A 56380-nucleotide genomic window follows, 5' to 3' on the forward strand; every position below is an offset into this window, starting at 1 on the left:
TCTGTCGCCGAGCTGCGCGCCCAGGCACGCGCTTCATTCGTGCGCCTGGGCCACCGCCACGATGTTCTCGCCGCCTTCTTCCTTCACGCGGGTCTGCGCCTTACCGGACTTTCCTGAAGAGGGTTAGAGCAGTCTCGCGGCCTTCTTCAACGGGAGACGACATGAGCATGAAGATGAACCTGCCCCTGAAGGACGTGCTGACCGGCATCAAGGTGGTGGCCGAGTGCGTGCGCGACATCCAGAAAGAGCGCACGGAACAGACTCGGCTGCGTGAAGAATCCCGAGTGGATGTCGAGCACATCCATGCCATGCGTGACGTGCTCCTGGACTACCTGGACCGCAGCTTCGACGAGCGTCGGGAGAATTTTCGACAACTCTTCGAGCGCCTGGACGGAGCCATCGCCAGCGACAATGTGCAGATGGCGGCTGTGGTCCTGGACTCCGTCGTGAAGCTGGCCGATGCCTCGCCCTTCAAGGCGCTACAGGATGTGGCGGCGACCCGCGCCGTGCTCGGGAAACAGGGGACGGAGTGGAAGTTCTAGGGGGCTCCGCTTCGCCGTCTACGCGGCGACGGGAGTCGTCAGGGCCCTTCGCTCCATGAAGGCGCGCAGTTCCGGCCACCGCGAGGACAGGGCTTCGAAGTCATCGGGGCGCCCGAGCCGTGCGGCGGCCAGTGTGGCGTCGATGTCCATCGCATGAGTTATCGGGTCCACGGCGTCCAGGGCGAAGGCCTTGAGGAGCTTGAGTCGGCGGGTATCACGTCCCGCCAGGGCGTCCGCCTCGTTCGCTCGGGCCGCGAGGAGCGCCAACGCGGCGTTGTGCTGTCCGTCGCGGCAGAGCAGGGAGACCTCGGGCAGCAACGCGTAGGAGGGGGGCAGCTTCCCAGCCCGCTTGCGCCCTTCCTCCAGCCATTCACGTGCCGGGGACAGCTCTCCCTGGAGGAAGTAGGCGTGGGCAATCAGATTGGGCAGCCATTGGTGCGCGGCTGGAACGAACCTGCGCAACGCGCCGGAGTGCTCCGCGGAGCCGAAGAGTTCGAGTGCGCGTGCTGCCTCCCCCAGAGTCAACAGAGACTGTCCGGCCATGGTGACGGAGACGGCCCGCTGGGTGCCCTGGGTGCTTTGGCGTGCGGCCTCCTCGTAGCAGCGGGCTGCTTCTCGTTCGTCACCCGCGCTCGAGAACGAGACTCCCTGGTGATAGGTCGTGCCCCACCTGCGGATGCGCCAGAAGAAGAAGGCGAACAGCGCGAGGAACAGCGCGACACAGCCGCCGGCGAGCACCGGAGGCGTCAGGTACTCGCGCAGCGAACTGGTGCGGGAAGTGGCGTTGTAGGAGATGACGAAGGTGACGACGAGAAACAGCCACATGCCGCCCCGTTGCGCCGAGAAGAAGGAGTAGGGCCGCAGATGGCGCTCTTTGGGAAGGGGAAGCGGAGTCACGCGGGCTCACAAGGCGAAGGTCGAAGCCGCCTCGTAGCCTGACAGCGCGCTGGAATTCCATCCGCTCTTGGTGTCAGCGGCTCGCAACCGAGTCCCCTGGTGACTGTCTGGGGGCCTTGAGTCGCTCATTCGCCAAGAACGGGACCTGACGAATCCACCGAGAATCCTCGCGCTGACGCCCGAGCGGCGAGGCGCCAGGCTGCCTGTCCCTCGTGCTTCGGGGCTGGGGCTTGGGTTCCCCGGGTTCTCGGCCGCCTGGAGCGTTCGCATGTTGACGAGGAGGTGAGCGGGCGGGGCGCGTCGTGCCCAGGCCCGCGAGCGTTGACGCGCATGCGGAGCACGGGGGGACGATGGACCGCACACGCCAGGGAAGATGGTGGGCGCTGGCGCTCGTGGGGGGCGTGCTGGGGGGCGGTGGCTGCGAGCGGCAAGAGGACAAGGTGTCGACGCGCACTCCCTCGGCGGACGACCGGGAGGTGCGCTCGGCCTTGTTTCGAGACCTGGTCGCCTCGCGTGAGCGTGCGCCAGACATCGAGGCCTGGACAGGTCCGGATGCGCAGGGCCGCACGGGACAGGGTGGCTCGGGGCGACCCGCGCCCACGGGGAGTGTGTCGGGGCGCGTGGAGTGGGTGGGCGACAACGAGCTGCTCATCCGCGATTCGGGCGGACAGGAGCGGGATGTCGAGGTGACGCCGGACACGCTGCTGCGGTTGAACGGGAAGCAGGTGGGCCTGGCCTCGATGCGCGAGGGGGACTCCGTCGAGGTGACGTACGACGACGGCCCCGGAGGCTGGGTGGCGCGAGATGTCGAGGTGGTGATTGCCCAGGAGCCGCTCATCCCGACGGAGCGGGAGTTCGGTCGGGATGAGCGCGACAAAGCCTCGTCGCGTCCGTGAGCGGCCGCATCACGAGGACAGTCCCTGCGTGCGCATGCGTGAGCGCGGACGAGGCCATGTCGACGTCCGTGAGCAGCCGCCTCGCGAGGACCGCCTCGGGTTCTCACTCATGAGCGCGGACGAGGCCATGTCGCCGTCCGTGGGCAGCCGCCTCGCGAGGACCGCCTCGGGTTCTCACGCGTGAGCGCGGACGAGGCCGCGCCGCCGTCAGTGAGCGGACATCGCCCGGTTCATCCCGCGACGAAGCGGCGCGGGTGCTCACGCCGAGTCGTCGGTAGGTCGAACGTGCCGTCCGCTGACAACGGGGCCTCGCGTCAGAACGCGTTGCCGTTCGCGCGACGGCCCGGTGACGAGCCAAGGCTGGGATTGAGCGTGGTGTGGAGGACGAAGTCGGTGCCGCCGGGGAACGCGTCGGGTGAGCGATTGAGCGACACGTTGTCCACGGTGCTCGTATAGGTCATCACATCCACCGCGGTGTTCTGGAGGTTGCGCAGGCTCACGGTGTCGCCGCCGTTGTTGAGGCCCAGCTGTCCGGTGGAGGCGTGCACGGTGTCAGGCGTGCCAGGTGGGAAGCCGTTGGGGCCGCCGAAGACGACATACGCCTTTCCCGGCGGGACGAGTGTCCCCGTGGCGAAGGTATGCCGGACCACGTTGGCATCCGACAGAGACCAGCCAGACAGGTCCGCGGTGGAGCCGCCGGTGTTGATGACCTCGACGAACTCGTACTGACTGTCGGGCACGGTGCCGCCGTCGCCACTCGGGACCGAGGGTTCGTTGGCGAGCACCTCGTTGATGAGCATCGCGGGAGGTGTGCTCGTCCCACCGTCGGGGACGCCGCCTCCTCCGCCGAAGGCATAGTGGCTGACGACGGGGTAATGGTCGCTGACGATGTTGTTGTAGTTGGGAATCCACGAGTCGGGGCGAACGACGCGGACGGAGTCGGGGACGTAGACGGCGGCGACCTCATCGCTGACGAGCGTGTGGTCGATGGTGTCGGGGTACTCGGTGGTGGTGCGCTCGGCGCGCTCCGACAGGGCCTGGGTGATGAAGGTGTAGTGGGTGGGGTCGGAGAGGAAGTTCTCGAAGGGCGTGTTCAGATACACGCCTCCGCTGTACGTGATGGAGCGGTCGACATCGTCATTCCAGTCGCCAATGACAATCACGCGCGCGGTAGGCATCCCGTCGAGATAAGCCTTCAGCGCGATGCTGGCCTCCTGTCTTCGCCCATGGGACTCCACATCGGCGAAGGCCTTCATGTGCATGACGATGACGATGAGGGGGGCCGAAGCGCCGTTGATGAGGGTGGTGAAGTTGACGCGCAGGGGAGGGCGACCTCCGAAGACATTGGAGTTCTCGGTGAGGATGAGCTCCGCGCTCTGGAAGACGAGGCTGCTGTCGTAGAGGATGCCGGGCTTCTGCTCTCCGGCCGAGTACCAGAAGCTGGTGTTGGGGACGTAGGTCGAGTCGTTGGCGAGGAAGCCGTCGTATTGGGGGAGCTGCGCCTTGAGGACGTCGAAGTCCGCGTTGTCCACGATCTCGACCAGGCCCCACACGTTGGCGCCCGTGTCCGCGAGGATGTCTCGCGCGTGAGCGAGCTGCAGGTCATCGAGATTCCCCCCGGGTGATGTGGAGTTGGGCGGGCCCTGGGTCTCCGCGCCGAACCACTCGATGTTCCAGTGGCCCACGGTGAACGGCTGTCCCGAGCCGCTGACCGTGAGTGACAGCGCGCGCGAGGCGGAGGAGCCCTTGGCGTCCTGCACGGAGGCGCTGAAAGACGTGATGCCCTGGACGGTGGGAGTGCCGGAGATGAGGCCGCTCGCGGAGAGGGTCAGGCCGGTGGGCAGCGCGCCCACGTGGCTCCAGGTCAGGGGCGCGCGCCCCTCGCTCGCCGTAAGGGTGGTGGAGTAGGGCTGGCCCGAGATGGCCTGGGGCAGGGTGTCCGTCGTCACGGTGGGCGGCACGTAGACGGAGAGAGACACGCTGCGCTCGGCGAAGCGGCCTTGGGCATCGGAGACGCGGACGGTGAAGGTGCGGGTGCTGGAGGTGGTGGTGCCGCTGATGGTGCCGGAGCTGGAGAGGGACAGGCCGGTGGGGAGTGAGCCTGAGACGACGCTCCAGGAGAAGGGCGCCTTGCCACCGGAGACGGCCAGGGTGGCGGAGTAGGGCGCGCCAGTGTCGGCCTCGGGGAGCGCGCTCGTGGTGATGGCGGGTGGGGCGTAGACGACGAGCGCCAGGGTCCGAGGGGCCGTGCGACCGTTCTCGTCGGAGACGCGGACGGTGAAGGACGCGGTGCCGGCGGAGGAGGGCGTGCCGCTGAGCGTGCCCTGGGGCGAGAGCGAGAGGCCGGGAGGCAGCGTGCCGGAGACGAGCGTCCAGGTGAGGGTGCCTCGGCCACCGGTGGCGGTGAGCGCGTGCTGGTAGGCGGTGCTCAGCGTCGCATCGGGGAGGGCCTGGGTGGTGATGGTGGGAAGGGCGAGGACGGTGAAGGCGACGGAGCGAGTGGCGGTGCGGCCATTGGCGTCACGAGCGATGACGTCGAAGGTGAAGGCGCCGCCCTGGGTGGGCTGTCCGTGGAGGAGTCCCTCGGGAGCGAGCGAGAGTCCGGTGGGAAGGGGGCCCGGAGTGGAGAAGACGAAGGGGGCCTTGCCCTGCGAGGCCTGGAGGGCGCGAGCGACGTTGTCCTGGACGTAGACGCTCTGTGGGGCCACGGCGGCGAGCAAGGGGGGCAGGAAGGTGGCGAGGGAGAGCTCCCGCGTATCGGTGGCGCCGTTGGCGTCGGTGACGCGGAGGCTGAACGCGGAGGTGCCGGCGGCGGAGGGGGTGCCATTGAGGATTCCGGAGCCGAGCAGCGCGAGTCCGGGAGGCAGGGCGCCGCTGACGAGGGTCCACGTGTAGGGCGCCTTCCCGCCGAGGACGGAAGGAGCCTGGCCGTAGGCGCTGTCCGTATAGGCATCCGGGAGGGTGGTGGAGCTGATGGTGAGTCCGTCGCGGATGGTGAGCTGGAAGTCCGCGGAAGCGGTGTGGCCATTGGCGTCGCGGGCCTCAATGGTGAAGGAGAAGTTGCCCGAGGTGGTGGGGGTGCCGGCGAGGGAGAAGGCTTCCAGTTGGAGGCCGGGGGGCAGGGCACCGGAGGTGACGTGGAGGCTCAGCGGGGCGAGTCCACCGGAGGCCGAGAGGGCGGCGGAGTAGGGGAGGCCAACGACACCGAGCGAGAGGGACGCGGTGGAGAAGGTGGGCGGCGCGAGAACGGAGAGGGTGAGTTGCTGGGAGGACGCGGCGCCGGAATCGTCCTGGACGTGAACGGTGAAGGTGAAGGAGCCGGAGGCGACGGGGCTGCCGGAGAGGAGCCCCTGCGCACCGAGCCGCAGGCCGGAGGGCAGGTCTCCATTGGAGAGGCTCCAGGCGTAGGGGGGCGAGCCACCGGAGACCGCGAGGGGCGCGGAGTACGCGTCACCGAGGTAGGCGTCGGAGAGGGAAGTGGTCTCGACGGTGAGCGAGGTGTGGCCGCCGTCGGTGGGATTCGGACCGGCGTCCCGTTCAGGGAGCAGGGGCGTGGTGGGCTTGGAGCCGGGGCATGCGGACAGGCTGAGGGCGAGCAGCAACGTCAGTGCACGTTGGAACCGCATGGAGACTCCGAACCGGCAGGGGCCGTGGCCCCAGGTGAGAGCGGGCACTGTAGTCCGTGACGGTGACGACAGCTCAATCGCGCGTCGGGTGATACGGCCAAGAAAAAGGCCGCGGCCCCCGAAGGGACCGCGGCCAGGAAGGATGAGCTTGGGGGCTCAGCCCCGTGTCAGCCGATTACGGCGTCGGCGCGCCCGGAGAGCTGGGCAGGAACACGAAGTCGGCGTTGTTGTTGTTGGTGTCGCCGCCGTTGGGAACGCGCTGGATAGAGCCCGCCGCCGAGCCCGAGTCCGCAGCGGAGGTCTTGGTCCCCTCGAGGAAATCGAGGAGCAAGTCACCCGCGCCGGTCACGATGTTGAACTGGGTGTTCTCGGTGCCGGACTCGTAGAAGACGGTGTCGATCATCGTTCCCGTGGTGTTCTGGATGAGGCCGATGCCGTCAGGGCCGTTTTGGACGATGTTCTCGTTCGGAGTAGCGTTCGGCGGCGGCACGGCGATGATCAGACGAAGAACGCCGGGCAGCGGATTGCTGGCGAAGTAGGTCGTCGAGGCAGCGACCAAATAGCCACCAGCCGGCAGTGACGTCACCGCGGTACCACCAGCATCGGTCACGGCGCTCAGCGGGAAGCGGAGGTACTGGCGACGCGGCGTGGCCGCAGGCGAGCCACCGTTGACGAGGACGAGTTCGAGGCCGCTCAGGTCGGCGGCCGCGTTGCCTCGATTGTAGATCTCGATGAACTCCGCAGTGTCATTGCTGGGGTTGTCGTAGTCCACTTCGTTGATGACGAGCGAGGCGCCCTGGGGCGGAGGCGTGAAGCCGGTGAAGCTCGCGCTGTTGTTCGCGCTGGCGACCGGCTTACCGCTCAGGTCGGTGACCTCGCCGGAGACGGTGGCCGTATAGGCCGTGCCCGGCGTCTGCTCGCTCGTGGTGAGGGTCACCAGCGTTCCATCGACCGCGACGCCCGAGACAGTCAGATTTTCGATGGTGAAGTCCGAGGTCTGCGCGGAAGCCGCATCAATCTTACGGTCGAACGTGAGCCGGACCTCCGTGGCTGCCACGCCAGTCGCAGTGACCAGCTTGGGCGCGGGGCAGTCGAGCGTGATGTCCGAAGCCGAGAAGGCCGACGGTTGCGGCGTGGTGCCGAACCGCCACATGGGACCCACGAGGGTGAACTGGCAGCCCTGTGCGGCTTCGAGCGCCTGGGGCAGGGCCGTGGGCATGCGCAGGCGAATCGTGTTGGTCGAGGACATCCCGGTCGTCGTGATGGGGAAGCCCGCGAAGCCCGCCCCCGCGCCGCCTACAGCGCCCAGGGTACCGGACAGCGTGATGAGCTGGTACTCGTAGCCGGCCAGTGCGGTAACGAGGTCGTTCGCGCCGGAGCGGTCCACGGCCAGCGAGCGCACCGAGTGACCCTGGCTGAGCCGCGTGAAATCCGCGACGGTGCTGGCCAGGTCCTGCTGGTTCGCGAGCTGCTTCGTGGCGACGGTCAGGCTGATTCGGTCTCCCACGGACACCTGGTTCACGACGGCGGGGTCGGAGACGAACATCGCGGGGCCGTTGGCCTCCGCCTGGAGGAAGAAGCCGACAGGCTCGGTCGCGTTGTCCTGGCCCGGAACGGCGGGCTTGAGGAACGTGACGTAGGCTCCATTGACGGGCAGGTTGGGGGAGCCAGCCTCGGCGGCGAGGAAGGCGGCAATCTGCGCGCTGGTCTCAGCCGCGGTGGGGCCAGGGGCCGTCTCGCAAGCGTGGGTCGTCGTGTTGCAGACCTGGCCCGCCGTGCAGCTCGCGTTCGTCAGGCACTGCACGCACTCCGTGCGGTTGTTGCAGACCGGCTTCAGCGGATCCAGATTCGCGCACTGAGCGTCGGTGACGCAGACCTCGCACTGACCACGGTTGTTGTTGCCCGTGGGGTCGCAGAAGTCACGCGCGCTGTCCGGCACATCGGCGCAGTCGGTATTTTCCGTGCAGCCGCACAGGAAGTTGGCGTTGCAGGCCGGCTTGGTCGCATCGCAGTGGGCAGTGTTGCCCGGGGAGCACTCGACGCACGTCGTCGGCGTGGTGTCCGTGCGGCAGACCGGGGTCTCCGGAGCGCACGACGCGTTGTCCGCGCAGCCCTCGCAGGCGGAGCCCGTGGCGTTGCACGTCTGCTCACCCTGGCAACCCTCGGTGGCGTTGCAGACCTTGCACTCGCCGGCGCCGTTGTTGGCCGCCGTGTCGCAGATGTTGGTGGGCGAAGAGCAGCCCTGGTCGGGGCTCGTCTGCGAGTCGAAGCAGACCTTGCACGCGCCCGCGCCGCTGTTGGCGGCCGTGTCGCAGATGGGGGCCGTGGCCGAGCAGCCCAGGTCCTGGCTATTGCCCGTGGCGGAGTCCGTGCACGCCTTGCAGACGCCCACGCCATTGTTGGCGGTGGTGTCGCAGACCGGCACTTCAGCGGCACAGCCCAGGTCCTGGCCGTTGCCCGTGGCCGTGTCGCGGCACGCGGTGCATACGCCCTTGCCGCCTGTGCCAGTGATGTCGCAGACAGGAGCAGCGGCGGAGCAGCCTTCATCCGTGCCCGTGCCCGTGGCGGAGTCGCGGCAAATCTTGCACACGCCCGTGCCGGAGCTGATGTCACACAGCTCGCCCGTGCCGCAGCCCGGGTTGCAGGTCACGCCCGCGTCCGGAGTACCCGAGTCTGGAGTACCGGAATCCGGCGTACCCGAATCCGGAGTGCCCGAGTCCGGGGTCGGTACGTTGATGGCGACCTGATCGCAGGTCCCATCGTTACAGGTCCACTCCTTGCCCGGATCTGGCTGGCCATTATCGGCGCGACAGTCGAACTGGTCGACGCACTCATCTCCACAGCCCGTGCCCATCGTGACGAGCACGGCGGTCATGAGCGCTGCAAGCCAATTTCGCTTCTGCATGCGGTCCCCTCCAGGGATGCAGGTAGTAACTCGCCCCCCTTACACCTGAACCTGGAGAGGGTCCATTGCGGGGCCCCCGTGACACCGCCATGTCACGCAGGAATCCCTCGAAATGACTGGTTATCAGGGTGTCTTGCGGGAGGCTGGAGGTCGGGGACCCGCGTACAGGTCGATGACCTGTGAAATCGCGCTCTGACACACCGCGCAGAAGGGTACCCGGTCCCGGGTGAACATCACACAGTCGAGCTGGGGTCTGTAATACCCCCGGGCCTCGTAGTTGGCCCCTTCGAAGGCGCCCACCTTGTTCGAGTACTTCTGTGAGGAAAGGAACTTCTCCTCCCAGTCACGCTGCGCCACGAACAGGGAGTCCATCTCCGACTCCGGCTTGCGCTGGGCCCGGACCTGGCGGCGGCGCTTCTGCACGTCATTGGAGTGCGTCTCGTAGGCCTCCTTGCTCCAGGGTGTGGGCAGGGGCGTGCCGGGCGTCACCAGGTGCTTCCACTTGAGCTGCTCCGGGTCCTTGAGCGCGGTGACGTTCTTCTCCCAGGGCTCCAGCCGGTCGGCGCTGGGCACGTAGACGGACTCGGAGGTGTAGTACTCGTCGGCGAGGCCCGCGAAGTGATGGCCGAACTCGTGGACGAAGACGTAGGGCGCCCACAGGCTGTCGGCCGCCACGGTGCCGTAGAGGCCGAGGATGCCTCCGCCTCCATAGGTGTTGCCGTTGGACAGGATTTCGACGAACTCGTAGGGCGCGAAGGCAGACAGCTCGCGGAAGGCCTTGTTGTCGAAGGTCAGGATGTAGCGCTCGCTGCCGAAGGCGTCATAGGTGGTGCCCACGGGTGAGCGCCGGTGGACGCCGGTGGACGGCCGGGAGATTCCGGACTGCACGGCGGCCGGCATCAGGCCCCAGACGTTGAAGTCTGTCTTGCGCTCCTTGAAGGGCGAGAAGGTGAAGAGGATGTCCACCATGCGCCGGGCGTCCTTCTCGAACTTGGCGCGCTCCGCTTCGGTGTAGCCGTCGCCCAGGATGAGCAGGTCCACCTTCTGCTCCGGCGGCCCGTTCTCCAGCAGCTTCAGCAGCGGGCCTGGCGCGGGCGGTGAGGACGGGTCCACGAACATGTCCTTCGGGTCCACGATGAGTGACCACACCTCGCGGAAGGCGTTCTGTGCGTCCCGCTTCTTGAGGAGCACCTGGACGGGGCGCTCCGGCGTGGGAAAGCGAAGCGACTCGTGGAAGGTGCGGTGCTGGCTCTTCGCCTCGGTGGTGAGCTCCCACTCTCCGTAGATGGAAGCGAAACCCCGGGAGAAGAGGACCTGGTTCGTGTCCCGGTCCCTTACCTCGAAGAGATACTTGCCGAGGTTGGTGTCGTCGACCGCGCGTGCGGTGTGTCCCGGCCAGGGGAGCGGTTCGGTGACCACCCGGTCGAGGCTGAAGCGTTCCTCGGTGGCGTTGCCGGTGTGGAAGTAATCCACCCGGAGGGTGCGAGGGGCCGCGGCGGAAGCGCTCGTGGCCAGGAGCAGGGCAAGAAGGGCACGCGTCATGCGCGGCACTCTATGCGGCGGCGACGTTATCGGCGCGGCTGGCGAACTCGCTCGCTGGCTTCGTGACGAACGCGGTGTGTCAGGCTTCCTCCCGCGTAGTCCGCGAGACGTGGATTCAGAAGGTGCCGGAGAAGCTGGCTGAGAAGTCCTCACCATTCGTGGCGACGCCCACCGAGACAGGCGGCTGCGCTTGGGGCGAGGGCGACAGAAGGAAGAGCACGGCCCCCGTGGCGACCGCCGCGCCTCCTCCGACGAGTAGTCCCGTGAGGAGATTGCTCTTCTGGACCAAGGAGCTCCGAAGCCGCAGCGCCTCCTGGTCCGAGGAGAGGATTCGACCGTTCTCGAGCCGCTTCTCCAGGTCGTCCACGTTCTTCTGCGCCAGGAACCGCACTACGCCCGCCCCGCCTAGCGCGGCCACGCCGGTGCCAATCAGGACATAGGAGGCCACGCGCAGTGCCGGTGTGGGTCGGTCCGCCGAGTCCGCGATGCCGTCCGAGAGAGGGTTCGGAGCGCTGATGTCCATGCCACCTCCGTGCTGGGCGCCAGACTTGTCCGCGGTCACAGCCTGCTCCCAGGGAGCTCGCCCATTGGCGTTCATCACCACGAGGTTGGAAGGAGACCGACCCGTGGTCACGAAGTCCACCAGGGCGGAGAGTGCTTCCGCCGGGGCATCCAGGCCCTGCGTCTTGAAGCCGCCTTCGCGAAGCTTCTGACCGCCCTCGACATTGAGCACCGTGGCGGCGAACCACTTGGGGCCACTGCTGGGGCGCTCCAGGCGCACAACGATGACCTCTTCGACACCGAGTGTTCCGCCCAGACGGACGGCGTGACTGAGGGTCCGCTCCGCGCTGGCTTCGGGGATGGAGAGACAGGGGAACGGCGTGGCGGAGACGGAGCCCTCATAGGCGAGGTCCACGAGCAGCGGTGTGTCAGCGCCTTGCGCCTGAATCTGTCGAGGGAAGCTGATGGCCTCACCCTTCACAAGGGTGAGGTCATAGGCGCCAGCCAGCACGTCGAGAGTCAGCGGCGTCTGCCCCATCTTGATGCCGTCGAGGTACACGTCCGAGGTCGGCAATGTGGACTTCACCGAGAGCTTCACCTTGCGGGTGAGGTTCAGTTCCCTGCGCAGCTTGTCGAATCCCTGGCGCACCGAGGGCGCGAAATAGTCCGGGTCGAGCGCGTAGGTGGGCTGGAGTCGCAACACGCTTCGGAACGCAGTGTCGCTTTCCTTTTGTTTGCCCATGGTCCGATAGTTCAGGCCGTGCAGGAGCTGGGCGTTCACGTAGAGCTTCCAGCGCGCATCGCCCACGGGCAGGCGGTTGATTTGCTGGAGGGCTTCGTCGATAGCTATCGCGGCCTTGCCGTTGCGACTCTCGTAGAAGTGGTCCTGAGCGGAGTCGAGCTGCCGCTGGATGTCCTCGTAGCTTTTGGTGGGCTGAGGGAACAGCCGCTCACTGAAACCGGCCGCGCTCAAAACGTCCTGCTCCGGACGTGACACGAGAGCGCTGAGGAACGCATTGGCCTGGCTGCCCAGCTCCGCGTCTTTGCAGTCGCCACTCGCAACGACCAGTCGCCGCGGGGCTGAGAATGAGGTGAAGGGAAGAATACAACTCAGGATGAACAATGCGGACCGCATGGCATTCCTCCTGGAGGAGCTGGGGGCAGGGCGACAAGGTGAGGGCATGGCCGATTCTAGCGATTGGGGTGTGAGTGAACGACCAGCGTTCCACCGTCGGGGAGAGTGGTCACTACTTGGATGCCGTTGGAGTGTTGCGTAGGGGTAAAGGTCGAGAATGTCGCGGTCGGGATGGGGTGGGGTGCGGTCGAGCTGCTGGCGAAGTGAGACCACGACCCAGATATGCATTGCTCGATGTGGAAGACTGTTTCTAGCTGCTTCGCCCAGACCATCCACAACGTCCCATTGTCGTCGACTTCGAGGCGCGTCAAATCGGAATGACGAGCTATGGTTGGCTCGAGCGGCGGGCAATAGACCTTCCACTCATTGCTCTCCCAGATGTATGAACGCGCCTGCGTGGAGCCGCTAGTCGCTTGAGCGAGCCCGGTCAGAATCAGGTTGCCTTTTGGGGAAATGAAGAGGCGTTGGCTCCAGCCGAAAGAGGGGTTGACGGAAGGTTGAGTTCCACGAAGAGGCTTCCACGTGGAGCCGTCCCATTGAACGACAGATGGTGCGGGTGTTCCGTCTGTCGCTCCCGTCACCCACAAGAACAGAGATTGAGAGGGGCCGGGCCTGATATCGAGCGGGTAGCTCGAAAGCATGCCGAGCTCCAAGTTGATGCTTCCTCCAACTCCTTCCCACGTTGTGCCCGTCCAGCGGTAGACGTAGGTGGTCTGTTCAGCGTCGGAGAAGAATGCAACGAACGGTTTTCCTGTCGCATCCAAATTCATGACCGGGTAAGTGCTGTCGGGGTGGGATGGGAGGATGCCTGTCGAACCCCCCAGGTAGTTCCATTGGTTTCCCATCCAACGCGCGACGTAGATGCGCTCGGACTCGTTGCTGCCTTGTCCTTCATGCCAGGCGATGATTGGTGAATCATCAAGAGGGTCGAACCTGAGGATTGGTTTGTATGGCTCGAAGCCACCTGCTCTGGCTTCCAGACCCCTCCCCAATTCCGTCCATTTGCTGCCAGTGTTGCCGTAGACTCGTAGCTGAGTGTGTGTCAGGAAATTCTCTGTTTGGACGATGATGGAGTTCCCTTGCTTGTCCGAGCCGAACCCAGAACGAGAGGAAGCAATGCTCCCCGAATTCTTGGCGAAGACGGGTCCAGCAGGCTCGAACAGCACCGCGGGGTGCTCCCAGTCCCACGGGCCTGCGGGAACGTCCAAGGCATTCCCCGCCAGATCCGTCACGGCCGAGGTGAGCGCAATCGCCACCGCACTGGGGGCCGAGACGGCGGTTCCCGGCACCACCGTCATCGTCTTCCCATCCCCCGACAGTGACACCGTCCGGGCCACCTCCACTCCGCCCACGGTGAGTCGCACGGAGGCGCTCGTCACGGTGCTCGCATTCACCGGCTCGGAGAACACGGCCTGGATGGGGCTCTTGACCCACACATCCTGCGCCCCCGGTTCCGGGGCCCGCGACACCACCCGCGGCGCCGTGCGGTCCACCACCACCACGCGCTCCTCCCCCGTGAACACCGTCTCCCCGAACACCACCCGCCCCCCCAACCGGTGCTCACCCTCCGTCTCCCCCGCCGTGTCCCACGCATACGTGTACGGAGCCTCCAGCACCGCGAGCACCTCCCCGTCCCGGAGCAACTCCACACGGTCCGGACGGTGCCCCGTCACCTCCAGGTCGATGTCCAAGACCCCCCTCGTATAGGCCGTCGCCTCGGGCGTGCGGATGCGCGCCTCGCCCTGGACGGGAGTGATGCCCGGCACGTCGATACAGGCCGGCGCGGACAGGAGAACGGCAACCACCCAGGGCGGCAGGACAGGTCTTGGAGTGCTCATCGTGTGGAGTCAGTGCAGGCCGCGTTCCGTTGCCCACCAGACAGTCGCATGCCCATAACAGCCCTCTCCCGCTTCCTCCAAACCACCCCAACCCCTTGCTTTCAGGCCCGGACCCACCGGCGCGGAGTCGTTCCACTTCGGGTGCAATCCCCATGGCGCCGTCCCGGCGCTGGACTCCCGTCCGTGCTCCGGAACCGCTCTGCCGCCCGCTCTCCGGGGGAGCCCCCTGGGGCACGAGGCACTCGCCACCTTCATCCCCATCTTCGCTCAGGGCCAGGAGCCGCCAGCGCGCCGGCTCGCCCAACGGAGGCCAGGGAACATGAAACGGGCATGGAAGAACCGCGTCGTCGTCATCACCGGAGCGTCCAGCGGCATCGGCCGCGCCACCGCGCTCGCCCTCGCGAAGAAGGGCGCCCACCTCGTGCTCGCCGCCCGCCGCGAGGAGCCGCTCGAGGACCTCTCCCGTGAGTGCGTCTCCCTCGGCGTCCGCGCCGTCGCCGTCCCCACCGATGTCTCGGATTCCGCCTCCGTGCAGGCGCTCGCCCAGGAAGCCGTGCGAGCCTTCGGCCGCTTCGACGCGTGGATCAACAACGCCGGCGTCTACCTCATGGGCAGCCTGGAGGAGACCCCCGACGACGCCTTCCGCCAGCTCATGGAGACCAACTTCTTCGGCACCGTCAGCGGCACCCGAGCCGCCGTGACGCAGTTCCGCCGCCAGGGCCACGGCACCCTCGTCAATGTCTCCTCATCCTTCGGCTCCGTCACCGCCCCCTATGTCAGCGCCTACGTCGCCTCCAAACACGCCGTGCGAGGCTTCACCGCCTCCGTCCGCCAGGAACTCCTCGATACCGGCATCCACGTCTGCACCGTGATGCCCGCCGCCATCGACACGCCCCTGTGGCACCACACGGCCAACTACACCGGCTGGCGCGTGCGCCCCGTGGAGCCCGTCTACACCCCCGAACGCGTCGCCCGAGCCATCCTCCGCGTCCTGCACCAACCCCGCGCCGAAGTCCTCGTCGGCCCCGCCGCCCGCGCCTTCGCCGCCATGCACGGCCTGATGCCGCGGACCTTCGAGCGCACCATGCACGGCGCCACCGAGGCCCTTCACTTCGAGGACGAACGTCAGGGCGCCACCCCCGGCAGCCTGTTCCACCCCATGTCCGAGGGCACCGCCACGTCCGGCGGCTATCACTCCCGGAGCAAGCAAGCCCTGCGCCGCCTGCTCTTCGCCGGGGGACTGGTCGCCACGGCCGCTCTCTTGGGGAGGAGGGAGGCTCGGGGGCGGCTTGGCGCGCGCGTCGCCCACGCACTAGGGGTGTGAGACTCACATTGTCGTCACGGGCCTGGTCCATCGCGGGCCCGTGACCGGGCCATGACACGGCCCGGGGAAAGTCCCGCCGCCATGACCGACATCGCTGTCCTCGTCAATCTGCGTGCACGCCGGGGCTCCGAGGGAGTCGGCGGCCTGGTGCAGCGTTTCCTCCCCAAGGCCCGACTGGCGCTCACCCGCTCGCTCGAAGAGGCCCGGCACTGGATTTCCGAGCTGCGTCCCAACCCGCCCTCGCTCCTGCTGGCCGGAGGCGGTGACGGCACCATCACCGGTCTGCTCAACGAACTGCGCGCGGCGGGCGTGGCCCTGCCGGCCATCGGCGTGCTCCCCATGGGCACTGGCAACGCCTGGGCGCGCGTGACGGGCGCCCCCCGTCCCGCCGTGGCGCTCAAGCAGATCGCCGCCATGCGCGAAGTCCTGCCGCCCACGCGTCCCTTCTCCCTGGTGCGCGTGGAGGGCAAGGTGGCCCCCTTCGCCGGTACGGGCTGGGACGCGGAGATGATTCAGGACTTCAAGGATCAGCTCTCCGCCGCGGGTCCGCTGCGCAGCCAGCAGGCGGGTCTGCGCGGCTACCTCACCGCGATGTTCACCCGGACGGTGCCCCGGCACATGTTCGGCTCCGGCACCCCCCGGGTGTCCGTCTACAACGTGGGCGAGCCCGCCCTCACCGTGGACGCTCGCGGCAACGTGATTCCGGTGCCCAACAGTGAGAAGGGCGCGCTCCTGTACGAAGGGCCCGCGGGCGTGGCCGGAGCCGCCACGACACCCGAGTGGGGATTTGGCTTCAAGGCCTTCCCCTTCGCGCAAACCGTCCCGCACCGGCTCTCCGTTCGCGTCTACAGCGCCGGCGTGCTGGAGGCCACGCGCAACATGTTCAAGCTGTGGCGCGGCGAGCACCCGCTGCCGCACATGCATGACTGGTTCGTCCAGCGCCTGCGCATGGACTTTGACCGCGACGTGCCTTTCCAGATGGGCGGCGACGTCATCGGCATGCGGCGCTCGGTGGAGTTCGACCTGGCCGAGGAGAGCGTCCAGCTCGTCGACTGGCGCAAGCTGTCCCGCATGGTCCACGTGTAGCGCGGCGCGCTCTCGTTGACTCGGGTGTGCTCCGGACACTATGCCGGTGCGCCGTGAGCTACACCTACGAGTACCCGAGACCTTCGTTGACGGTGGACTGCGTCGTCTTCGGCCTGGACGACGATGACCTGAAGGTGCTGCTCATCCAGCGCGGGGTGGAGCCCTTCGAGGGCCGCTGGGCGCTGCCGGGCGGCTTCGTGAAGCTGGACGAGTCGCTCGAGGCCGCCGCGCGGCGCGAGCTGGAGGAGGAGTCCGGTCTGCGCCCCGGGCACCTGGAGCAGCTCTTCACCTTCGGCGAGCCGGACAGGGACCCTCGGGGTCGGGTCATCACCGTGGCGTACTTCGCGCTGGTGAAGCTCAGCGCCCACGCACTGCGCGCCGCCACCGACGCTCGCGAGGCCGCGTGGTTCTCCGTCTGGGATACGCCCAAGCTGGCGTTCGACCACGCGGACATCCTCAACACCGCGCTGCAGCGCCTCAAGGGCAAGGTGCGCTACCAGCCCATCGGCTTCGAGCTCCTGCCGCCCAAGTTCACCCTCACCCAGCTCCAACGCCTGTACGAGGTCGTGCTGGAGCGCGAGCTCGACAAGCGCAACTTCCGCAAGAAAATCCTGGCCATGGACCTCCTGGAGGAGCTGGACGAGGTGGAGCAGGACGTCTCCCACCGCGCCGCGCGCCTCTACCGGTTCGACCACAAGAAGTACCGCCAGCTCGAGAAGGCCGGCTTCAACTTCGAACTCTGACGCCCCGCTGTCCACCCGCGCACGGAGGCCCTGTCCTCCCGTCTGGCCTCCCATTGCATTGACACAGTGTCGTTCGGACACTATGTTGGTGTCGTAGATACACGAACCCGGAGCGAGGCTCCGCGGGACAGCGCCACCAGAGGAGAGGCGCGGCCCGTGGAGTCCCTCTTCGGGGAGCGTGGGAGGCCGCCGCTCCCGGGGAGCCCGGGGGACAGGGCGCGTCACCTTGTCGCACCTTCGCCGTGCCGAGCCCGTTCGCGGGCCACGGGAGAGCCATGTCCTCGCTTCCCTTCGATGTCGCCGCCGCCTCCGTGCAGGGCCGGGAGCATGCGAGGGCGGGGCGCAACAACCAGGATGCCTGGTGCGTGCGCGCCAGCGAGCACGGGCTGGTGGCGGTGGTGGCGGACGGTTGTGGCAGCCAGCCGTGCAGTGAGCTGGGCGCGCAGCTCGGCGTGCGGCGGGTGGCGCAGGCGGCGCTGGTGCGACTGGCGGAAGACGGGCGTGTGGATGAAGCCGGGTTCCTTCCCGGGCTGCGAGAGGACGTGCTGTGTCTGCTGAGTGAGCTCCGGCGGGAGCTCGGCCGCGACACACTGGGGGACTTCCTCTTCACGGTGGTGGGCGCGGTGCTGACGCCCTCTCACACGCTCGTCTTCTCCGCGGGAGATGGGGTCTGGTGCCTCAACGGCGAGGTGCGGGTGCTGGGGCCCTTCGCGAACAATGCACCGCCCTATCTCGCCTATGCCTTGTCGGGTAACGCGGAGACGCCGCTCGTCGCACAGGCCCTGGTGCCCACGCAGGATGTCCGGGTGTTGATGCTCGGGACAGATGGAGTCTCGGACCTGGCGAAGCTGGCGGAGGCGCGCCTTCCCGCGAGCGATGAGCGGGTGGGGGAGCTGTCGCGGTTCTGGACGGAGGACCGCTACTTCACGAACCCGGATGCGCTGCGGCGCCGGCTGGCGATGCTCAACCGAGAGCACGTGCGCGCCGACTTCGAGGCACGGCGCCTGGAGCGAGCGCCGGGCCTGCTCGCGGACGACACGACGATGGTGGTGCTCCGTCGCCGCATGGGGAGGGCGTGACGCCATGGACCTCTGGCTCGAAGGCAAGAAGGTGCGGCTCAATCCCGCGAAGGCGCTGGGCAAGGGCGGCGAAGCGGATGTGTTCGACCTGGGCAAGGGGCGTGCGCTCAAGGTGTTCAAGCAGCCCGAGCATGCAGACTACACGGGGCTCGCCGTCGAACAGGCCGCCGCCCGTGTTCGCCTGGACGAGCATCAACGCAAGCTGCGCGCCTTTCCCATGGGCCTGCCGGGGCGGGTGGTGACGCCGCAGGCGCTCGCCACGGATTCCACGGGACAGAGGGTGCTGGGCTACGCCATGCGCAAGCTGGACGGCGTGGAGTCCCTGCGTCGCTTCGGCGAACCCTCGTTCCGCCGCGTCGGTGCCACGTCCGCTCGCGCAGTCGAAGTGCTGTGTGGGCTGCATCGGACGCTCGCCGGGGTGCATGCCTCGGGCGTGGTGGTGGGCGACTTCAACGATTTGAACGTGCTGGTGACGGGGCACGCGGACGCGCACCTCATCGACGCGGACAGCTTCCAGTTCGGAGGCTTCCTGTGCTCGGTGTTCACCGAGCGCTTCCTCGACCCGGTGCGCCTGGGCGGCGCGACGAGCCTCATCCCCACGCAGCCCGCGTCGGAGGCGAGTGATTGGTATGGCTTCACCGTGGCCGCGATGCAGTCGCTCCTGTGCGTGGGGCCTCACGGTGGGGTGTACCGGGCGAAGTCCCCGGCGGCGCGGGCGACTCCGGCGGGGCGGCTGCTCCAGCGCATCACCGTCTTCCATCCGGAAGTGCAGTACCCGAAGCCCGCGCTCCCGCTGCGCACGCTGCCGGATGACGTGCTCCACCACCTTCACCGCGTCTTCGTGGAGGACCTGCGCTGCGTCTTCCCGCTGCCCCTGCTGGAGGGCCTGCGCTTCACCGCGTGCGCGTCGTGCGGCGTCGAACATGCGCGGAGCGCCTGCCCCACGTGTCAGCCCCACGCGGTGGCGGCGAGCACACCCGTCACCTCGACGCGCGGTCAAGTGACGGCGACGCACCTGTTCTCCACGCGCGGTGTCCTGGTCCACGCGAGCGTGGAGGAGGGAGTCCCACGCTGGCTGTACCACGCGGACGGCGCCTATCGGCGCGAGGACGGACGTGTGGCCTTGCGCGGACCGCTGGACCCCTCCCTGCGCTGGTCGCTGCAAGGGGACGCGACGCTGGTGGGACGCGACGGGGTGGTGGCGGTGCTCGTCCCGGAACGAGCGCCCGAGCGACTGAGCGTGGACGCCCCCGAGGGACGCCCGGCCTTCGCCGCCAATGCGAGACATCGCTACTGGGCGGTGGGCGGCGGACTGTGGCGCGACGGCGCGCATGGTCAGGAGCGCATCGGCGACGTGCTGGAGGGACAGACGCGCTTGTTCGTGGGGCCCCGCTTCGGCCTGGGGTTCCACCGCGCGGGGGGACTGAGGGGCGCGTTCGTCTTCGATGCGGAGCGTCTGGGATTGCGAGACGGACTCGTGTTGCCGTGGCCCTCGGGACAGCTCGTGGACGCGGACTGTGTCTTCGACGGGGCGCTCGCGTGGCTGTTCCTCGCGGAGGAAGCGGCGGGGCGCACACGGCACCACTGCGTGGCGGTGGGCTCGGACGGCGTGGTGCGCGCGAGCGGCGTGGCGGAGGCGGGGGATGGCTCGTGGCTGGGCGGAGCGTTCCGGAGCGGACGGTGCGCGGTGGGGGAGGCGCTGTTCTGCGCGACGGATGCGGGCCTCACCCGTGTGGAGTCACGGCAAGGCCGGCTGGAGGCCGTGCGCGAGTTTCCGGATGCCGAGCCCTTCGTGGACTCGGGTTGTCAGCTCCTGCTGACTCGGCAGGGGTTGTTGGTGGTGGGCAGGCAGGACCTCACCACGCTGCGGATGGCGTGAGCGGACACATTGAGTTCTTCACATGGGGGTAGCGCGATGAAGAAGCACCTGAAGGAACTTCCGATGCCTGGCTTCTACCGGGCGGACCACGCGGGCCAGTACAGCTACGGCCCGGACGCGGGAAGGCTGCAATTGGAGGCGGGCGCGTGGCGGGGCGCGCATGGAGTCACTTCGGCGGCGGCGGATGGGTTCAACCTGCACCTGTTGCTCATCGACGTGCAGAAGGACTTCTGCTTCCCGGAGGGCTCGCTCTACGTCGCGGGGCGCAGCGGACGCGGAGCGGTGGACGACAGCCGCCGAATCGCGGAGTTCATCTACAAGAACCTGGGCACGCTGACGAACGTCACGGCGACGCTGGACACCCACTTCGCATACCAGATTTTCTTCCCGTCCTTCTGGGTGGACCAGGATGACAAGCCGCTCACGCCGTACCGCGAGGTGACGCGCGAGCACATCGAACGCGGGCAGGCTCGGCCCAACCCCGCGATGGCGAAGTGGCTGTGCGGCGGCAACTACCCCTGGCTGCTCAAGCAGGTGAAGTACTACTGCGAGGAGTTGGAGCGCGCGGGGAAGTACACCCTGTACCTGTGGCCGCCGCACTGCCTCCTGGGCGGCGATGGACACGCGCTGGCTGGCGTGGTGCAGGAGGCGCGGCTGTTCCACTCGTACGCGCGCGGCATGCAGTCCTGGGCGGAGGTGAAGGGCGGCAACCCGTTGACGGAGAACTACTCCGTGCTGCGGCCAGAGGTGATGGGCCGGCATGACGGCCAGCCGCTGGCACAGCGCAACACCCAGTTCCTCAAGACACTGCTGACCGCGGACGCGGTGGTGATTGGCGGACAGGCCGCGAGCCACTGCGTGAAGAGTTCCATCGACGACCTGCTCGGAGAAATCGTCGCGCAGGACGCGGCGCTGGCTCGCAAGGTGTATCTGTTGACCGACTGCATGTCCGCGGTGACGGTGCCCGACGGCAAGGGCGGCTTCGCGGCGGACTTCACCCCGCAGGCGGACGCGGCCCTGAAGCGCTTCGCGGATGCGGGCATGCACCTGGTGAAGTCCACGGACCCGCTGACGAGCTGGCCGGACCTGCGCATCGGCTGAGCTGTCTTTTCATCACGCATATCAAGACCCGACCTTGCTCCGAAGAGAGCGGGCGGGCGGAGCCCTGCCCTCGGACCGGGGGAGAAAGTGAGCTGGACATGAGCAGCACGAGCAAATCGACGTGGGGTGGCCAGACGGCGGTGACGAAGCTCTTCGAGGATGCGCACGCGGAAGGGGTGTTGAGCCCCGCGGGGTTGCAGGCGCTGTCGGTGGTGGACCTGGGCGCGCAAATCCAGGCGGGGCTCGGCGTGCGGGTGGAAGACGTGCAGGCCAGCGAGGTGGTGCTGGTGACGGTGATGCCAGACGACTCGGGGAGCATCTCCACGAGCGGACACACGAAGACGGTGTGCGACGGGCACAACCTGGTGCTCGACTCGCTGCTGGCGAGCAAGCAGAAGGACGGCGTCCTCTTCCACACGCGCTACCTGAATGGCCACGTGCTCAATCCGTACCGGCCGCTGGAGGACGTGGTGCGGATGCACTCGAAGAACTACAGCGCGGACCAGGGCACGCCCCTGTACGACCAGGCGGTGGTGCTGCTGGGCACGGTGCTGGCGAAGTCCCAGGAGTTCAGCGGCAACGGCGTGCCGGTGCGCACGGTGACGTTGCTGATTACCGACGGCGCGGACATGCACTCGAGCCGCGCCACGGCGAGGGACGTGGCGGCGGTGGTGAACGACCTGCGTCGCGCGGAGAACCACATCGTCGCGGCGATGGGCATCGATGACGGGAGCACGGACTTCCGGCGCGTGTTCCAGGAGATGGGCATCGAGGACAAATGGATTCTGACCCCGGGCGAGACGGCGCAGGAGATTCGCGCGGCCTTCCAGGTGTTCAGCCAGTCCGCGGTGCGCGTGAGCCAGGGGGCCGCGAGCTTCAGCCGCACGGCCCTGGGTGGCTTCGGCCGGTGAGGCGCTATTCGTCCTCTTCTTCGATGTCGCTGAAGACGAACTGGGGCGTGTCGGACAGGGCTTCGAGCACGGCGATGCCCGGCCCAGCATCCATGACTCCTACGGCGTTCGTGTCGAGGTAGATTTCAATGTACCGGGCGTGCTCCAGGTCCTTGACGAGCCTCCAGCGGATGCCGCTTGGGGGAAGCATGTCGCCCTTGCGGTAGCAGGCGACCTCGAAGGAGACGGGGGTGGAGAGCCGTGCCGGGTCGCCTCGGAATATCCGGGCGATGCGTCCTTCCACCACGGCCTCGCCCGGGGTGACGGGCGGGAGCTTGACGCGGTCTACCTCGAGCTGGACGTGCAGCTTCGCATGCAGGGCGCTGCTGACATCGCGACGGGCATAGTCGTCAGGAGAGAGGGCCATGTCCAAAGCCTACCCTGACAAGGCCCGGAGAGGGTTTGCTCCCCGGGCCTCCTGACTCCCTGCGTGACTCAGTGAACGCGGGCGGGCGGCAGGTTGGACGGCACTAGGCCCACGGACTTGAGGCCCGCCGTCGGCGCGCACACCAGCGCCTTCAGGTCATCGGCGCGCCGCGTCAGGTCATCGAACGTGCGCACCGACTTCGTCACCGGGTCCGTCACCGTGGTGCCTCGCAGGTAGGGTGACAGCGCCGCCGTCGTCCCTCGCGTTCGAGGGGCCACATGGACGAACTCCGTCTGCGTCTCGCCCGCGTGGCAGCCGCTGCACGTGTTGAGGGAGAACTTGTGGCGCACCTCGTTTGCCACGTTCGGCGCGCGCCAGAAGAAGTCCAGCGGCACCAGTGAGTGGGCCGCCAGGAACGGGAAGCCCCCCATGCTGTCGGGCACCACATGCCGCTCCGCGAGCACGTCCGCGCTGTTCTCCGTCAGGAAGGTGGCCAAAAGCTGCGTGTTCTCGAAGTGCAGCGCCGGCGTCAGCTTCATCGTCGTCGGCATCAGGCCCAGCGGCGAGAGGATGAACTCGCGCATCTCCCACGGCTCCGCGAGCTCGATTTCATTGGTGCGAATCTGGTTCAGCGCGCTGCCCTCGTGCCGACCCGTCATCACCCCTCGCTTCGAGAAGCGGTCCGTGAGCGCCTGGAGCTTCGCGTTGTAGCCCGCGTTTCCAACCTTCAGCGTTCCCAGTTCATGCCAGTCCGTGGCCCAGCGCTGGATGGACTCCGGCGTGGTTCCGGGCAGGGCGTACTCGAGGATGATGGTGAACTCGAGCGGCACACCGCTCGGGTCCACCACGCCGAAGATGAAGCGCCCCTCTCCCGCCTGGAGGCCCTGCTCCCGCAGGTCGATGCGGTTGACGATGGCCAGCAGCCGGAACGGCGCCGAGTTGAAGTCCAGCGGCGCCGACGGCCCACCACTGCGCGCCTCCCACGGCCCCAGCACGCGCGTCTGCATCTCCGGACGCGGCGGAATCTCCAGCCCGTTCACGTTCTGCTTCGCGAGCCACGTCTTCAGCCACGCGCGCACCATCGGCGACGGGTCCTGCCCACCGGCCAGCTCGCGCATCACCGTGCCGAAGTGCCACGGCCCACCGGGCGCCGTGCGCACCGGGTCTTCGACGACGGACAGCGCCGTAATCATCAGCTCGCTCGGCTTGTCGATGGTGCACTGGCTGGTGGGCTGGCACACCGTGCGCGACTCGCAGCCGTTGGACGGCTTGCCGTCGCAGTCGTAGTAGCCCGGCGCGCAGGTGTGGCCACACGTCGCCGCCACGCAGACGCCGTCCGCATAGGGGCCGTCCTGGCAGGTGTTGCCACAGGTGCCGCAGTGGTTCGGGTTCGCCGTCAGGTCCACCTCGCACCCGTTGGAGGAGCGGCCGTCACAGTCCGCGGTGCCCGGCGGGCAGCGGAGCTCGTACGCGGGCCCTTCCGCGCAGGTGGACACGTTGCCCGAGGCGTCCTTCGCCGCGAGGAACACGCGGTGGCTGCCGCCGGCTCCGAAGGGCGCGGTCGCGGTGAAGCGGCCCTCCGCGTCCGCCTGCACCGTGCGCGCGGGCGTTCCCGTGCACGCGACGTCGATGAAGATGCCCACGGTGGAATGGGGCTCGGCGGTGCCCGTGACGACGAGCTGTCGGCCGTCGTTCAGGTATTGCCACTTCACGTCCGTGACGCGGGGCGGGGCCGGCGGCGTGCCGTCGTTCTGGTACTCCAGGGGATTGGAGCAGGGCGAAGGCGTGGAGTAGCCGCCCGAGTCCTTGGCTCGCGCGGACACCGTCACCTTCTCGTCCCTGGCCACGTTCATCTGGGCGAAGAAGAAGCCGGCGCCATCCGCGGTCAGCGTCTGCTCCGCGGTGCCCTGGCAGGTGGCGTTCCTGAAAATCTCGACGGTGACGCGCGGCTCCGCGCGGCCGTTGAAGATGGGCTGGAGGCTGCCGCCGGGTGAGCCCGGGCTGGTGCTGATCAGCACCGGCGCAATCCGTGGCGTGCCGTCGCCGTAGGGGTAGTCCACGGTGGGGCTGCAGGGCGAGCCATTGCCGACGTCGTCATAGGCGCGCGCGGACCAGGTGGCTCCGGGCGTCGTCGGGACGTCGATGGGGACCTCGCAGTAGGCGTCGCTGCCCGTGACAGTGCTCGCGACTTCCTGGCCGTAGCAGCCTGGGCCCTCGTACACGCGCACCGTGGCGCCTGCCTCGGTATGGAGGCTGAGGTTGCGCGGCCTCCCGATTCCGGCCTGCGTCCATGCGGGCGCGGGTGTCTCCGGAGGCGTGCGGTCCACGCGGACGGTGTTGCCGAGGCGGACGTTGTTGTCCTCGCGGGTCTCCGTGGCGGCGCCGTCTGGATCCACCCTCGCGCTCAGGAAGTAGCTGCCCTCGGGCGCGGCCCGCGCGCTCACCGAGACGGAGACTTCCCGACATTCGCCGGAGCGGAGGGAGAGGCGGGTGCTGGTGGCCAGGAGGATTTCGCTCATGCCGGGAGCGGCGGTGGCGGTGAGGAAGAAGGAGGCCTCCGTCGAGCCAGCGCCGCCGCCCTCGTTGCAGAGGCGCGCCCGGGCGCGCAGCTCGCCCTCGCCGAGGGCGGAAGGGCCGGAGACGGACTCCACCTGGAAGTCGGGACCGCCGGCCTGGGTGGGGTCGGGCTGGGTGGGGTCGGGCCAGGGCTGGGTGGGGTCCTCGTCCCAGTCCCAGTCGGGCGCCTCGGGCTCCACGATGCAGCCCGCGAGTGTTCCCGCGAGCGCGATTGCCCACCAACGACGCGCGTGCATGTGTGACGTGCCTCCGGGGGAGCCTAGGGGTCCGGCCTTGCTGCGGGGATGGCTCCACCGTGCCCCTGGACGGGGGGCGGCGAGGTTTATTCACGGACAGCGCCAGGAACCTTCACGAGGAGGGTCCCCGGCGCCTCAGGGCCGTGGAGTTCTCATCGTCAGGCTACGGGGGGCCTTCGGCGCTGAAGGGAGAGAGGGGTATCAGATGGGTGTCTCCTGGCACTGGGGGAGCAGCGAGGCCTCTCCGAAGCTCAACTCCGACATGTCGTAGGGACACGGAGGGAGGGAAGCGCACCCTTCGTTGTTCTGTCCGGAGCAATTGTTGTCGATGGCGTCACGGCAGATCTCCGCTGCGCCAGGGCTGACGGCCCCATTGCTGTCGTTGCAGTCCGTGGCGTTGGCAACGTAGCCGGCCGGCCGCGCACAGCTCTGAGTGGTCTGGCTCGCGTTGCCATAACCGTCGCCGTCCACATCCCGGTACCAGGTTGATGTCGCGCCTTCGTCCACGGCACCGTTGCAGTTGTTGTCCACTCCGTCGCAGGTCTCCGAGGCACTTGGGTGGATGCTGGAGCTGCCGTCATGGCAGTCGCTGGTGTTCGCCACATGGCCGGAGGGCTGCGAGCAGGCCTGCGTGGTCGAGGAGGCGTTGCCGTAGCCATCGCCGTCCGCATCTCGGTACCAGGTCGATGTCGCGCCTTCGTCGACGGAGCCATTGCAGTTGTTGTCCAGGCTGTCGCAGACCTCAGTGGCTCCGGGACTGGAAATCGCGCTGCTGTCATTGCAGTCGGTGGAGCTCGTCACGTAGCCGGAGGGGCGTGAACAGGCTTGGGTGGCGGTCGACGCGTTCCCGTAGCCATCTCCGTCCGCGTCCTGGTACCAAGTCGACGTCACGCCCTCGTCCACGGAGCCGTTGCAGTTGTTGTCCTTGCCGTCACACGACTCAGTGCGCCCCGGCCGGATGCTGGAGGTGGTGTCATCACAGTCCGTGCCATCGGCCACGTGCGAGGAGGGTTTTCGGCAGTTCTGCACGGAGACGCTCGGGTTGCCATACCCGTCCAGGTCGCCGTCCAGGTACCACGTCTGGAGGGGAAGGCCCTCGTCCACCGAACCACTGCAGTTGTTGTCCACGCCGTCGCAGGCCTCCGCGGCCGCGGGGTGGATGGTCGCGCTGCTGTCATTGCAGTCGCTGCTGTTCGCGACGTAACCCGAAGGAGGAGCGCAGGCGGCACTCGTGGATGACAGCTTCCCATAGCCATCACTGTCGAAGTCTCTGTAGTACGTGGTCTTCACTCCCTCGTCCACCGAACCACTGCAGTTGTTATCCACGCTGTCGCAGACCTCCGTGGCTCCGGGGTACGCATTCGCCCGGGTGTCGTCACAGTCGTCGTCGTTCGAGGAGTAGCCCGTGGGTTGGGCGCAGGCCATGACGCTCGGGGTCCAGTAGCCGAAGCTGTCGCCGTCCGCGTCGCGATACCAACGTGTCTGGACCCCTTCGTCCACGGAGCCGTTGCAGTTGTTGTCGATGCTGTCGCAGGCCTCGCTCACTCCGGGCTTGATGCTCGCGCTGCCGTCATTGCAGTCGCCGGAGCGTGTCGAGTATCCAGTGGGCTGCGAGCAGGCCTGGGTGGCGTCCGCCGCGTCCCCGTAGGTGTCGCCGTCAGCGTCCCGGTAGAAGGTGGACGTGACGCCTTCGTCCACGGAGCCATTGCAGTTGTTGTCGACGCTGTCACAGGTCTCCGCGGCGTTGGGCCTGATGCCGACGTTGCCATCATTGCAGTCCGTGGCATCCGACACGTACCCGGAGGGCTGCCTGCAGTTTTGCAGGGAGATGCTCGCGGCCCCGTAACCATCCGAGTCCGCATCCCGGTACCAGGCCTGAGTGGTGAGGCCCTCGTCGACCCCGCCACTGCAGTTGTTGTCCACCCCATCGCAGACCTCCGAGGCTCCCGGGTGGATGTCCGCGCTCGAGTCATTGCAGTCTGTCGCGCTCGCCACGTAGCCCGTGGGCTGACGGCAGCTCCGTGTCGACAGCGTGGACCGACCATGGCCATCGCCGTCTCCATCCAGGTACCAGTCCTGGGTGGGAAGCCCTTCGTCCGCGCCTCCCGCGCAGTTGTTGTCCACGCTGTCACAGACTTCGGGGGCCGCCGGGTGGATGGCCGCGCTGGCGTCATTGCAGTCCGTCGCGTTCCCTACGTAGCCCGCGGGCATCGAGCAGGCCTGGGTCGTCGTACTCGCGGTGCCGAAGCCATCGCCGTCCTCATCGCGGTAGAACGTGCTCAGCACTCCTTCGTCCACCAGGGCGTCGCAGTCGTTGTCCGCACCGTCGCAGACCTCCGCCGCTCCGGGCTTGATGGACGCACTTCCGTCGTTGCAGTCCCCCGACACGGACGCGTAGCCCGCGGGCTGACGGCAATCCCGCACCGTGTCAGCCGCCATGCCAAAGCCGTCACCATCGGTGTCGCGGTACCACGTGTGCTGCGTCAACCCTTCGTCCGCCTGCCCGTCGCAGTTGTTGTCCACGCCGTCGCACAGCTCCGGCGCAATCGGATTGAACGTGGCCTTCGTGTCGTCGCAGTCCCCCGCGTTGGGCGCATGGTCCGCCGGACGCGCACAGGCCTGCATCGACTGCGATGTCACACCGTAGTTGTCGTGGTCCATGTCCAGGTACCACGCCGTGAAGGTCAGGCCGTCGTCCGACTGCCCGTTGCAGTCGTTGTCCCGGTCGTCACAGACCTCCGCTGACGGCCCCTGCTTCTGCACACAGTCGAGGACGCCATGGGTGCAGTACCTCACGCCCTCGCCGCACACGCCCTTGTCTCCCGTCTGGCACGTCACGAGTCCGCCCGGGTTCCCGTCATCCACTTCGCCGTCACAGTCGTTGTCCAGGTTGTCGCACTGCTCGACCGACGCGGACTGGTTCTGCGTACACACCACGCTGCCACCCGTGCACGCGGTGGTGCCCGTCGCGCAGACCCCGAGCAACTCCGTGTCGCACGTCGTGCCACCACCCGGGTTGCCATCGTCCGCCACGCCGTCACAACTGTCGTCCAGCCCGTTGCACTGCTCCGACGCACCCGGGAACGTCGTCGACGTGAAGTCGTCACAGTCGACGTCCTCCACGTAGCCGTCCGGCGCGGTACACGACTCCAGGGCGATGTACTCGTCCCCAAATCCGTCCATGTCCCCGTCGAAATAGAATGTGTTGAGCACCAGGCTCGCCACCGGAGCCGTCGTGGCCGCCGTGGTCGTCGCACCCGTGCCGAGCTGCCCTTGTCCGTTGTTGCCCCACGCCCACACCGGGCAGTCCGGACGCACCGCCAACGCGTGGTGGTAGCCCGCCGCGATGGCCGTTGCGTCCGTCATCCCCACCACGTCCACGGGAACCACGCTGTTGCCTCCCGCCACGCCATGGCCCAACTGCCCGGAGGCGTTGAGTCCCCACGTCTTCACCAGCCCGTTGCCCATGATGGCCATAGAGAACGAGTGGCCCGCGCTCACCTGCGTCGCCGCGAACAGTCCGTTGACCGCGGTCGGCGTCAGTACCGGCGTGGATCCCGGCGTTCCGCTGCCCACCTGGCCTGACGAGTTCTGTCCCCACGCCCACACGTTGCCGAACTGCTCGTCAATCACGAGCGAGTGGCCCGAGCCCGCGGCGATGGCCTTCGCCCGAGGCAGGTTGGCCACCAGCGTCGGTACCAGGACGGAGGGCGTTGCGCTCCCCGTGCCCACCTGTCCGAAGTCGTTCTTGCCCCAAGCCCACACCTTGCCGTCCGCGTCCAACGCGAGCGCGTGGTTGTGGCCCGCCGCGATGGCTCGAATGGTCGGCAGGCTGTTCACCTCACGCGGCGTCGGCTCCGCGCTCGTGGGCGCGGTGCCCTTGCCCACCTGGCCGGAGGCATTCTGTCCCCAGGCCCAGACCCGGCCGTCCTGCCCCAGCGCCAGCGAGAAGTTCCCATTCGCCGCGATGGCTCGGATGCCGGAGAGCGCCGCCACCTGAGTGGGCAGAAGCACCGTGCCTCCCGCCATGCCGAGGCCCACCTGCCCGAAGTCGTTCTTGCCCCACGCGAAGACCTCGCCGTTCGTGCCGAGCGCGAGCGAGTGTGTCTGGCCCGCCGCCACGGCCTTGATGGACGGCAGCCCGATGGCCTTCGTCGGACTGGTCACCGGCGTGTTGTTGTTCGGGCTCCCCGTGCCGAGCTGGCCGGACAGGTTCTGTCCCCAGCCCCAGACCTCGCCATTCCTCTGCACGAACAGCGAGTGGTAGGCACCCGCCGCGACGGCCCGGTCCACCTTCACCGGCGACGACAGCTTTTGATGGGTCGTGGTCGGCTCCGACCCATTGTCAGACATGGGGGCGGGGTCACCGCAAGACATTGCGACCAGCATCAGGGGAACCACGTATCGAACAAATGGATTTTCCGGCCGTCGCGGGCATTGCCTTCTCAAGGGGTGCTCCTGTGGTGCTCCAGAGCCCGGCCTCTCGGGCGAGGAGCATGGGGGACGGACCTCCCGTGGGGGCGTGGGGTTGGGTCGACACCCACGACACGGTGAATGGGTCCAGTTCAAACCAAGGGGAGGTTTGAGCGCAGTCGGTCTGCCACGGGGGTGAGGGCCTTTGAATGGTGTGGTTGATTTGTCGCGGGTGTCCAATGAAATCATCTGGCTTTGCGCGTCGTGGTGTTTTGTTTATCCATGGGTGGGGGATGGCTCGGTGAGATTCCCGTCGGGTGGGTCGCCCGGAGCCGGGTAGATTCGGTCCCATGGCTGGCTCACCTCGCGTCCTTCTCCTCGCTGAACGCTTCCCGCCCGATATCGGAGGGCTTGCTCGCAGTGGCGCTCGCACCGCTGGCGCACTGGCTCGGCTGGGGGCTCGGGTGGACGTGCTGGCGTGGACACGCACGGCGGCTCCTGGAGCGTTGAGCACGCTGGATGACGCGGGCGAGGTGACGCCGTTTGCTCGCGGTGTCACGTTGCATCGGCTGGGGCTGTTCGGGAGCAGCGACCTGTCGATGCAACACACGCTGGACGTGCTCGACTATCTGCACTCGAAGCGGCGCTATGACCTGGTGTGGGGACACTACCTGTCGCCACCGGGGTTCCTCGCCGTCGTGTTCGCCGCCTCGGTGGGGATTGCGTCCACGGTGAGTGCTCGGGGCAATGACGTGGACCAACACATGTTTCCTCCCGGGGATTTCGCCCGGCTCCTATGGACGCTCCAGCGCGCGGATGTGCTCACCGCCGCTTCCGCGGACCTGGGGAGGAAGATGGGGTTGTTGCTCGGGAAGGACGCTCGGGTGGAGGTCATCCCCAACGCCGTCGACACCGAGGTTTTCTCACCGGGCCCGGCGGACCCGGTGCTGCGCGAGCGGCTCGGTATCGCCCCGGGTGAGGTGGTACTCGGCTTCTCGGGGGAGCTGCGTCACAAGAAGGGACTGCCGTTCCTGCTCTCCGCGCTCACGGAGGTGAGGCGTGCCCGGCCCGCGTGTCTGCTCGTCATCGGCGAGGTGCGTCCTCGCGACGCGGAGCACCTCGTTGCCTACCGTGCCGAGCATCCCGAGGACGGTGCTCGCATCCTCGTCTCCGGCGCGCTCGAAACACCGGAGGCCATCGCCGCGCACCTGCGCCTGTGTGATGTGTATCTCCAACCGTCGCTCTGGGAGGGGATGCCGAACGCGCTGCTGGAGGCGATGGCGTGCGCCTGCCCCGTCATCGCCAGTGACGCCGGTGGCATCCCCGAGGCCGTCGACCACCAGCGCAACGGTTTCATCGTGTCCAAGGCCCTGTTGAATCATCTGGGGCAGGCCTGTCTCGACGTGCTGTCACTGTCTCCGGAGCACCGCGCCACGATGGGCGCCGCCGCGCGCAGGCGCATCTTGGAGCGGTTTCAATCCGACGCCGAGGCGGAGGTGCTTCGCCGCGTGCTGGCTCGCGCGGTGCCCAGGGTGGGGTGAGAGCTCGCCGCGGCTTCCCCGCGCGACAGCTCAACCGCGCTCAGCTTCGGGACTGAGGCCCTCGCGCTTTCTCTTCATCCCGAACTGGTCTTCGTACGCCACCACCAGCGCCTCACGCGCGCGCGCCCAGGTGAAGTCGCGCTCCACGCGGGCTCGGGCTCTCATGCTGAGCGCGGGCCCCAGCGCTGGATTCGCTCGCAGGTCCTTCACCGCCTCCGCGATGGCCTTCGGTGAGCCCGGCCTCACCAGCAACACCTCATCAGGCCCCGCGAGCGTCCGCACCACCGGCAGGTTCGACGCGATGACCGGCGTGCCCGAGGCCATCGCCTCCAGCAACTTCAACGGACAGCACCCCTGCACGCAGTTGCGGTCATTCACCGGCAACGGCACCAGCACCGCGTCGCATTCATGATGCAACGCCGCCAGCGCGTCCTGCGGCATCGGCTCGCGCAGCTCCACCGCGCCCTCCAACAGCAGGTCTCCACACCGCTCCAACAGCACCCGTCGCTGGTGCTTGCGCAGTGGCCCCACCAGCGTCAGCACCGCGGGCACCTCCGCGCGCAGCAGCCTCAGCGCCTCGATGACGTGGTGCACTCCCTGCCACGACGTCATCGTCCCGCTGTAGAGCAGTCGCACCGGCCGCCCCGGCTCCAGCCCGCGCGGTGGCGCATGACGAAACACCTCCAGCTCCACGCCGTTCGGAATCACCCGCACGCGCGAAGCCTCCGCGCCCCGCTTCACCAGGTACTCCGCCGTCACCTCGCTGGGCGTCACCAGCAGGTCCGCGCGCGCGATGCACACGTCCTCCTGCGCCACCAGCTTCAGCATCAACTCCGCGTCTTCCGCCACGTCCGGGTGGTGATACTTCAGCTCGATGGACGGCAGCCCGTTCACCTCGAACACCAGCGCGTCCGTCAGCGCCTCCTTCCTGCGCGCCACCGGATAACCCTCGAAGATGGAGCGCACGTGGACCACCGAGGCCCGGGGCCTGTCCCTCCACCACGCCGCCAGGTGCGTGCGGAACGACAGCGCCTGCGCCACCAGGTCTCGCCCCCGCGCGTCCAGCGGGTGATACGTCACTCCCTCCACGAGTGGATGCGGGGTCGCGCTCGCGGTGGGTCCGTCTCGGAGCGCCAGCAGGTCCACGCCCCCGAAGGCCGCGCCCAGGGCCTCCACGAAGGCCCGGATGTGCACGGCCGCTCCCTTGGGCGCGGGGAATCGGTCGAAGGAGGCGTAGACGATGCCGGACGCGGAAGCCACGGCCCGCGTGGTATCGCGGCTCACCCGGCTCGGCAAACCGGGAGGTTTGCCCCTCTCCCCGCCGACCCATACACTCCGCGCTCGTTCCTGGCTCCGAAGGGGAGCTTTCCGCCTTGGCCTTCGACATCGACCGCTTCCGCGTGGAGAAGCGCTACCGCAACACCGCGCCCGTCTCCGAGCTGATGGAAGACCTGGGCTTCCTCGCGCGCTTCGACGGGGAGATGGCCGTCCTCAAGCGCCAGTGGCAGCGACGGGCCTTCATCGTGGGCGGCGTGGGCGTGGGCCTGTTCTTCCTGTCGTCCCTCGCCAACAACCTCCTCGACTCCGAGCAGCCCACCCCCTCGTGGCTGAACGGCTTGCTGCCAGGGGGCATCGGCCTGTTGGTCGTCGCGGTCGTCCTCCTGGTCAAGGCCTCCCGGTTCGGCCGGAACGACCTGGAGGACCGTCGCTACGGGCTGCCCACGCTGTTGCTGCGACGGCTGCGCCGCGACATCGCCCCCGAGGAGCCCGTGTCACTGGAGCTGGACTTCCATCCCATCGACCACAAGGCCAAGTGGACGCGCAAGGGCATGGCGGGCACATGGAAGACGAATGAGTTCGAGGACCCGTGGCTGTCGCTCCAGGCGCGCCTGCGCGATGGCACGCACCTGCGCCTCGGCATGACCGAGTGGCTCCAGAAGCGCTCCCGCACGAAGCGCAATGCGCGGGGCAAGTACAAGATGAAGAGCAAGCAGAAGAGCGGCTCGTACCTCCAGGTCCAGCTTCGCGTGAAGCCGGAGCGCCACCCCGAGCTCACCCGGTTGCAAGGCGCGGCCCGCGAGGCGGTGAAGCTCCCGCCGACGGTGGCGCTCACGAAGTTGCAGGTGTCCGAGGACCGGCTCAGCCTCCGCGCCCGGATGGACTCCGATTGGGAAGCGACGGAGACCGTGTCCACGCAGTCGCGGGACGCGACGCGCGCGTGCCTCATGATGCTGTTGAGCCTCTACCAGGTGCTCAACTTCTCCACCTCCCAGCGCAAGCACCACCCCGCGAGGGCTTCCCGATGACGTTCCGCGCGCTCCTGCTGAGCCTCCTCCTCACCGCCGCCTGCTCGCGTCCCTCGAACTCCGAGGCCCCGTCGACCCAGACGCAGGCCGCCTCCGCGGGCGACGAGGTGCCCCTCCCGGGCAAGCTCAAGTTCAAGGACGCGGACGACCGCGAGCGCTTCTCGCTCAAGCCCAAGGACGACGGCGCCAAGCTGGTGGACGGCGATGACCGCGAGCTGGCCCGCTTCAAGTGGAAGGGCACCGCCCTCAAGGTGTCCGGCCCGGATGACACGGCGCTGGGCTACGTCCTCGGCTCGGCGGGTGGCGCGCTCACCGTGAGAGATGGCGAGCAGCGGCAGGTGCTCTACACCCTCGCGCGACAGGGCTCCGGCTGGAGGCTCACCGACGCGAAGGGCGCGCTGCTCTACACCGTGTCCTCGGACGACGAGGGCGCGCGCATCCAGGATGCCTCCGGCACCGAGGTCGCCCGCGTGAAGGTGCGCGAGGGCAAGGTGTCGCTCCGGGAGCCCGGTGGCAAGACGCTGCTGGCCACCAAGTCGCTGGTGCGCGCGGACGCGGCGGCCTGTCTCGCCTTCGAGAAGCTGGACCTGCCCTTCCGCGTGGCGCTGCTCCACCAACTCCAGACGCCGCCGTCCGAGTCCGCGCCATGAGCCCCTTCTCCAACGAGGGCTGTGAGGTGAGCACGGGCTTCCTGTTCTCCCATCCGTGTGGACTGCCCGCGGGCGCCCTGTGCCCGCGCTGCGGCAAGAGCGTCTGTGACGCGCACCTGACGACCCAGCAAGAGGCGCTCGTCTGCACGGGCTGCGCGATGTTGGGCGACGAGGACCCGGAGGACGACGGCTCGACGACCACCGACTCGGACGACGCGAGCGCCTACTACGACGACTACGGCTACTACGGGTCGGGCTCCTCGTGGGCGCGGGGCTCCTCGAAGGACCCGCACGACTTCACCGAGGCCGACGGCGAGAGCCTGCGGCACGAGGACGACTCCTCCTTCGAGGAGGACCTGGGCGGAAGCTGATGGCGGGCGCGCGCTGGCTCATCTACGCGTTGGGCGGAGGCATGGGTCACTTCACCCGGGCCTGTGGACTCGCGCGCGTGGCGGCCCGACGGGGACACCGCGTCACCGTGGTGACCAACAGCGTCTTCGCTCCGGACGTGCCGCTGGAGGACGTGCTGGGCGCCGGAGCCCATGTGCACCGGCTGAACCCGGACCTGGCCAAATCCGCCGTGCGCGAGGCGGTGGAGTGTCTGCTTGACGGCGTGCGTCCGGAGGTCCTCGTGGTGGACACCTTCCCGCGCGGCCTCGCGGGGGAGCTGGCGCCCATGCTGCCCGGACTGCGCATGGGCAAGGTGCTGGTGCACCGGGACTTGAATCCCACGTATGTGGCGCGCTTCAACGTCGCGGCGGCGGTGGAGGACTTCGACCTGCTGCTCGTCCCCGGTGAGGACGCGCCCTTCTCCCAGCACCCGCGCGCCGTGCGCACCGCGCCCTGGCTCCTGTTGGAGCGCGATGAATGGCTGAGCCGCGCGCAGGCCCGTGAGCGGCTGGGCGTGGCCGCGGATGATATCCGTCCGCTGGTCGCGGTGATGGGCAGTGGCAACGCGGAGGAGGTGGCGGAGGCGGGCGCCATCGCCACGCGGCTCCAGGAGCGACTCGGGGCTTCGGCGCCGGTGCGGTGGCTGGCGCCTCCGGGGCCCTGGTTCCCCGTCCGCGCTCCGAGCAGCGGCGCGGCCGAGCGCAACCTGCTCCAGCCCGTGCGCGTGTGGCCCGCGCTGGCGGTGATGCCCGGGGTGGACATCCTGGTGGGCGCGGGCGGGTACAACACCGTGCAGGAGGCGCGCGTGACGGGCACTCCGCTGGTGGCCCTGGCTCGCGCTCGCCGCTACGACAGGCAGGCGGTGCGGCTGCGTCCGGAGGAGCTGGCCCGCACCGAAGCGGAGTTGATGGAGCGAGTCGCCGCGCTGGTGGGGCCCCGCTCCGCGCGCGCGCCAGAGACCTATTCCGGGGGCGCCAGGGACGCGGTGGCGCTCATCGAGCGCACCTTGCTCAATGCTTGAGGTCCTTGTGGCCCGGCGCCGGGTCGATGCCGTGCGCCATGATGAAGTGGTAGACGACCTGCGGGTCTTCCTTCGGCCCGCTCATCAGCTCCACCAGGAAGTGGCCCTGCGTGCCTGAGTCCGGGTCCGGGGCCACGTTCACCTCGGTGACCTCGCGGCCCGCGAGCACCAGCTCCCCCACGAGCACCTTCCCCTTGAGCACCTGGATGATGTGCTGACGCTCCTCCTCCAGCAGCAGCCAGTGGAAGTCGTCGTGGTCGTACAGCATCGCGTCGACGGAGCCGCACCGGAGGATGCATTGGGTGTGTTCCTGGAGCCAGCGCCAGAAACCATCGAATTTCAGGGTACGTACCGGTTGGGGGAGCATGTCCATGGTGACCTCGCGCGCGCGGCCAGGGGGGCTCACGCTCGCCCGCCACGTCCGGCCTTCCCTAGCACGATTGCCCTCGCCCGGTGCTGACGCCGTGCGGGGAACCCCCCACCATGCCCGGCTGCTGTCCACTCCGTGAATCCCCCACGTCCTGGGCTTGTTCCTCCAGTCATGAAGGGGGCGTCCCATCCACATCCGTCCCCGGCTTCAGCGAGGTCCCAATCGTGAGCTTCCCCGCCCAGAGCCAGGTCGTTCGTGGAGTCCGTCCGCCGTGCCAGGAGGCGACATGAGTCTGCGCGCCTGGCTCGCCGCCATCATGGGTGGCCTCGCCCTGCTGACGCTCGTGGCCGCCACCGCGCTCATCGTCCTGACGAACGCGCAGAACCACTCGGCGAACACGCTCGGCAACTCCGTGGAGGGACTCCATCTGGCGGAGGAGCTGGAAATCGACCTGCTCATCCATTTCCGGCTCAGCGGCGTGACGGGCCCGGTGGAGGTGACGTCCGAGCGCATCCGGGGCAGGACGCTCCAGAGCATCGAGTCCTCGTTCCCCCGGTTGCTGGAGGGCCTCAATCGCAGTGCCTTCGGCGCCCCGGAGCAGGCGCTCATCCGGGAGGTGGATGAGCACTTCAGGCAGTACCTCGCCACCCAGCGAGAGGCCGCTCGGCTGCCCCTGCGACAGCGCGCCCAGCGGGTGATTCCCGCGCTGGATGCCTCGCTGGATTCGCTGGAGCGGCTGGTCCAGCTCAACGTGGAGGAGGCCCGGACGGCGCGCGAGTCCTCGGCGGACCTCAACCGGATGGGCAACACCGTGGGCCTGGTGCTGTGTGGTCTCCTGCTGGTGGGCCTGGTGACGGGCACCTACCTGCTGCGACGCATCGCCTGGCAGCCCCTGCGGGACATCAGCCAGTCCATGCGCCGCTTCGGCGCGGGACGCAAGCGCACCCGCGCGCCGGTGGCGGGCCCCACCGAGCTGCGCGACATGGCGCGCACCTTCAACGAGATGGCCAACAGCCTCACGCACCAGCAGGAGCAGCAGCTCGCCTTCCTCGCGGGCGTGGCCCATGAGCTGCGCAATCCGCTGTCCGCGCTGAAGCTGTCCACCGCCCTCACCGAGCGAACGCGCGCGCAGCTCACGCCGGAGCGCATGCAGCGCACGCTCGCGCTGGTGGGACGGCAGGTGGAGCGCCTGGACCGGATGGTGGGGGACCTGCTCGACTCCACCCGCATCGAGGCGGGCAAGCTGGAGCTGCGGCCCGAGGTGCGAGACGCGCGCGAGCTGGCGCGGGGCGTGGTGGAGCTGTACCGCTCCAGCGACGGCGGGCACGTGCTCCAGCTCGACGTGCCGGAGACGCCCCTGCTGGTGCGCGTGGACCCGGACCGGCTGGAGCAGGTCATGGCCAACCTGGTCAGCAACGCGCTGAAGTACTCGCCGTCCGGCAGTCGCGTGGACGTGGCGGTGCGCCGCGATCAGGAGGACGTGCTCCTGCTCGTGAAGGACCAGGGCATCGGCGTCACCGAGGAGGAGAAGGGCATGCTGTTCGCCCCCTTCCAGCGGCTGGGCGATGCCCGGAGCAAGCGCGCGCCGGGGGTGGGGCTGGGGCTGTCCGTCGCGCGGCGCATCGTCGAGGCCCATGGCGGGCGCATCGAGGTGGAGAGCACGCCCGGGGTGGGCTCCACGTTCTGCGTCCGGCTGGCCCTCGCCACCCAGGAGGCGGGGGGCGCCGTGGAGCTCCCGGCGGCCACGGCGCCGGTGCCTCCGGACGCCCTGCACTAGACGCAAAGCGTTGCGTGCCGCGCTTCCGTCGGAGAGGCTGGGTGCGCCAGGGAGGCGTCGGACGTACCTTCCGGGCTCCATGACAGGAGTCGCCTGGAACATGAAGATTTCGCGCCGAGTCGCGCCGCTCGCCATCCTGCTCTCCGTGGGAGGACTGGGGGCGTGTGCCTCCCGCCAACCGGCGCCCGAGGCCCAGGCCGCGCGGCCTTCCTCCGCCACGCCCGCCTCTGTCATCCAGTCCACGGAAGGGGGCTTCTCCGTCGCCCTGCCGGGGCCGGTGAGCGAGGAGCGCCGCTCCCAGGTCACCGATGTGGGCGAGGTGACACTCCACACGTTCATCGCCGTCCGTCCGGAGTCGGACACGGCGTACTACGTCTCGTACACGGACTTCCCCGCGGCGGCGGTGTCGCAGGCGAAGCCGAGCGACGTGGTGTCCCGCGCCAGCCTGGGTGCGCTGGAGGCCCTGGGCGCCACGGGTGTCTCCTCGAAGCCCCTGACGCTGGAGGGCTTCCCGGGTTGGGAGGTGGAAGGAGTCTCCGGGCCGCGTCGGCTGCGAGGCCGCTTCTACCTGGTGGGCCCCCGGCTCTATCAGCAACTGCTGCTGCATCCCGAGGGCAAGCCGCCCCAGGACGCGGAGGGCTTCTTCGAGTCCTTCCGCCTGGACCCCCAGGTGGCGGCCATGCTGTCGGGCGCGCAGCGCTCCTGAGTACGCGGGGCCGGGTGTTCCGGTGATGCGGGCGGGTGCGGTATGCCAGCCCCGCGATGAATCTCTCGGCCATCGACCTCAACCTGTTCCTCGTGCTGCACGCGGTGCTGGAGACGGGGAGCGCCACGGGTGCGGCGCGGCAGCTCCACGTCACGCAGTCGGCGGTGAGCAACGCGCTGGCCCGGCTGCGGGAACTCTTGGGAGACCCGCTGCTGGTGCGTCAGGGAAAGGGGCTGGTGCCCACGCCTCGCTGTGAAGAGCTGAGGCCGCTGCTCAACAACGCGGTGGCGCAGCTCCAGGTGGCCGTGGATGGCCAGCGCTTCCAGCCGGAGGAGAGCACGCGCCGCTTCACGCTGGCCTGCGGTGACAATCAGGATGTCTGCGACGTGCCCCGCATCGTCGAGGCCTTCGCGCACCGCATGCCGCAGGCGCAGCTGCGCGTGGTGAGCATCGACTTCCTGGTCGCGTCGGATGGAATGGGGACGGGGGAGGTGGATGTCGCGCTGGGGCCCCGGATGGTGGCCACTCGGGAGGGCTTCTGCGTGGAGGACCTGTACCTGGAGGAGGTGGCCTTCGTCGTGCGCAAGGACCACCCGCTCATCCCTGGGACGGTGCTGACGCGGGAGGCGTTCAACGCCTGCAAGCACATCGACATCGTCATCACCCAGGGCCGTCCGGGCGTGGGGCGCTCCATGTTCGAGCGGTTCCGCAAGGAGAACGGCCTGGAGTACAGCTCGGCGCTCGCCGTCTCCCACTTCATCGCCGCGGGCATGGCCGCGACGCGCACGGACTACGTCGCGGGAATGCCGGGACGCACGGCGGAGGTCCTCTGCGCCATGCTCCCGCTGAAGCGCCTGCGGTTCATGCCCGCGCCTCCGCCCATGACGATGTCGCTCATGTGGCACACCCGTACGGACGCGGACCCCGGCTCGCGCTACTTCCGGCAGTTGCTGTTCAATGTGCTGAAGGACATGCCGGCGACTCGCGCGGAGCCGCGAGCGAAGCCGCCCACGAGCCCCGCGCGCCGCGCCCGGAGCCGCTGACGCCCGCCGGACTCGGTGGTCCGGGGGCGCCCGCATGCTTCAGTCCCGCGCTGTCATGAAGTGCTCGCCGCGTCCTCGGGGAGCTCGCCGAACTTGCCGGACTCGAAGTCGTGAATGGCCTGGAGCACTTCGCGCTGGCTGTTCATGACGAACGGGCCCAGATGGACGATGGGCTCGCGCAGGGGCTCACCCGCGAGGACGATGAGATGCGTGTCCGTTTCGGCACGCAGGGACAGGAACTCGCCGTCGTTGGCGAAGAGCGCGAGCTCGCCCTCGGTGGCCGTCTCACCGCCGGAAGTCACGCGACCGGAGGCGACGAGCACGATGGCGTTGTGGTGCTTCGGCAAGGGGATTTGGAGGTCCGTCCCCGCGCGCAGTCGCACGTCGAGCATTGAGATGGGCGTGAAGGTCCGCGCGGGACCCTGGGTGTCGTTGAAGTTGCCCGCGATGACTCGCACCGTTCCGCCCTCGACGGGGACGGTGGGAATCTGCGCCGCGGTGATGGGCTGGTAGCCCGGCGCGGCCCGCTTGTGAGCGCGGGGAAGGTTCACCCAGACCTGAAGCATCTCGAAGACGCCACCGCGTCGGGAGAAGGCATGCTCATGGTACTCCTCGTGGAGGATGCCGGACGCGGCCGTCATCCATTGCACGTCACCCGGGCCGATGACGCCCGAGTGGCCCGCGTTGTCTCGATGCGCGACGTTGCCCTCGAACGCGAGCGTGACGGTTTCGAAGCCGCGATGCGGATGCCAGCCGACGCCCCGCTGACCCTTGGCGAGGGGCGGGTAGTGATGCGGCGGATGGTGGTCCAGCAGCAGGAAGGGGCTGACACGTTCCTGGGACACGCCCCCGCTGGGGACGAGCGTCTTCACGCGGAAGCCGTCGCCGACCCAGTGGAAGGGCCCGCCGCCGTGGACGCTCTCGAGCGTCCGCGCACGGGGAAGCGCGTGGGGAACGGTGGGGGGAGTCAGTGTCTGTGTCGTGGTGCTCATGGCACAGAACGTAAGGGTGGAAGCGGAGGTGTAAATCGCTCCCGCGCATGATGCTTATCATCACGTCGTGTGATGGTCCCCGAGCGCGAGCTGGCAGAGGGAGGTGAGCCGGTTGGAGGCCCACGTCGCCACGGGGCCCAGCGGCGTGCCCTTGCGGCGCACCAGGGCGAGGGGCCGCTGTGGCGGAGGCCCGCCCTCATAGGCGGCGAGCCGCAGACGCACCAGTCTCCCCGCCGCCAGGTCCTCGCTCACCAGGTGCTCGGGCTCGTGGCCCCAGCCGAGCCCGCCGAGGATGAGTGCATGTTTCGTCATCAAGTCCGCGACGCGCCAGCTTTTCGCGGAGAAGACGCCCCGGTCCGCCGTGCCTGTCTTCCCGGAGGGCAGGCGCTCACTGAGGACGAGCTGGGTGGTGGTGGCGAGGTGCTCGTCGGTGATGACGCCCTTCACCGCCGCGAGGGGATGTGACGGCGCGGCGACGGGGAGCATGCGCAAGAGCGCGATGGGGCGCTGCTCCAGGCCGGAGAGGTCCAGGTCCGCGCCGGCGATGGCGAGCGTGGCCTTGCGCTCGCGCAGGCGCTCCGTCACGGCGGCGAGCAGCTCCACCTCCAGCGTCAGCTCCACGCCGGGGTGGGTCTGCGCCAGCTCCTTGACGAAGGACAGCAGCGCGGAGGTCGGGAACATGGCGTCGACGACGAGCGCGAGCTTCGTCTCCTCGCCGCTCTTGAGGCGGCCGACGACTGTCTGGAACGTCGCGAGGTCGTCATGCAGTCGCTGGGCGGCGGCGACCACGGCCTCGCCCTTCATCGTCAGGCGGGGGACGCGGCTGCTGCGGTCGAAGAGGCGCATGCCGAGCTGCTTCTCCAGCCGCTGCATGGCCTGACTGACGGCGGGTTGTCCCTGGCCCAGGCGCCGGGCCGCCGCGGAGAAGCTGCCCTCTTCGGCCACCGCGCGGAGCGTCCGGAGCTGGTCGATGGTGACGCTGTCGAGCACCGCGCGACTGCATCACATCGACGCGGGCGTTGCACGCGTGGCGGGCCTTGCCCTACTTGCGCGCCGACAGCCAGGAGACGATGAGCGAGCCCAATGTCGTCGCGGCGGTGCTCTCCGAGATGGCGCCCCGGAGCATGTCGCGTGAAATCGCCTCCGCCGCGCCGATGATGCCCACGCAGCGCAGGCGCAGGGTCTCCTTCGGCAGCTCGCAGTAGGGCGCGAGCGCGTCCCGGTAGAGGTCCACATAGCGGTCCAGAATCGTTTGATAGAAGGTCTCCATCTGCCCGTCGCCCTTGAGCGCGGCGGAGATGGCGTGCTGCTCGGGACCGATGGTCAGGTAGCAGTGCATGTACGAGCCGCTCATCACCCTGGCGACGTCCTCGAGCTTGCGTCGCGTGCGCTGGATCGCCTCCTCGAACTCAGCGAGCTGCGCGGCGTCGATGCGCTCATACAGCGCCATCAGCAGCCCGGCGCGTGACTGGAAGTGCTCGTAGGGGATGGGCTTGCTGACGCCCGCGCGCTCGGCCAGGTGGGCGAGCGTCAGCGCGTCCGTGCCTTCCTTCCTCACCACCGCCATCGCCACGTCGAGCAACTGCTCGCGTCGCTGGGCCTTGGGGAGCTTCTTGGGGGCGGGTTCACTCATGGGACGTCGCGGCGGCACCCTTGGGGCTTAGCTGCCTCGACGCGGACGCGCAACCGGACCTCTCGTCGTCGAAATCGTGGCGAACCTACTTTTGGTAACTTACTTTAAGTAGGGTCAACGCGGCACCATTTCCCGCCGGCCCTCCGGCACCCTCAACCACTGCCTCTCGGGGCAGGGGAGCGCACCTGTCATGTCTTCGAACCCTCGGAAACCCGTCCTCATCATTGGTGGCTCGGGCGTTGTCGGCTCCCTGGCCGCCAAGGCCCTGCGTCGGCTGCAACCGGACCTGCCGCTCACGATTGGCGGCCGGGATTTGTCCCGCGCCCAGGCGGTGGCCCGCGAGGTCGGCCTCGCCGACGCCACGACGGTGGACCTGGCGCGGCCCGATTTGGGCCAGCCCTCGAGCCGCGCCTACAGCGCCGTCGTCCTGTTCGTGAAGGACGACACGCTCAACTCGCTGCGGTACGCGCAGGCGCACGGGCTGCCGTACCTGGGCATCTCCACGAGCCTGTTCGAGGTCGCTCCCGAGGTCGCCCTCCACATGCACCAGCCCACGCGCTCGCCCATCCTCCTGGGCAGCGCCTGGCTGGTGGGCGCCGCCACGCTGCCCGCGCTCCAGTTCGCCCGGGAGTTCCGCGCGCTGGAGTCCATCGCCATCGGCGCCGTGCTCGACGAGCAGGACGTGGGCGGGGCCGCCGCGTACGCGGACCTGGACCGGCAGTCGAAGGCCACGCCCAACACCCTCATCCTGGAGAACGGACAGTGGCGCTGGGTGGGAGGCGACGCGGCGCTGCGCACCTTCCGCGACGGAGAAGGGCAGGACGTCCAGGGGCAGGCGTACACGATGCTGGACCCCGCGAGCCTCGCCGCCGCGACGCAGGCGAAGTCCATCCGCTTCGATGTCGCCATCGGCACCTCCGCGCCGCGCCGCCGTGGCGAGCCCTTCTCCACCGAAATCATCTTCGAACTCGAAGGCACGCTGCACGACGGCACCCGGACGCGCGTGCGTCACGAGTTGATGCACCCGGAGGGACAGGCTCCGATGACGGCGGTGGGCGTGGCCGTGGGCGTCGAGCGGTTGCTCGGCCTCGCGGGAGGCGCACCCGTCGCACCGGGGCTCTACCTCCCCCATGTCCTCATCGAGCCGGAGTACCTGCTGCGCCGACTCCAGGAGTCCGGCGCCCGGCTTCGTCGCGCATGACCTTCCCCTCTCTTCCACACACAGGAATCCCATCATGAACGCATCGAACCTGAAGCCCGTCCTCGTCATCGGAGGCTCCGGCATTGTTGGACGCCGGGCCGTGAAAGCACTGCGCGAATTGCACCCGGAGCTGGCCCTCCGGATTGGAGGACGTGATGTGAGCAAGGCCGCCGCGCTCGCCAGGGAACTCGGCCGGGCGGAGGCCGTGCGCATCGACCTGGAGCGCGATGATTTGGGCCTGGCTCCAGACGCCGCCTTCAGTGCCGTGGTGGTGCTGCTCAAGGACGACACCCTGCGCTCGATGAAGTACGCGCAGGCGCACGGGCTGCCGTATGTCTCCTTCTCCGACTTTGTCTTCGACATCGGCCCGGAGGTCGCGGTCCACATCCAGAAACCCACGGCCGCTCCGGTGCTCTTCCTGGGGCACTTCCTGGGCGGCACCGTGGCCATGTCCACCCTCCAGTTCGCTCGCGAGCTGAAGAAGGTCCACTCCATCCTGATTGGCGCCGTCTTCGACGAGGAGGACGTGGGCGGGCCCGCCGCCAGCGGAGACATGGAGCGGCTGACGAAGGGCGTGCCCAGCCCGCTGATTCGCAAGGACGGGAAGTTCCTCTGGGCCACCACGGAGGAGGACACGACGCGGACCTTCCAGGCGGCGGACGGCACGCAGTGGAAGGGCCGGGCGTATCCGTTGCTGGACGTGGCCACCCTCGCGGCGGTGACGGACGCGAGCACGGTGCGACTCGACTTCGCGGTGCGGGCCGCGTCGAGCCGCCCGGCCGGTCAGGGTCCCGGCCACGAGGTCATCATCGAACTCATCGGAGAGTTGCCGGACGGGACGACGACGCACGTGCGCCACACGCTGGTGGATTGGGATGTGCATTCGGGGCTGAGCGGGCGGGGCGTGGCGCTCGCGGTGGAGCGGTTGCTGGGGCTCGTGGGAGGGGCTCCCGTGGCCCCGGGGCTGTACTCGCCCGAGGGAGTGTTGGACCCGGCCCACGTCGTCGAGCGCCTGAAGGCGTGGGGCACGCGGATTCAACGCGCGTGACTCGGTGAAGTGTCTCCCGCGTGGACGAGGGCCCGACCTTTCGGGAAGGGCCCTCGCGCCGCGCCAGGAGGCTGTCAGCCCCGGCGGGGATACTCGCGGGTGACGCCTTGCTCCACGCCCGAAGGAGACCGTCCCCATGACGAGCCCGCTGACCGCACTTCCACTTCCACTTCCACTTCCACCGCAGGTGACGCCGCCACCCGTGAGTGTCGCGGCCGAGAAGCACGAAGCGTCCCGGTTCGATGGCGTCCTCGCGGACAAAGCGAACGCCCCTTCGAGCCCGAGCGCTCCACGTGAGGTCGCTCCCTCGAGCGCGGTGTCCCCGGTCGCCAGCACCGAGCGGACGGTGCTCCACGGCATCTCCCGCTTCGTCCAGGAGCTGGAGCAGGGCCAGCGCGTGCTGGACGACATCATCCAGTCCGCGTCCTCTGGCGCGCACTACTCCAACGCGGAGTTGCTGGCGCTCCAGGCGTCCATGTACCGCTACACGCAGTCCCTGGACCTGGTGAGTCGCGTCGTCGAGAAGGGCACCAGCGGGCTGAAGGACGTCCTCAAGACGCAGGTGTAGCTACCCCGTCTTGCGGCGCTTGCTCGCGGGCGCGGGCGGAGGCTCCTGCTCCAGTCGAGAGCTGAGGGCCTCGCGGATGGCGAGCACGCGGGCCTTGAGGTCCTGCAACTCCTCCAGCGATGAGCCCGACGCCTCCAGGATGGACGGGGGCACGCACTCCGCCTTCGCGCGCAAGCCTCGCCCCGAGGTCGTCAGCCGGATGCGCACCTGCCGCTCATCCAGCACGTCCCGCTCGCGCTTGACGAGCCCCGCGGACTCCAGCCGCTTGAGCAGCGGCGTGAGCGTCCCCGAGTCCAAGAGCAGCCGCTCCCCCAGCGCCTTCACCGTGACGTCGTCCTCTTCCCACAGCACCAGCATCGCCAGGTACTGGGGATAGGTGAGGCCCAGCTTCTCCAGCAGCGGCCGGTACGTGCGGTTGAGCAGGTGCACCGTCGAGTACAGGGTGAAGCAGAGCTGCTCGTTCAGGTGGAGCGCGTCGACGCGCTTCTTGGGCAGGGGCATGGCGGTTCCTCCCCGCAACATGCGGCCCAGGTCCATTGCGCGCAATGGAATCGCGCTTCAGGACGTTCCGGGAAGGCGCGAGCCGCGCAGCCAGTGGGGCACGCGCTCCAGGAGGTCGTGCCCGTCGAAGGGCTTGAGGAGGGTGTCGAGCACGGCCGGGTGGAGCACCCGCCGGGGCGTCAGGGCCACCACGGTCAGCCCGGTCCATGCGGGGTGTCGGGCGAGGCGCTCCAGGAAGGCGTACCCGTCCATGCGCGGCATCTCCATGTCCAGCAGCACCAGGGAGGGGCGCCCGTGCACCTCCAGCCAGGTGAGCGCCTCCAGGCCGTCCTTCGCCACGGCGCTGCGATAGCCCGCGCTCGTGAGGACGTCGACCACGGAGGCGCGGAGGTCCGCGTCATCCTCCACGACGAGCAGCGTTCCTTCGGAGGCTCCTGGCATGAGAGGTCGTCTCCCTAGGTCATGGTGGGCGCGGGGTACAGGGAACATCTGCCGGTTCGCACCGGCAGAAGAGGTCCTCAGGTTTCCTCGAACATGGCCTGGAGCACCCTCCAGGCGAGCTTCACCTCCGGGCCGGAGAGGCTGGACAGGAAGTCGCAGATTTCCGCCACCTCTTCGGTGCGCTCCTGCTCGAAGCCGTTGAAGAGCGTCTTGAGTGACACGTCCAGGCCTGTCGTCAGCTTGCCGAGCGTATCCAGCGACGGAGAGAACGCTCCGCGCTCGATGCGACGGATGGCATCCACCGAGAGCTCGCACCGCTCCGCGAGTGCCTCCTGGGTGAGCTCCCGGTTGTTGCGAAGCTGGCGCACATGGCCGCCGAACTTGCGATGGAACCTCGTCCAGTTCGCTACCTTGTTCTTCGCATTCTCCATAGTGGGTGACGGGTAATCTGGGGACTCCGCGTCCCAAGTGAAGTGAAGGTGTTGTCGGTTGGACCTCGGATGTCGCCCGTCCGCCAACTCGGAGGCCCTGTGTGTCGCAGGGTTGCGGGAAACCAGGAGGCAAGGTGCGAGCGCATCCCTCGCCCACGCTTCCCTGAGGAGCAGGGAGGCTGGCGGGCCGGGAAAATGCGCGAGCGGAAGAGTTCGTCTACGCTGCACGCCGCATGACGCATTCGGAAGTCGGGTGGGGTGGACGGCGGGCCGTGTTCCACGTCCTGGCCTGCTGTGGCCTCTTGGCCGCCTGTGAAATCGGTTCCGAGGTTCGCCCCCTCACCGTCCCGGAGCCTGTCACGGCCCCTCCGGCGGCGGCGGTGGCGCGCCCTCCGTCTGAAGCTCCGAGGCCACCCGAGCCCGAACCCGTGCCACGGCGGGTGGCGCCGGAGCCCACGGAGCGGACGCGGTCGACGCAGGCGCTGGCGGTGAAGCTCGGGGCGCTCGGGGCGAAGGTGGATGACCCGTGCGTGGCGCCCGTGGGCACGGGCTGCGCCCGCACCGCGCTGGCGTCCTTCTTCGAATCGTTGGATTCCCTGTCCGCCGGCACGGCGTCCGGGCCCACGGTCATCGAGGCCTTTGGCAACTCGCTCATCGCGGGGGACCGCATCGTGGACATCCTCCGGGACGACCTGGGCGCGGGCTTCGGCGCCGCGGGCCGGGGCGTGCTGCTGGTGGACCGGATGGCGCCCTATGGTGGGCGCGGACGCACCGGCTACAGCAAGGGCGGGTGGGAGCCCCGCACGCTGGGCGAGCTGCGCAAGCCCCCGCACCCGTTCGGAGTCACGGGCGTGTACCACGTGGCCACCGTCGCGAAGGCGCGCAGCCGCTTCAAGCTGGAGGGCGAGCCGCGAGGCACCCTGTGGTGGCTGGATGTCCCGCATGGCGGCGCGCTCACCGTCCTGAGTGGAGACACGGTGCTGGCCCGGACGGAGCCCACGGGAAGTGGCGAGTCGAAGGCCACGCGCTTCGAGCTGCCCGCGGGCACGACGTCGGTGGACGTGGTGGCGGAGGCGAAGGGCGCGGTGGTGCAGGGCGTGGTGTTGCAGCACGCGCGTCCTGGCATCGTCCTGGACATGCTCGGGGTTCCGTCCGCGGATGCGAGCCTCTATGCGCGGCTGGATGACGCGGCGCTGCGCTCGCAGCTGGCGGAGCGCGACCCTCGGTTGCTCGTCTTCTTCCTGGGGGGCAACGAGTCCAAGCGCCTGGAGTGGAAGCGCACGGATTTGGAGACGCTGCGCAAGGACTTGGGGGCGCTGCTGCGTCGGGCTCGAGCCGCCGCGCCGGGCAGCGCCTGTCTGGTGGTGGGGCCCATGGACGCGGTGCGCGACACGAAGGACCGGGGCAAGGCCTTCACGCAGCGCCCCTTCCTGGAGGCCGTCGTCGAGGCGGAGCGGGAGGTGACGCAGGCGGAAGGGTGCGCCTTCTTCAACCTCTACGCGGCCATGGGGGGCAAGGGCGCGCTCTCGCGCTTCCACCAGTCCGGGTTCATGCACGAAGACCTGGTGCATCCGCGCGGACGGGGGCTGGATGTGCTGGGCCATCTGGTGACGGACGCGCTGCTGCGCGCCTGGGTGGAGACGCCGCCGGCTTCCCGTCGCGTGGCCGCGCTGTCGCCCGCGGCCGGAAGCCCGCCTGGTTCGACCGTGGAGGCCGCGCCATGATGACGCCGAGGGGGCTCTTCGCCGCGCTGTGGTTGTTCGCGACTCCGGCGCTGTCGGCGCCGCGTCTCACGCCGGTGTGCGAGTCCGTGAGCGCGGAGGCCGCCGAGGGCCCGCGCGGGTTTTCTCCCGAGGTGACGCAGGCGCTGGATGCCATCGTCCGCTCGGAGCTGTCCCAGGGGCCCGTCGCGGGGCTGACGGTGGGTGTCACGCGCGGGGCCCAGCGGTGGGTGTGTGGCTATGGCCTGCGGGATTTGGCCAAACGTCTGCCCGCGACGCCGCGCACCACGTTCCGCATGGCGTCCGTCACCAAGTCCTTCACCGCCGTCGCCGTCTTGCAGTTGGTGGAGCAGGGGAAGCTGGATTTGGACGCGGACATCCACACGCTGGTGCCGGGCTACCCGGCGAAGCAGTGGACCGTCACGGTGAAGGATTTGCTGGGACATCTGAGCGGGGTGCCCACGTATGACGGGCTGGCCTCCAGCAACAACGTGAAGCCGGTGAGCACGGGCGAGGCCATCTCCGCCTTCTCCGAGAAGCCGCTCGCCTTCGAGCCGCGCACCCGCTACCTGTACAGCACCTGGGGCTACAACCTGCTGGGCGCGGCGGTGGAGGCGGCGTCGGGGAAGTCCTATCGCGACTACCTGCGTGAGAACGTCTTCCAGCCCGCGGGCATGGAGCACGCGGACCTGGACGTCACCGCGACGCGCGACGAGCACCAGGCGGTGGGCTACCGCGTGAAGGACGGCGTGCTGAAGCCCTCGCGCTTCCTGGATGTGTCCAGTCGTTTCGGTGGAGGTGGGACGCGGGCCACGGTGGGGGACATGCTCGGCTTTGGCCGCGCGGTGCTGGCCCACCGGTTGGTGAAGCGGGACACCATGGGGAAGATGCAGGCGTCCATGGCCACGCGCGACGGGCGCCTCACGGACTACGGCATGGGCTTCGCGACCTATCCCCTGCGCGGCCACTACCTGGTGGCGCACGCGGGCGGGCAGCCGGAGACGACGACGCTGCTGGTGATGTTCCCCGCCGAGGACACGGTGATTGCGCTGGCCACCAACATCGAGGGCGAGGCGAAGCGGCTGCGGCGCCTGTCCATCCGGTTGATGGAGGGCGTGCTGGAGAGTGGTGTCACGCGCAGGGACGCGCACTTCACGGACCCGGTGGACTCGGTGGTGTACGAGGGCCTGGGGCGCATCGCCAGCTATGGTCTGGCGTATCACCTGTGGGCCACTCGAGGGCCGGGCACGCTGCCGCCGGACGAGGACCTGCCGGGCGCCTTCGCGCGTGTGTCGGAGCTGCTGGACCGCAAGCTCATCGGCAAGGACGCGAAGGCGGCGCTGGAGCGCATCCGCAGCGGGCATGACCCGAAGCTGGGCTCCGTCTTCATCCGCGTGGGCGCGCAGATGGCGCGCACGTTGGAGAAGGCGCATGGCCCCGAGCGACTGTTGGCGTACCCGGCGGAAGGTCCGCTGTCGTTCTTCGCGGACTATCTGGCCGCGTGTGAAGCTCAGGGTGTGCCGGACACGGAGCGCTTCGGCGAGCCGCTGCGCGGGGACCTGCTGCGCTTCGTCGCCGGGTGGAAGCGGGCGGAGGTGCCGGAGTTGCTTCGTCTGCGGCTGGACGAGACGAAGAACCCGGAGGCGCACTGGCCCGCGCTGAAGAAGACGGCGGTCTTGTCGCCGGATGTGCGGCCGGACTATTCGGACGAGCTGCTGCGCGTCGCCGAGGGGTTCGCGTGGCGCAAGCAGTCCGCGAACCGCGTGCGTTGGCTGGAGCGGGCGGTGGAGTTGCAGCCGAGGAGCGTGGATGCCCGGTGGGCCCTGTCGCAGGCGCTGCTCACGGTGAAGCGGGACGGGGAGGTGCTGGCGCATCTGCAAGAGGCCCTGGCGACGCCGCAGGGCGCGCTGGCGCTGGCGCCGATGTCGTTCCTCAAGCGCGTGGTGATGGACTCGGAGACGCCGCGCGTGGGGCTGGGCCTGGTGCGCGCGGCTGTGGCGCTGCACCCGGAGTCACCGGAGCTGTGGGAGGCCCTGGCGAAGCGGGAGAAGGCCCAGGGCCACCCGGCCGAAGCGAAGGCGGCCTTGCGTCAGGCCCGTCGCGCGCGCGAGGCCCGTCCTCCGGAGTTGACCGCCGAGCCGGCCAACCGGGCAGGCGTGGACCGTGGAACGGGCCCCGTGCCGGATGACCACGGCCTCGTGCGCCCGCGTCAGTCTCTCTGATTCGAAGATGGCGCCGGCCTATCGGGCTGGCGTGTTGCGCGAGCCTCGTGCCGGGTGTCCCATGGATTCGTGCCGTGCGCCCGCGTCAGTCGCTTTGAGGCGAGGACATCGCCTGCCAGCTGGGATGGGTGTGGCGCGAGCCTCGTGCTGGATGACCACGGCCTCATGCGCTCGCACGAGTCTCGCTTGGGCGAGGTCGTCCGGGAGGACTGTGCGAGGATGCCTCTCGTGTCCGGCATCCCGTGTCCCTTCTGTCAGGCCTCCTTCGCCCCCGGCGCTCAGCGCTGTCCGGCGTGTGGCGCCTCCTTGCTGGTTGCTCCTCCCGCCGACTCGGACGTGGCCGTCTGCGCCATCCATCCGGAGTGGATGAGCTTTCATGCGTGCACGCGCTGTGGCGCCTTCGCTTGCTCACAGTGTCTGCGCGAGGGTCCTCGCGGCGAACTGGTCTGCGCGCGGTGTCATGAGCGCTCGCCGCACGAGCCACTCCCGTGGGACCAGCGCGAGGAGTTGGGCTGGGCGAAGGCGTTCTGGAAGACGTGCGTGGAGGTGATGCTGCGTCCGGGCGTCACCTTCGGACGGATGTCACCGGAGGGGAGCGTGGGCAGCTCGCTCCTCTTCGCCTTGCTCACTGCGTTCGTCGGCTACTTCGTCACCAGCCTGTTCTACTTCGCCGTCCTGCTGGTGGTCCCCTACGAGAACCTCGCGTCCCGAGGGATGGGCGAGCCGGGCCCTTCCTTCTTCCGGGGCCTCGTCGTCTTCTTCTTCTTCGGCTGGGTGGTGGTGATGCCCGTGCTGAGCATGGTCATCACGGTGGTGGCCTCCGCGTTGGACCACGTGGTGCTGCGGCTGGCGGGAGCGCCGAGCACGTTCGCCGCGACGCTGCGCGGACATGCCCTGTCCCAGGGCGTCTACCTGCTGGGCCTGGTGCCCTTCTGCGGCATGTATGTGATGCCCTTCTGGAGCGCCGGCGTGCGAGTGGCCGCGTACCAGAAGCTGTACCGCGTGGGTTGGGGACAGGCTGCCCTTGGCGCGTTGCTGGTGCCCGTCCTCTCCTGCTGCCTGGGCGTGGGCGGCTATGCCGCGATGATGATGTCGCTGGTGAAGTCGCCCTAGTCGCACAGGCTCAGTGCTTCGAGCCCGAGTCCGATGCGGGCTCGTGCCGGTCATCGTGCCCCTGGGCGACGTGGCGTCCCCGGGCGCGCTCATGCACGCGCTTGAACTGGAGGGAGAGCTCCGCGAGCTCCTCCTCGGTGGCGTCCTCCAGGTCCGTGAACTCGTTGCGCGCGTGCTTCTGCGCGCGGATGAGTTCGTCGAGCTTGAGGTGGATGGCCTTCGCGTCGCGGTTCTGCGTGGCCTGGATGACGAACACCATCAGGAAGGTGATGATGGTCGTCGACGTGTTGATGACGAGCTGCCACGTGTCGCTGAAGTGGAACAGCGGCCCCGTCACCGCCCAGATGACCACCACGGACACCGCGAGCAGCAGGGCCTGGACGGAGCCCACACGCTCGGACACGCCCTGGGCGAACTTGTGGAAACGCTCGTGCATCCCTCAAGGGATGGGCATGAGCGGGAGGGTTGGCTTGCTTGCGCGGACGCTCGCATGCCGGGCTGGCGAGGGGCCCGAAAGCCTGCTCACCCTCCAGGCAGTCGCTACTGCCCGGCGGAGGTCCCCGAGGGGAGGGCCGCGGTGACGGTGCGCTGCTTGGGCCAGAAGCGCGCGCCATGCACGCCGTCCAGTTGGGCGATGCGCTTCTTGCTTCGCGCGTCGTAGATGCGCGCGCTGTGGTCGGAGGCCACGAGCAACAGCGCGCCTCGCACGCGCAGCTCCACCACCGACGTGGGCTCCAGCGACAGGGCCTCCGGCTCGGACAGGCGATCATTCGCCTCCCAGCGCAGCGGCGGCATCAGCACCGGCAGCTCGCGCGCCGCGCGCCACGCGTACAGCGGCCCTCCGTGCGTCTCCAGCGAGACCCAGGCGCCGTACTCCGTGTGGCCCTTGTCCTTCACCACCGCGTCCAGACGCACCGCGTCCTCGCTGCCCTCGGAGAGCTCCGTCGCCGTGGGCGCATCCGGGTCCGCGCCGAACGTCGAGGACACCAACTGGCTTGCAGTGGCCAGCGCCGTCGTGCCCGCCGCGTCCTCTCGCTCGTACACCGTCGCGACGGACTCGATGCGCTTCCACGCCTCACCCTCGCGGCGGTACGCGTGCGCGAGGCCCGGGCTGCCCTCCGTTTCCGGCACGGGCAGCCGCCGGCCATCCACGACGAAGACCTCCTCGCCTCGCTCTTCCTTCCGCGTCAGGCCCTCCAACTGCGACACCAGGGCGACGACACGGCCCTGTGCGTCAAAGCCGAGCGAGTCCGTGTGGCCCTCGTCTGGGAGTGCGAGTGACACAAGGCCCTGGGGTGAGTCGAAGTCCACCTTCCAGGCGCGCGGCGGCACGGTGCCGCCGCCCCGGTCCACCAGCGCGCCCTGCTTGCCGTCCGGGCTCCAGGCCAGGCCCAGGCGCTCGCAGGGGGCCTCCACGGTGGCCAGGGCCTTGCGTAGGCCCGTGGCGTCCTGGCGCATCCAGGTACAGCCCGAAGGCGACGCGTCCTGGAGGAGCGAGAGCGCGAAGGTGGGGGCGGGCTCCGCGGACGGAGGGGGCGCCGGAGTCGCGGGCGCGGGGTCCTGTGACTTCTTGCAGGCACCCCCGAGCAGCAGGGTTCCGAGGAAGAACGCGGGGCCAAGGCGGCGGAGCATGAGGCTCTCCGGTGCGGGTTCCCTCTCACCATCGCAGAACGCCGGGAGTGGGAGGAAGTCACCCCTGGAGTACACAGCGCAGAACTTTCAATAGCCCACGCGTGGATGGGTGTCATTCACCCCGCCTGCCGTGTCGAGGTGCTCGTTGCAGGACAATTTCTCGGAGGGTGCGCGCCGAGCTACTCGACGCGCCGGGCCTTGTCCGCGCCGCTGACCGCGGGACTCAGACGAGCCAGCCGCTCTCGTCGAGGAAGAGGGCTTCGCTGAAGGGGTCTTCGTCCTTCTTCTCGCGCGCGGGTGGGGTGTCCGCGAAGTAGAGGCTGCGGCCGTCCTTGACGACGTGCAGGACGCGCAGGTCCTCGCGGGCGCGGGGCGTGACGATGAGCGGGTTGCCGGAGAGCACGACGAAGTTGGCGCGCTGGCCTGGCGCGAGGGTGCCCTGGGGTTCGGGTTCCTCGTCCGAGTTGCCGCTCGACAGCTTGTCGACGACCGCGGGAATCACCGTCCCACCCTGGAGCGGGATGACCTCGGTGTCGGGGCCGCGCAGCGCGAGGACCTCGGCGCGCGTGCCCACGGCGAGGATGTGGCCGTCCTGGAGGGCCAGGGCCTCGGCGGTGGGCTGATGCTCGTTCATGGTGAGCAGGGTTCCACCCTCGAAGATGCGGTCAGCGGGTCGGGAGGGATTCATGGCCTTCGCTCCGGGAGACGCGGGTAGACAGGTAAGTTGCGTTCGCGCGGAGGACGCGGCCATGGGGGCAGGGAGATGTTGTCCTGTCGCCCGAGTGCCAGCCCGCTGGGGAGGGAATGCCGGGCATGCGGCCCCTGACCCTCCCGGCGCGGGTTGCTGGTGGACCGCGGCGTCCCCACGCTGGTGGATGGCGGTGTGCTGACGGGCCGCCGCGCGCCATGTCACTCGACCTGACTGAACCGAATGTGCAGGAGCAGGTCATCTCCTTGGGGACGCTCGTCGCGGACCTGTTGGGGGTGTTCTCTGGCTCGGTGTTGGGGGCGCTGCTGGCCGAGCGGCGGAAGATGGACCTGATGGGCTTCCTGGTGCTGGGGCTCGTGTCCGGCGTGGGGGGCGGAATCCTGCGCGACACGCTGCTCCAGGTGGGGCCGCCGCTGGTGCTGGTGAAGCCCGCCTATCTGGTCGCGGCCTTCACGGGGGCGTTCGCCGCGTTCATCTTCGAGCTGCGGCACGGGCCGACGGTGAAGCTGTTGTCCGCGCTGGATGCGCTGACGCTCGGCTCCTTCGCGGTGGCGGGGACGCAGCGGACGCTGGAGGTGGGGCTGAGTCCTGGGACGGCGGTGCTCATTGGCATCATCACCGCGGCGGGGGGCGGCATCATCCGCGACGTGCTCATCCGGCGCACGCCCACGGTGATGAGGCCGGAGCCTGGGTATTACGCGCTCGCCGCCTTCGCGGCGAGCCTGGTGTGTCTGGCGTTCTCGCTGACGGGGCACCGACGGTTGGCCCTGGTGGCGGGAATGGCGGTGGGCGCGGCGGTGCGGCTCATCTCCGTGCGGCGGGGATGGAGGCTGCCCGTCAAGCGCACGCGCGACGCGCCCCGGAAGGGGGACGACTTCGGCGGGCCTGGCGAGGACGAGGGCTGGACGAAGCCGTGAGGCTCGGGGCCCTGTGTCTCAGGGCTGTTTCTTCTTGCGGAGGACCTCGGCGGGGAGATTGCGCCGGAAGGGGCGCAGGAGGGCCGCGACGACGGGCGCGACGGGGATGGGCAGGGCGACGAGGATGAGGATGAAGAGGAGACGGAAGGCGCGACGGATGTGTCGCGCGAGCGCGCGCAGGAAGGCGAGCGCCCGGGAGAGGAACCGGGACATGGGTGCTCCTGGGACTGAGGGGACTGCCGGAAGGCGGAGGCGTTCCGGGAGGGCTCAGTGGAGGAGCGACCTGTGGAGCAGGAAGAGGCGCCGGGTGGGGCCTGGGGGATGCCTCTGGACGCGACCGTGGACCGGAGAGGTCGAGGTGGCGGAGGCGGTGGGTTGGGCTTGGCCGGGGGTGGCGTGCCAGGCGTAGCGGACCAGCTCGGGGGCGCGCGGGGTGGAGGCGGAGCCGCTGGACTGGGAGGCGGAGACAGGAGCCGGGCGGGGCAGGGCCTGCGCCGAGGCACCGCTACCAACGAGCGTCAGGCAGGCGAGGAAGAGCCTGAGCCAGCGCAGGAGGTGGGAGGGGTGCCCGTGCATTCCGGCTCAACATCGCCATGGGGTGGGGAGAGTCAAGTTGGCGGGGTGGGCGGGTTCACCAGGTGGACCTCTTGAGGTCTGTGTTGTCCTCGATGAGTGCCTGGAAATGCCTGAGCTGCTCGGCGCTGTGCATGCCCACGCGAATGTCGAAAGTGGAGTCATCGGGAGGGCGGTAGAGCCGAATGGCGGCGTCATCCCGTTCGAAGAGCATGCTGTAGCGAGGGTAGGGCAGTCGCTCGAATCCCGTCTTCTCAAGGATGCGGACGAGGTCCTCGACTGTGCTGGCCTGGAGGTCTTTCCCACGATGGTAGCGCGCTTGATGGGGGAAGTTCGGCAGATGGACGTATTCCATGGCCCAGAGGAAGAGCATCTCCCGGAAGCTCACGAAGTCTCGATGCAGCTTTCTCTGTGGATGCTCACCGAAGGGCATGCGCACCACCTGGTAGTCGCCATCCTCTGATGGGGATTCCAGGTCGAGCCAGTATGGCGTGGGCGCCAGCGGGTCTGGATCCCCGAAGATGAAGAGGAACGTCCTCGGAGGCAGCTCGCTTTGAGGAGAAAGTCGGTACAGCTCGGCGACATTCAGGAGAGGATCGTATGAGCGAACATGGGCGAGAAGCGGACCGCCGCTGACGCCCATGCTTCTAGCAAATTCCCGATAGGGGACCGGAAGCGGTTGGCCAAAGACCTCTTCAAGTTCATCAATCAACCAGTCGGGGTATCCTTCAATCCGGTCTTGGTATCCAGGAGAGAAGCGCTCGAGAAGTGTTGTCAGTTTGTCCATGGCTCAAGCGCATTCTTTGTGGTTGTGGCAGAGCATCTCAGGGGTGAGTTTTTGACAGGCATCGCACGATGGAACTGACTCACCATGGCCGAACTCGCCCTTGACTTGCCGTGTCGCTTGCTCATCGGTTCGGCTGTATTCCACGCTGACTGTGAGGGGAAGAAAAGGGGAGAAGTAGCGCTCGGACATTGCACGGAGCTTGTGTCCGTTGGAGCCTCCTGCTTGGAGAAGCTTGGGTGCGGCGCACTCCCATTTGTCGCGCCCCAGTCGTTTCATCTCCCCAATTTGATGTTCACTGGTCTGGAATCCTTCGACGAGCTCGAAGGGAGTGGCTGCCACTGCCTCCCGGAAACCGGTCGAGGCCTGCCCAGAGCAAGACGTCAACATTCGTGGATTTTGAGGACATTTGCAGAGACATGAACCAACCATGTAGCCCTCGACGAACGTGTT

At 68.6% G+C, this 56380-nt stretch carries 47 protein-coding genes (1 of these 47 cut by a window edge); 24 read left to right on the top strand and 23 right to left on the bottom strand.

Features of this window, described 5'->3' with window-relative positions; genetic code table 11:
• Nucleotides 1-161: 161 nt before the first annotated feature.
• Complete coding sequence (locus HUA74_RS45130; RefSeq protein WP_217439495.1) at nucleotides 162-542, top strand: hypothetical protein; 381 nt, start codon at nucleotides 162-164, stop codon at nucleotides 540-542.
• Nucleotides 543-560: 18 nt separating this feature from the next.
• Here the strand turns inward: HUA74_RS45130 and HUA74_RS05465 are convergent, their stop codons facing one another.
• On the bottom strand, nucleotides 561-1367 hold the full coding sequence (locus HUA74_RS05465; RefSeq protein WP_174453693.1) for a hypothetical protein: 807 nt from the start codon (nucleotides 1365-1367) through the stop codon (nucleotides 561-563).
• A 422-nt stretch (nucleotides 1368-1789) separates the two neighbouring features.
• Between HUA74_RS05465 and HUA74_RS05470 the strand changes: the two genes are divergently transcribed.
• Nucleotides 1790-2335 carry a hypothetical protein gene (locus tag HUA74_RS05470; protein ID WP_174453694.1) on the top strand — a complete coding sequence of 182 codons (546 nt, stop codon included), beginning with the start codon at nucleotides 1790-1792 and terminating at the stop codon, nucleotides 2333-2335.
• A 314-nt stretch (nucleotides 2336-2649) separates the two neighbouring features.
• Here the strand turns inward: HUA74_RS05470 and HUA74_RS05475 are convergent, their stop codons facing one another.
• The 5 genes from HUA74_RS05475 to HUA74_RS05495 all read right to left on the bottom strand — a co-directional run bounded on the left by HUA74_RS05475 (nucleotide 2650) and on the right by HUA74_RS05495 (nucleotide 13882).
• Nucleotides 2650-5961 carry a putative Ig domain-containing protein gene (locus HUA74_RS05475; protein ID WP_174453695.1) on the bottom strand — a complete coding sequence of 1104 codons (3312 nt, stop codon included), beginning with the start codon at nucleotides 5959-5961 and terminating at the stop codon, nucleotides 2650-2652.
• Nucleotides 5962-6136: 175 nt separating this feature from the next.
• On the bottom strand, nucleotides 6137-8866 hold the full coding sequence (locus HUA74_RS05480) for a lamin tail domain-containing protein (protein WP_174453696.1): 2730 nt from the start codon (nucleotides 8864-8866) through the stop codon (nucleotides 6137-6139).
• 123 nt (nucleotides 8867-8989) lie between these two features.
• Nucleotides 8990-10408 carry an IgA Peptidase M64 gene (locus HUA74_RS05485; RefSeq protein ID WP_174453697.1) on the bottom strand — a complete coding sequence of 473 codons (1419 nt, stop codon included), beginning with the start codon at nucleotides 10406-10408 and terminating at the stop codon, nucleotides 8990-8992.
• 115 nt (nucleotides 10409-10523) lie between these two features.
• Entirely contained in the window at nucleotides 10524-12044 is a 1521-nt protein-coding gene (locus HUA74_RS05490; RefSeq protein ID WP_174453698.1) for a PEGA domain-containing protein, read from the bottom strand.
• Between the two features lie 56 nt (nucleotides 12045-12100).
• Complete coding sequence (locus HUA74_RS05495; protein ID WP_174453699.1) at nucleotides 12101-13882, bottom strand: Ig-like domain-containing protein; 1782 nt, start codon at nucleotides 13880-13882, stop codon at nucleotides 12101-12103.
• A 319-nt stretch (nucleotides 13883-14201) separates the two neighbouring features.
• Between HUA74_RS05495 and HUA74_RS05500 the strand changes: the two genes are divergently transcribed.
• The 7 genes from HUA74_RS05500 to HUA74_RS05530 all read left to right on the top strand — a co-directional run bounded on the left by HUA74_RS05500 (nucleotide 14202) and on the right by HUA74_RS05530 (nucleotide 22005).
• On the top strand, nucleotides 14202-15206 hold the full coding sequence (locus tag HUA74_RS05500; protein WP_174453700.1) for an SDR family oxidoreductase: 1005 nt from the start codon (nucleotides 14202-14204) through the stop codon (nucleotides 15204-15206).
• 81 nt (nucleotides 15207-15287) lie between these two features.
• Nucleotides 15288-16292 carry a diacylglycerol kinase family protein gene (locus HUA74_RS05505; protein ID WP_141648625.1) on the top strand — a complete coding sequence of 335 codons (1005 nt, stop codon included), beginning with the start codon at nucleotides 15288-15290 and terminating at the stop codon, nucleotides 16290-16292.
• Nucleotides 16293-16345: 53 nt separating this feature from the next.
• The gene (locus tag HUA74_RS05510; RefSeq protein WP_141648624.1) at nucleotides 16346-17035 is read left to right on the top strand and encodes an NUDIX domain-containing protein; all 690 of its coding nucleotides are present in this window, start codon (nucleotides 16346-16348) and stop codon (nucleotides 17033-17035) included.
• A 275-nt stretch (nucleotides 17036-17310) separates the two neighbouring features.
• Entirely contained in the window at nucleotides 17311-18114 is an 804-nt protein-coding gene (locus HUA74_RS05515; protein ID WP_174453701.1) for a protein phosphatase 2C domain-containing protein, read from the top strand.
• Between the two features lie 4 nt (nucleotides 18115-18118).
• A complete protein-coding gene (locus tag HUA74_RS05520) occupies nucleotides 18119-19993 on the top strand; it encodes a hypothetical protein (protein ID WP_174453702.1) in 1875 nt (624 codons plus the stop codon).
• Between the two features lie 36 nt (nucleotides 19994-20029).
• Complete coding sequence (locus tag HUA74_RS05525) at nucleotides 20030-21094, top strand: nicotinamidase (RefSeq protein WP_174453703.1); 1065 nt, start codon at nucleotides 20030-20032, stop codon at nucleotides 21092-21094.
• A 98-nt stretch (nucleotides 21095-21192) separates the two neighbouring features.
• The gene (locus HUA74_RS05530) at nucleotides 21193-22005 is read left to right on the top strand and encodes a hypothetical protein (RefSeq protein WP_174453704.1); all 813 of its coding nucleotides are present in this window, start codon (nucleotides 21193-21195) and stop codon (nucleotides 22003-22005) included.
• Nucleotides 22006-22009: 4 nt separating this feature from the next.
• Here the strand turns inward: HUA74_RS05530 and HUA74_RS05535 are convergent, their stop codons facing one another.
• The 3 genes from HUA74_RS05535 to HUA74_RS05545 all read right to left on the bottom strand — a co-directional run bounded on the left by HUA74_RS05535 (nucleotide 22010) and on the right by HUA74_RS05545 (nucleotide 29577).
• Nucleotides 22010-22411 carry a hypothetical protein gene (locus HUA74_RS05535; protein ID WP_141648619.1) on the bottom strand — a complete coding sequence of 134 codons (402 nt, stop codon included), beginning with the start codon at nucleotides 22409-22411 and terminating at the stop codon, nucleotides 22010-22012.
• 68 nt (nucleotides 22412-22479) lie between these two features.
• Complete coding sequence (locus HUA74_RS05540) at nucleotides 22480-25224, bottom strand: CARDB domain-containing protein (RefSeq protein ID WP_174453705.1); 2745 nt, start codon at nucleotides 25222-25224, stop codon at nucleotides 22480-22482.
• A gap of 201 nt (nucleotides 25225-25425) precedes the next feature.
• Nucleotides 25426-29577: a MopE-related protein gene (locus HUA74_RS05545; RefSeq protein WP_174453706.1), complete on the bottom strand. Its 4152-nt coding sequence runs from the start codon at nucleotides 29575-29577 to the stop codon at nucleotides 25426-25428.
• 410 nt (nucleotides 29578-29987) lie between these two features.
• Here HUA74_RS05545 and HUA74_RS05550 point away from each other — a divergent pair, with 410 nt between their 5' ends.
• Complete coding sequence (locus HUA74_RS05550) at nucleotides 29988-31178, top strand: glycosyltransferase (RefSeq protein WP_174453707.1); 1191 nt, start codon at nucleotides 29988-29990, stop codon at nucleotides 31176-31178.
• 30 nt (nucleotides 31179-31208) lie between these two features.
• Here the strand turns inward: HUA74_RS05550 and HUA74_RS05555 are convergent, their stop codons facing one another.
• Nucleotides 31209-32462 carry a glycosyltransferase family 4 protein gene (locus tag HUA74_RS05555; protein WP_371817200.1) on the bottom strand — a complete coding sequence of 418 codons (1254 nt, stop codon included), beginning with the start codon at nucleotides 32460-32462 and terminating at the stop codon, nucleotides 31209-31211.
• An 89-nt stretch (nucleotides 32463-32551) separates the two neighbouring features.
• Here HUA74_RS05555 and HUA74_RS05560 point away from each other — a divergent pair, with 89 nt between their 5' ends.
• The 4 genes from HUA74_RS05560 to HUA74_RS05575 are packed head-to-tail and all read left to right on the top strand — an operon-like array spanning nucleotide 32552 to nucleotide 35545.
• A complete protein-coding gene (locus HUA74_RS05560; protein WP_174453708.1) occupies nucleotides 32552-33484 on the top strand; it encodes a hypothetical protein in 933 nt (310 codons plus the stop codon).
• Nucleotides 33481-34134, top strand: coding sequence for a hypothetical protein (locus HUA74_RS05565; RefSeq protein WP_174453709.1), 654 nt, complete (start codon nucleotides 33481-33483; stop codon nucleotides 34132-34134). The genes HUA74_RS05560 and HUA74_RS05565 overlap by 4 nt, the downstream gene beginning before the upstream one ends.
• Nucleotides 34131-34505 (top strand): hypothetical protein, encoded by a 375-nt coding sequence (locus HUA74_RS05570; RefSeq protein ID WP_141646374.1) that lies wholly within the window; start codon nucleotides 34131-34133, stop codon nucleotides 34503-34505. Before HUA74_RS05565 ends, HUA74_RS05570 begins: the two co-directional genes overlap by 4 nt.
• Nucleotides 34505-35545 (top strand): hypothetical protein, encoded by a 1041-nt coding sequence (locus HUA74_RS05575; RefSeq protein WP_174453710.1) that lies wholly within the window; start codon nucleotides 34505-34507, stop codon nucleotides 35543-35545. The genes HUA74_RS05570 and HUA74_RS05575 overlap by 1 nt, the downstream gene beginning before the upstream one ends.
• Here HUA74_RS05575 and HUA74_RS05580 read toward each other — a convergent pair.
• Nucleotides 35535-35918, bottom strand: coding sequence for a serine/threonine protein kinase (locus HUA74_RS05580; protein ID WP_141646376.1), 384 nt, complete (start codon nucleotides 35916-35918; stop codon nucleotides 35535-35537). The two genes, HUA74_RS05575 and HUA74_RS05580, sit on opposite strands and share 11 nt — an antisense overlap.
• Nucleotides 35919-36201: 283 nt before the next feature.
• On the opposite strand from HUA74_RS05580, the gene HUA74_RS05585 reads away from it, so the two are divergent.
• The 3 genes from HUA74_RS05585 to HUA74_RS05595 all read left to right on the top strand — a co-directional run bounded on the left by HUA74_RS05585 (nucleotide 36202) and on the right by HUA74_RS05595 (nucleotide 39441).
• Nucleotides 36202-37692, top strand: a complete 1491-nt coding sequence (locus tag HUA74_RS05585; RefSeq protein ID WP_174453711.1) for a HAMP domain-containing sensor histidine kinase — start codon at nucleotides 36202-36204, stop codon at nucleotides 37690-37692.
• A 100-nt stretch (nucleotides 37693-37792) separates the two neighbouring features.
• Nucleotides 37793-38398 carry a hypothetical protein gene (locus tag HUA74_RS05590; RefSeq protein WP_174453712.1) on the top strand — a complete coding sequence of 202 codons (606 nt, stop codon included), beginning with the start codon at nucleotides 37793-37795 and terminating at the stop codon, nucleotides 38396-38398.
• Nucleotides 38399-38454: 56 nt separating this feature from the next.
• Nucleotides 38455-39441, top strand: a complete 987-nt coding sequence (locus HUA74_RS05595; RefSeq protein WP_174453713.1) for a LysR family transcriptional regulator — start codon at nucleotides 38455-38457, stop codon at nucleotides 39439-39441.
• A gap of 53 nt (nucleotides 39442-39494) precedes the next feature.
• Here HUA74_RS05595 and HUA74_RS05600 read toward each other — a convergent pair whose 3' ends face one another.
• Genes HUA74_RS05600 through HUA74_RS05610 form a run of 3 tightly spaced genes read right to left on the bottom strand, consistent with a single transcriptional unit; the run spans nucleotide 39495 to nucleotide 42066 of the window.
• Nucleotides 39495-40433 carry a pirin family protein gene (locus tag HUA74_RS05600; RefSeq protein WP_174453714.1) on the bottom strand — a complete coding sequence of 313 codons (939 nt, stop codon included), beginning with the start codon at nucleotides 40431-40433 and terminating at the stop codon, nucleotides 39495-39497.
• A 60-nt stretch (nucleotides 40434-40493) separates the two neighbouring features.
• Entirely contained in the window at nucleotides 40494-41423 is a 930-nt protein-coding gene (locus tag HUA74_RS05605; RefSeq protein WP_174453715.1) for a LysR family transcriptional regulator, read from the bottom strand.
• A gap of 52 nt (nucleotides 41424-41475) precedes the next feature.
• Nucleotides 41476-42066: a TetR/AcrR family transcriptional regulator gene (locus HUA74_RS05610; protein WP_174453716.1), complete on the bottom strand. Its 591-nt coding sequence runs from the start codon at nucleotides 42064-42066 to the stop codon at nucleotides 41476-41478.
• A gap of 190 nt (nucleotides 42067-42256) precedes the next feature.
• On the opposite strand from HUA74_RS05610, the gene HUA74_RS05615 reads away from it, so the two are divergent.
• The 3 genes from HUA74_RS05615 (at nucleotide 42257) to HUA74_RS05625 (ending at nucleotide 44883) form a co-directional block, all read left to right on the top strand.
• Complete coding sequence (locus HUA74_RS05615) at nucleotides 42257-43267, top strand: NAD(P)-dependent oxidoreductase (RefSeq protein WP_174453717.1); 1011 nt, start codon at nucleotides 42257-42259, stop codon at nucleotides 43265-43267.
• Between the two features lie 34 nt (nucleotides 43268-43301).
• On the top strand, nucleotides 43302-44315 hold the full coding sequence (locus HUA74_RS05620) for an NAD(P)-dependent oxidoreductase (protein WP_174453718.1): 1014 nt from the start codon (nucleotides 43302-43304) through the stop codon (nucleotides 44313-44315).
• 136 nt (nucleotides 44316-44451) lie between these two features.
• A complete protein-coding gene (locus HUA74_RS05625) occupies nucleotides 44452-44883 on the top strand; it encodes an ATP-dependent helicase HrpB (RefSeq protein ID WP_174453719.1) in 432 nt (143 codons plus the stop codon).
• Here the strand turns inward: HUA74_RS05625 and HUA74_RS05630 are convergent, their stop codons facing one another.
• From HUA74_RS05630 to HUA74_RS05640, 3 genes are all read right to left on the bottom strand, one after another.
• Nucleotides 44884-45384, bottom strand: coding sequence for a MarR family winged helix-turn-helix transcriptional regulator (locus HUA74_RS05630; protein WP_217439503.1), 501 nt, complete (start codon nucleotides 45382-45384; stop codon nucleotides 44884-44886). It lies immediately after the preceding gene.
• A gap of 57 nt (nucleotides 45385-45441) precedes the next feature.
• Nucleotides 45442-45825: a response regulator gene (locus HUA74_RS05635; RefSeq protein ID WP_217439504.1), complete on the bottom strand. Its 384-nt coding sequence runs from the start codon at nucleotides 45823-45825 to the stop codon at nucleotides 45442-45444.
• A 77-nt stretch (nucleotides 45826-45902) separates the two neighbouring features.
• Nucleotides 45903-46256, bottom strand: coding sequence for a helix-turn-helix domain-containing protein (locus tag HUA74_RS05640; RefSeq protein WP_174453720.1), 354 nt, complete (start codon nucleotides 46254-46256; stop codon nucleotides 45903-45905).
• Between the two features lie 428 nt (nucleotides 46257-46684).
• Between HUA74_RS05640 and HUA74_RS05645 the strand changes: the two genes are divergently transcribed.
• The 3 genes from HUA74_RS05645 to HUA74_RS05655 all read left to right on the top strand — a co-directional run bounded on the left by HUA74_RS05645 (nucleotide 46685) and on the right by HUA74_RS05655 (nucleotide 51312).
• The gene (locus tag HUA74_RS05645; protein WP_371745641.1) at nucleotides 46685-47980 is read left to right on the top strand and encodes a GDSL-type esterase/lipase family protein; all 1296 of its coding nucleotides are present in this window, start codon (nucleotides 46685-46687) and stop codon (nucleotides 47978-47980) included.
• Nucleotides 47977-50199 (top strand): serine hydrolase, encoded by a 2223-nt coding sequence (locus HUA74_RS05650; protein WP_174453722.1) that lies wholly within the window; start codon nucleotides 47977-47979, stop codon nucleotides 50197-50199. Before HUA74_RS05645 ends, HUA74_RS05650 begins: the two co-directional genes overlap by 4 nt.
• Before the next feature lie 219 nt (nucleotides 50200-50418).
• Nucleotides 50419-51312: a YIP1 family protein gene (locus HUA74_RS05655; protein ID WP_174453723.1), complete on the top strand. Its 894-nt coding sequence runs from the start codon at nucleotides 50419-50421 to the stop codon at nucleotides 51310-51312.
• A 10-nt stretch (nucleotides 51313-51322) separates the two neighbouring features.
• Here HUA74_RS05655 and HUA74_RS05660 read toward each other — a convergent pair whose 3' ends face one another.
• The 3 genes from HUA74_RS05660 to HUA74_RS05670 form a co-directional block, all read right to left on the bottom strand.
• Nucleotides 51323-51748 carry a low affinity iron permease family protein gene (locus HUA74_RS05660; RefSeq protein ID WP_141646391.1) on the bottom strand — a complete coding sequence of 142 codons (426 nt, stop codon included), beginning with the start codon at nucleotides 51746-51748 and terminating at the stop codon, nucleotides 51323-51325.
• A gap of 104 nt (nucleotides 51749-51852) precedes the next feature.
• The gene (locus tag HUA74_RS05665) at nucleotides 51853-52944 is read right to left on the bottom strand and encodes a hypothetical protein (protein WP_174453724.1); all 1092 of its coding nucleotides are present in this window, start codon (nucleotides 52942-52944) and stop codon (nucleotides 51853-51855) included.
• Nucleotides 52945-53167: 223 nt separating this feature from the next.
• Nucleotides 53168-53632, bottom strand: coding sequence for a hypothetical protein (locus tag HUA74_RS05670; protein WP_174453725.1), 465 nt, complete (start codon nucleotides 53630-53632; stop codon nucleotides 53168-53170).
• 218 nt (nucleotides 53633-53850) lie between these two features.
• On the opposite strand from HUA74_RS05670, the gene HUA74_RS05675 reads away from it, so the two are divergent.
• Entirely contained in the window at nucleotides 53851-54570 is a 720-nt protein-coding gene (locus HUA74_RS05675; protein ID WP_174453726.1) for a trimeric intracellular cation channel family protein, read from the top strand.
• Nucleotides 54571-54588: 18 nt separating this feature from the next.
• Here HUA74_RS05675 and HUA74_RS05680 read toward each other — a convergent pair whose 3' ends face one another.
• From HUA74_RS05680 to HUA74_RS05690, 3 genes are all read right to left on the bottom strand, one after another.
• Nucleotides 54589-54783 carry a hypothetical protein gene (locus tag HUA74_RS05680; protein ID WP_141646395.1) on the bottom strand — a complete coding sequence of 65 codons (195 nt, stop codon included), beginning with the start codon at nucleotides 54781-54783 and terminating at the stop codon, nucleotides 54589-54591.
• Nucleotides 54784-55201: 418 nt separating this feature from the next.
• A complete protein-coding gene (locus tag HUA74_RS05685; RefSeq protein WP_174453727.1) occupies nucleotides 55202-55930 on the bottom strand; it encodes an SMI1/KNR4 family protein in 729 nt (242 codons plus the stop codon).
• Between the two features lie 3 nt (nucleotides 55931-55933).
• Nucleotides 55934-56380, bottom strand: partial view of a DUF4150 domain-containing protein gene (locus tag HUA74_RS05690; RefSeq protein WP_174453728.1) — the 3' portion only. It continues 879 nt past the right edge of the window; the window shows 447 of its 1326 coding nt (coding positions 880-1326); its start codon lies off the right edge, out of view; it ends in the stop codon at nucleotides 55934-55936.

Origin of the sequence: Myxococcus sp. CA051A (assembly GCF_013336705.1) — a bacterium.
Lineage (GTDB): Bacteria > Myxococcota > Myxococcia > Myxococcales > Myxococcaceae > Myxococcus > Myxococcus llanfairpwllgwyngyllgogerychwyrndrobwllllantysiliogogogochensis.

Bases quoted from the DNA above. Each gene is read 5' to 3' on its own strand.
- HUA74_RS45130 (WP_217439495.1), top strand. From the start codon at position 162: ATGAGCATGAAGATGAACCTGCCCCTGAAGGACGTGCTGACCGGCATC.
- HUA74_RS05465 (WP_174453693.1), bottom strand. From the start codon at position 1,367: ATGTGGCTGTTTCTCGTCGTCACCTTCGTCATCTCCTACAACGCCACT.
- HUA74_RS05470 (WP_174453694.1), top strand. From the start codon at position 1,790: ATGGACCGCACACGCCAGGGAAGATGGTGGGCGCTGGCGCTCGTGGGG.
- HUA74_RS05475 (WP_174453695.1), bottom strand. From the start codon at position 5,961: ATGCGGTTCCAACGTGCACTGACGTTGCTGCTCGCCCTCAGCCTGTCC.
- HUA74_RS05480 (WP_174453696.1), bottom strand. From the start codon at position 8,866: ATGCAGAAGCGAAATTGGCTTGCAGCGCTCATGACCGCCGTGCTCGTC.
- HUA74_RS05485 (WP_174453697.1), bottom strand. From the start codon at position 10,408: ATGACGCGTGCCCTTCTTGCCCTGCTCCTGGCCACGAGCGCTTCCGCC.
- HUA74_RS05490 (WP_174453698.1), bottom strand. From the start codon at position 12,044: ATGCGGTCCGCATTGTTCATCCTGAGTTGTATTCTTCCCTTCACCTCA.
- HUA74_RS05495 (WP_174453699.1), bottom strand. From the start codon at position 13,882: ATGAGCACTCCAAGACCTGTCCTGCCGCCCTGGGTGGTTGCCGTTCTC.
- HUA74_RS05500 (WP_174453700.1), top strand. From the start codon at position 14,202: ATGAAACGGGCATGGAAGAACCGCGTCGTCGTCATCACCGGAGCGTCC.
- HUA74_RS05505 (WP_141648625.1), top strand. From the start codon at position 15,288: ATGACCGACATCGCTGTCCTCGTCAATCTGCGTGCACGCCGGGGCTCC.
- HUA74_RS05515 (WP_174453701.1), top strand. From the start codon at position 17,311: ATGTCCTCGCTTCCCTTCGATGTCGCCGCCGCCTCCGTGCAGGGCCGG.
- HUA74_RS05520 (WP_174453702.1), top strand. From the start codon at position 18,119: ATGGACCTCTGGCTCGAAGGCAAGAAGGTGCGGCTCAATCCCGCGAAG.
- HUA74_RS05525 (WP_174453703.1), top strand. From the start codon at position 20,030: ATGAAGAAGCACCTGAAGGAACTTCCGATGCCTGGCTTCTACCGGGCG.
- HUA74_RS05530 (WP_174453704.1), top strand. From the start codon at position 21,193: ATGAGCAGCACGAGCAAATCGACGTGGGGTGGCCAGACGGCGGTGACG.
- HUA74_RS05535 (WP_141648619.1), bottom strand. From the start codon at position 22,411: ATGGCCCTCTCTCCTGACGACTATGCCCGTCGCGATGTCAGCAGCGCC.
- HUA74_RS05540 (WP_174453705.1), bottom strand. From the start codon at position 25,224: ATGCACGCGCGTCGTTGGTGGGCAATCGCGCTCGCGGGAACACTCGCG.
- HUA74_RS05545 (WP_174453706.1), bottom strand. From the start codon at position 29,577: ATGTCTGACAATGGGTCGGAGCCGACCACGACCCATCAAAAGCTGTCG.
- HUA74_RS05550 (WP_174453707.1), top strand. From the start codon at position 29,988: ATGGCTGGCTCACCTCGCGTCCTTCTCCTCGCTGAACGCTTCCCGCCC.
- HUA74_RS05565 (WP_174453709.1), top strand. From the start codon at position 33,481: ATGACGTTCCGCGCGCTCCTGCTGAGCCTCCTCCTCACCGCCGCCTGC.
- HUA74_RS05570 (WP_141646374.1), top strand. From the start codon at position 34,131: ATGAGCCCCTTCTCCAACGAGGGCTGTGAGGTGAGCACGGGCTTCCTG.
- HUA74_RS05575 (WP_174453710.1), top strand. From the start codon at position 34,505: ATGGCGGGCGCGCGCTGGCTCATCTACGCGTTGGGCGGAGGCATGGGT.
- HUA74_RS05580 (WP_141646376.1), bottom strand. From the start codon at position 35,918: ATGGACATGCTCCCCCAACCGGTACGTACCCTGAAATTCGATGGTTTC.
- HUA74_RS05585 (WP_174453711.1), top strand. From the start codon at position 36,202: ATGAGTCTGCGCGCCTGGCTCGCCGCCATCATGGGTGGCCTCGCCCTG.
- HUA74_RS05590 (WP_174453712.1), top strand. From the start codon at position 37,793: ATGAAGATTTCGCGCCGAGTCGCGCCGCTCGCCATCCTGCTCTCCGTG.
- HUA74_RS05595 (WP_174453713.1), top strand. From the start codon at position 38,455: ATGAATCTCTCGGCCATCGACCTCAACCTGTTCCTCGTGCTGCACGCG.
- HUA74_RS05600 (WP_174453714.1), bottom strand. From the start codon at position 40,433: ATGAGCACCACGACACAGACACTGACTCCCCCCACCGTTCCCCACGCG.
- HUA74_RS05610 (WP_174453716.1), bottom strand. From the start codon at position 42,066: ATGAGTGAACCCGCCCCCAAGAAGCTCCCCAAGGCCCAGCGACGCGAG.
- HUA74_RS05615 (WP_174453717.1), top strand. From the start codon at position 42,257: ATGTCTTCGAACCCTCGGAAACCCGTCCTCATCATTGGTGGCTCGGGC.
- HUA74_RS05620 (WP_174453718.1), top strand. From the start codon at position 43,302: ATGAACGCATCGAACCTGAAGCCCGTCCTCGTCATCGGAGGCTCCGGC.
- HUA74_RS05625 (WP_174453719.1), top strand. From the start codon at position 44,452: ATGACGAGCCCGCTGACCGCACTTCCACTTCCACTTCCACTTCCACCG.
- HUA74_RS05630 (WP_217439503.1), bottom strand. From the start codon at position 45,384: ATGCCCCTGCCCAAGAAGCGCGTCGACGCGCTCCACCTGAACGAGCAG.
- HUA74_RS05635 (WP_217439504.1), bottom strand. From the start codon at position 45,825: ATGCCAGGAGCCTCCGAAGGAACGCTGCTCGTCGTGGAGGATGACGCG.
- HUA74_RS05640 (WP_174453720.1), bottom strand. From the start codon at position 46,256: ATGGAGAATGCGAAGAACAAGGTAGCGAACTGGACGAGGTTCCATCGC.
- HUA74_RS05650 (WP_174453722.1), top strand. From the start codon at position 47,977: ATGATGACGCCGAGGGGGCTCTTCGCCGCGCTGTGGTTGTTCGCGACT.
- HUA74_RS05655 (WP_174453723.1), top strand. From the start codon at position 50,419: ATGCCTCTCGTGTCCGGCATCCCGTGTCCCTTCTGTCAGGCCTCCTTC.
- HUA74_RS05660 (WP_141646391.1), bottom strand. From the start codon at position 51,748: ATGCACGAGCGTTTCCACAAGTTCGCCCAGGGCGTGTCCGAGCGTGTG.
- HUA74_RS05665 (WP_174453724.1), bottom strand. From the start codon at position 52,944: ATGCTCCGCCGCCTTGGCCCCGCGTTCTTCCTCGGAACCCTGCTGCTC.
- HUA74_RS05670 (WP_174453725.1), bottom strand. From the start codon at position 53,632: ATGAATCCCTCCCGACCCGCTGACCGCATCTTCGAGGGTGGAACCCTG.
- HUA74_RS05675 (WP_174453726.1), top strand. From the start codon at position 53,851: ATGTCACTCGACCTGACTGAACCGAATGTGCAGGAGCAGGTCATCTCC.
- HUA74_RS05680 (WP_141646395.1), bottom strand. From the start codon at position 54,783: ATGTCCCGGTTCCTCTCCCGGGCGCTCGCCTTCCTGCGCGCGCTCGCG.
- HUA74_RS05685 (WP_174453727.1), bottom strand. From the start codon at position 55,930: ATGGACAAACTGACAACACTTCTCGAGCGCTTCTCTCCTGGATACCAA.